The sequence below is a fragment of the Bradyrhizobium sp. genome (genome assembly GCF_030654605.1).
Classification (GTDB): Bacteria; Pseudomonadota; Alphaproteobacteria; order Rhizobiales; family Xanthobacteraceae; genus Bradyrhizobium.
In genome coordinates this window covers 1-54,869 of sequence record NZ_JAURXB010000026.1, presented here as the reverse complement: position 1 = coordinate 54,869, position 54,869 = coordinate 1, and the positions used below count along the sequence as shown (strand labels likewise).

At 62.6% G+C, this 54,869-nt stretch carries 56 protein-coding genes (1 of these 56 running past the window's edge); 25 read left to right on the top strand and 31 right to left on the bottom strand.

Going from position 1 to position 54,869, the window contains the following annotated elements; all coding sequences use genetic code 11:
- Together Q7U29_RS02680 and Q7U29_RS02670 are read right to left on the bottom strand one after the other, a co-directional pair.
- Positions 1-770: the 5' portion of a hypothetical protein gene (locus Q7U29_RS02680; protein ID WP_304738062.1), read on the bottom strand. 370 nt of this gene lie to the left of the window's left edge; 770 of the gene's 1,140 nt are visible here — the first part of the coding sequence; the start codon lies at positions 768-770; the stop codon falls past the left edge of the window.
- A gap of 1,446 nt (positions 771-2,216) precedes the next feature.
- Positions 2,217-3,149 (bottom strand): hypothetical protein, encoded by a 933-nt coding sequence (locus tag Q7U29_RS02670; protein ID WP_304738059.1) that lies wholly within the window; start codon positions 3,147-3,149, stop codon positions 2,217-2,219.
- A gap of 300 nt (positions 3,150-3,449) precedes the next feature.
- Here Q7U29_RS02670 and Q7U29_RS02665 point away from each other — a divergent pair, with 300 nt between their 5' ends.
- Positions 3,450-3,668: a hypothetical protein gene (locus Q7U29_RS02665; RefSeq protein WP_304738057.1), complete on the top strand. Its 219-nt coding sequence runs from the start codon at positions 3,450-3,452 to the stop codon at positions 3,666-3,668.
- 21 nt (positions 3,669-3,689) lie between these two features.
- Here Q7U29_RS02665 and Q7U29_RS02660 read toward each other — a convergent pair whose 3' ends face one another.
- Together Q7U29_RS02660 and Q7U29_RS02655 are read right to left on the bottom strand one after the other, a co-directional pair.
- Positions 3,690-6,458, bottom strand: coding sequence for an EAL domain-containing protein (locus Q7U29_RS02660; RefSeq protein WP_304738055.1), 2,769 nt, complete (start codon positions 6,456-6,458; stop codon positions 3,690-3,692).
- A 75-nt stretch (positions 6,459-6,533) separates the two neighbouring features.
- On the bottom strand, positions 6,534-7,778 hold the full coding sequence (locus tag Q7U29_RS02655; protein WP_304738054.1) for a FecR family protein: 1,245 nt from the start codon (positions 7,776-7,778) through the stop codon (positions 6,534-6,536).
- A 127-nt stretch (positions 7,779-7,905) separates the two neighbouring features.
- On the opposite strand from Q7U29_RS02655, the gene Q7U29_RS02650 reads away from it, so the two are divergent.
- The 4 genes from Q7U29_RS02650 (at position 7,906) to Q7U29_RS02635 (ending at position 11,637) form a co-directional block, all read left to right on the top strand.
- Positions 7,906-9,711, top strand: a complete 1,806-nt coding sequence (locus Q7U29_RS02650) for a ShlB/FhaC/HecB family hemolysin secretion/activation protein (protein WP_370691684.1) — start codon at positions 7,906-7,908, stop codon at positions 9,709-9,711.
- A 226-nt stretch (positions 9,712-9,937) separates the two neighbouring features.
- Entirely contained in the window at positions 9,938-10,123 is a 186-nt protein-coding gene (locus Q7U29_RS02645) for a hypothetical protein (protein ID WP_304738051.1), read from the top strand.
- Positions 10,124-10,341: 218 nt separating this feature from the next.
- Positions 10,342-10,665 (top strand): hypothetical protein, encoded by a 324-nt coding sequence (locus tag Q7U29_RS02640; RefSeq protein WP_304738049.1) that lies wholly within the window; start codon positions 10,342-10,344, stop codon positions 10,663-10,665.
- Positions 10,666-10,812: 147 nt separating this feature from the next.
- Positions 10,813-11,637, top strand: coding sequence for a 2-keto-4-pentenoate hydratase (locus tag Q7U29_RS02635; RefSeq protein WP_304738047.1), 825 nt, complete (start codon positions 10,813-10,815; stop codon positions 11,635-11,637).
- Between the two features lie 49 nt (positions 11,638-11,686).
- Here the strand turns inward: Q7U29_RS02635 and Q7U29_RS02630 are convergent, their stop codons facing one another.
- A complete protein-coding gene (locus tag Q7U29_RS02630) occupies positions 11,687-12,040 on the bottom strand; it encodes a phasin (protein ID WP_304738044.1) in 354 nt (117 codons plus the stop codon).
- A gap of 136 nt (positions 12,041-12,176) precedes the next feature.
- Between Q7U29_RS02630 and Q7U29_RS02625 the strand changes: the two genes are divergently transcribed.
- On the top strand, positions 12,177-12,392 hold the full coding sequence (locus Q7U29_RS02625) for a hypothetical protein (protein WP_304738042.1): 216 nt from the start codon (positions 12,177-12,179) through the stop codon (positions 12,390-12,392).
- A gap of 72 nt (positions 12,393-12,464) precedes the next feature.
- On the opposite strand, the gene Q7U29_RS02620 is transcribed toward Q7U29_RS02625, so the two are convergent.
- Both Q7U29_RS02620 and Q7U29_RS02615 read right to left on the bottom strand, forming a co-directional pair.
- Positions 12,465-12,659, bottom strand: coding sequence for a hypothetical protein (locus tag Q7U29_RS02620; protein ID WP_304738039.1), 195 nt, complete (start codon positions 12,657-12,659; stop codon positions 12,465-12,467).
- A gap of 174 nt (positions 12,660-12,833) precedes the next feature.
- Entirely contained in the window at positions 12,834-13,964 is a 1,131-nt protein-coding gene (locus Q7U29_RS02615) for an alpha-hydroxy acid oxidase (protein WP_304738036.1), read from the bottom strand.
- Between the two features lie 219 nt (positions 13,965-14,183).
- On the opposite strand from Q7U29_RS02615, the gene Q7U29_RS02610 reads away from it, so the two are divergent.
- Positions 14,184-14,399 carry a hypothetical protein gene (locus Q7U29_RS02610; protein WP_304738034.1) on the top strand — a complete coding sequence of 72 codons (216 nt, stop codon included), beginning with the start codon at positions 14,184-14,186 and terminating at the stop codon, positions 14,397-14,399.
- A 184-nt stretch (positions 14,400-14,583) separates the two neighbouring features.
- On the opposite strand, the gene Q7U29_RS02605 is transcribed toward Q7U29_RS02610, so the two are convergent.
- Both Q7U29_RS02605 and Q7U29_RS02600 read right to left on the bottom strand, forming a co-directional pair.
- A complete protein-coding gene (locus Q7U29_RS02605; protein ID WP_304738032.1) occupies positions 14,584-14,766 on the bottom strand; it encodes a hypothetical protein in 183 nt (60 codons plus the stop codon).
- Between the two features lie 14 nt (positions 14,767-14,780).
- The gene (locus tag Q7U29_RS02600) at positions 14,781-15,797 is read right to left on the bottom strand and encodes a GlxA family transcriptional regulator (RefSeq protein ID WP_304738029.1); all 1,017 of its coding nucleotides are present in this window, start codon (positions 15,795-15,797) and stop codon (positions 14,781-14,783) included.
- A gap of 63 nt (positions 15,798-15,860) precedes the next feature.
- Here Q7U29_RS02600 and Q7U29_RS02595 point away from each other — a divergent pair, with 63 nt between their 5' ends.
- The 4 genes from Q7U29_RS02595 (at position 15,861) to Q7U29_RS02580 (ending at position 18,963) form a co-directional block, all read left to right on the top strand.
- A complete protein-coding gene (locus Q7U29_RS02595; protein ID WP_304738026.1) occupies positions 15,861-16,574 on the top strand; it encodes a hypothetical protein in 714 nt (237 codons plus the stop codon).
- Entirely contained in the window at positions 16,574-17,866 is a 1,293-nt protein-coding gene (locus Q7U29_RS02590; protein WP_304738024.1) for an MFS transporter, read from the top strand. Before Q7U29_RS02595 ends, Q7U29_RS02590 begins: the two co-directional genes overlap by 1 nt.
- A 93-nt stretch (positions 17,867-17,959) precedes the next feature.
- Positions 17,960-18,646: a YqcI/YcgG family protein gene (locus Q7U29_RS02585; protein ID WP_304738023.1), complete on the top strand. Its 687-nt coding sequence runs from the start codon at positions 17,960-17,962 to the stop codon at positions 18,644-18,646.
- The gene (locus Q7U29_RS02580; protein WP_304738021.1) at positions 18,643-18,963 is read left to right on the top strand and encodes a cupin domain-containing protein; all 321 of its coding nucleotides are present in this window, start codon (positions 18,643-18,645) and stop codon (positions 18,961-18,963) included. Before Q7U29_RS02585 ends, Q7U29_RS02580 begins: the two co-directional genes overlap by 4 nt.
- 30 nt (positions 18,964-18,993) lie before the next feature.
- On the opposite strand, the gene Q7U29_RS02575 is transcribed toward Q7U29_RS02580, so the two are convergent.
- The 7 genes from Q7U29_RS02575 to Q7U29_RS02545 all read right to left on the bottom strand — a co-directional run bounded on the left by Q7U29_RS02575 (position 18,994) and on the right by Q7U29_RS02545 (position 25,169).
- Positions 18,994-19,179 carry a hypothetical protein gene (locus tag Q7U29_RS02575; protein WP_304738019.1) on the bottom strand — a complete coding sequence of 62 codons (186 nt, stop codon included), beginning with the start codon at positions 19,177-19,179 and terminating at the stop codon, positions 18,994-18,996.
- A 312-nt stretch (positions 19,180-19,491) separates the two neighbouring features.
- A complete protein-coding gene (locus Q7U29_RS02570) occupies positions 19,492-20,751 on the bottom strand; it encodes a CaiB/BaiF CoA-transferase family protein (protein ID WP_304738016.1) in 1,260 nt (419 codons plus the stop codon).
- A gap of 149 nt (positions 20,752-20,900) precedes the next feature.
- On the bottom strand, positions 20,901-22,220 hold the full coding sequence (locus tag Q7U29_RS02565; RefSeq protein WP_304738012.1) for a TRAP transporter large permease: 1,320 nt from the start codon (positions 22,218-22,220) through the stop codon (positions 20,901-20,903).
- Positions 22,217-22,732, bottom strand: coding sequence for a TRAP transporter small permease (locus tag Q7U29_RS02560; RefSeq protein ID WP_304738009.1), 516 nt, complete (start codon positions 22,730-22,732; stop codon positions 22,217-22,219). Before Q7U29_RS02560 ends, Q7U29_RS02565 begins: the two co-directional genes overlap by 4 nt.
- A gap of 78 nt (positions 22,733-22,810) precedes the next feature.
- On the bottom strand, positions 22,811-23,809 hold the full coding sequence (locus Q7U29_RS02555) for a TRAP transporter substrate-binding protein (protein ID WP_304738006.1): 999 nt from the start codon (positions 23,807-23,809) through the stop codon (positions 22,811-22,813).
- Positions 23,810-24,030: 221 nt separating this feature from the next.
- Entirely contained in the window at positions 24,031-24,582 is a 552-nt protein-coding gene (locus Q7U29_RS02550) for a hypothetical protein (RefSeq protein WP_304738004.1), read from the bottom strand.
- A 50-nt stretch (positions 24,583-24,632) separates the two neighbouring features.
- The gene (locus Q7U29_RS02545; RefSeq protein WP_304738002.1) at positions 24,633-25,169 is read right to left on the bottom strand and encodes a GcrA family cell cycle regulator; all 537 of its coding nucleotides are present in this window, start codon (positions 25,167-25,169) and stop codon (positions 24,633-24,635) included.
- Positions 25,170-25,354: 185 nt separating this feature from the next.
- Between Q7U29_RS02545 and Q7U29_RS02540 the strand changes: the two genes are divergently transcribed.
- The 3 genes from Q7U29_RS02540 (at position 25,355) to Q7U29_RS02530 (ending at position 26,821) form a co-directional block, all read left to right on the top strand.
- Positions 25,355-25,975, top strand: coding sequence for an XRE family transcriptional regulator (locus Q7U29_RS02540; protein ID WP_304738069.1), 621 nt, complete (start codon positions 25,355-25,357; stop codon positions 25,973-25,975).
- Between the two features lie 181 nt (positions 25,976-26,156).
- Positions 26,157-26,432 (top strand): hypothetical protein, encoded by a 276-nt coding sequence (locus tag Q7U29_RS02535; protein ID WP_304737999.1) that lies wholly within the window; start codon positions 26,157-26,159, stop codon positions 26,430-26,432.
- A 194-nt stretch (positions 26,433-26,626) separates the two neighbouring features.
- Positions 26,627-26,821 carry a hypothetical protein gene (locus Q7U29_RS02530; protein ID WP_304737996.1) on the top strand — a complete coding sequence of 65 codons (195 nt, stop codon included), beginning with the start codon at positions 26,627-26,629 and terminating at the stop codon, positions 26,819-26,821.
- 127 nt (positions 26,822-26,948) lie between these two features.
- Here the strand turns inward: Q7U29_RS02530 and Q7U29_RS02525 are convergent, their stop codons facing one another.
- Positions 26,949-27,125 (bottom strand): hypothetical protein, encoded by a 177-nt coding sequence (locus Q7U29_RS02525; RefSeq protein ID WP_304737994.1) that lies wholly within the window; start codon positions 27,123-27,125, stop codon positions 26,949-26,951.
- Positions 27,126-27,302: 177 nt separating this feature from the next.
- On the opposite strand from Q7U29_RS02525, the gene Q7U29_RS02520 reads away from it, so the two are divergent.
- Positions 27,303-28,457: a zinc-binding dehydrogenase gene (locus Q7U29_RS02520; protein ID WP_304737991.1), complete on the top strand. Its 1,155-nt coding sequence runs from the start codon at positions 27,303-27,305 to the stop codon at positions 28,455-28,457.
- Positions 28,454-28,837 (top strand): nuclear transport factor 2 family protein, encoded by a 384-nt coding sequence (locus Q7U29_RS02515; RefSeq protein ID WP_304737990.1) that lies wholly within the window; start codon positions 28,454-28,456, stop codon positions 28,835-28,837. Before Q7U29_RS02520 ends, Q7U29_RS02515 begins: the two co-directional genes overlap by 4 nt.
- 29 nt (positions 28,838-28,866) lie before the next feature.
- On the opposite strand, the gene Q7U29_RS02510 is transcribed toward Q7U29_RS02515, so the two are convergent.
- Genes Q7U29_RS02510 through Q7U29_RS02500 form a run of 3 tightly spaced genes read right to left on the bottom strand, consistent with a single transcriptional unit; the run spans position 28,867 to position 32,620 of the window.
- Positions 28,867-31,260, bottom strand: coding sequence for a xanthine dehydrogenase family protein molybdopterin-binding subunit (locus tag Q7U29_RS02510; protein WP_304737987.1), 2,394 nt, complete (start codon positions 31,258-31,260; stop codon positions 28,867-28,869).
- Positions 31,257-31,742: a (2Fe-2S)-binding protein gene (locus Q7U29_RS02505; protein WP_304737984.1), complete on the bottom strand. Its 486-nt coding sequence runs from the start codon at positions 31,740-31,742 to the stop codon at positions 31,257-31,259. Before Q7U29_RS02505 ends, Q7U29_RS02510 begins: the two co-directional genes overlap by 4 nt.
- A complete protein-coding gene (locus Q7U29_RS02500; RefSeq protein WP_304737982.1) occupies positions 31,739-32,620 on the bottom strand; it encodes a xanthine dehydrogenase family protein subunit M in 882 nt (293 codons plus the stop codon). The genes Q7U29_RS02505 and Q7U29_RS02500 overlap by 4 nt, the downstream gene beginning before the upstream one ends.
- Positions 32,621-32,797: 177 nt before the next feature.
- Between Q7U29_RS02500 and Q7U29_RS02495 the strand changes: the two genes are divergently transcribed.
- Complete coding sequence (locus Q7U29_RS02495) at positions 32,798-33,904, top strand: LLM class flavin-dependent oxidoreductase (RefSeq protein WP_370691683.1); 1,107 nt, start codon at positions 32,798-32,800, stop codon at positions 33,902-33,904.
- A gap of 27 nt (positions 33,905-33,931) precedes the next feature.
- On the top strand, positions 33,932-34,807 hold the full coding sequence (locus tag Q7U29_RS02490) for a polysaccharide deacetylase family protein (protein ID WP_304737977.1): 876 nt from the start codon (positions 33,932-33,934) through the stop codon (positions 34,805-34,807).
- 25 nt (positions 34,808-34,832) lie between these two features.
- Here the strand turns inward: Q7U29_RS02490 and Q7U29_RS02485 are convergent, their stop codons facing one another.
- From Q7U29_RS02485 to Q7U29_RS02475, 3 genes are read right to left on the bottom strand one after another with little or no spacing between them, the layout of a single operon-like run.
- Entirely contained in the window at positions 34,833-35,516 is a 684-nt protein-coding gene (locus Q7U29_RS02485) for a TetR/AcrR family transcriptional regulator (RefSeq protein WP_304737975.1), read from the bottom strand.
- Positions 35,513-36,067, bottom strand: a complete 555-nt coding sequence (locus tag Q7U29_RS02480; RefSeq protein WP_304737972.1) for a flavin reductase family protein — start codon at positions 36,065-36,067, stop codon at positions 35,513-35,515. The genes Q7U29_RS02485 and Q7U29_RS02480 overlap by 4 nt, the downstream gene beginning before the upstream one ends.
- Positions 36,068-36,077: 10 nt before the next feature.
- On the bottom strand, positions 36,078-37,280 hold the full coding sequence (locus tag Q7U29_RS02475) for an acyl-CoA dehydrogenase family protein (RefSeq protein WP_304737969.1): 1,203 nt from the start codon (positions 37,278-37,280) through the stop codon (positions 36,078-36,080).
- A 106-nt stretch (positions 37,281-37,386) separates the two neighbouring features.
- Here Q7U29_RS02475 and Q7U29_RS02470 point away from each other — a divergent pair, with 106 nt between their 5' ends.
- Positions 37,387-38,331 carry an NAD(P)-dependent oxidoreductase gene (locus Q7U29_RS02470; RefSeq protein WP_304737966.1) on the top strand — a complete coding sequence of 315 codons (945 nt, stop codon included), beginning with the start codon at positions 37,387-37,389 and terminating at the stop codon, positions 38,329-38,331.
- A gap of 369 nt (positions 38,332-38,700) precedes the next feature.
- Here the strand turns inward: Q7U29_RS02470 and Q7U29_RS02465 are convergent, their stop codons facing one another.
- The 4 genes from Q7U29_RS02465 to Q7U29_RS02450 form a co-directional block, all read right to left on the bottom strand.
- The gene (locus Q7U29_RS02465; protein ID WP_304737964.1) at positions 38,701-39,729 is read right to left on the bottom strand and encodes an IS110 family transposase; all 1,029 of its coding nucleotides are present in this window, start codon (positions 39,727-39,729) and stop codon (positions 38,701-38,703) included.
- 1,055 nt (positions 39,730-40,784) lie between these two features.
- A complete protein-coding gene (locus Q7U29_RS02460) occupies positions 40,785-41,558 on the bottom strand; it encodes an enoyl-CoA hydratase (RefSeq protein ID WP_304737961.1) in 774 nt (257 codons plus the stop codon).
- A 33-nt stretch (positions 41,559-41,591) separates the two neighbouring features.
- Positions 41,592-42,599 (bottom strand): nitronate monooxygenase family protein, encoded by a 1,008-nt coding sequence (locus Q7U29_RS02455; protein ID WP_304737959.1) that lies wholly within the window; start codon positions 42,597-42,599, stop codon positions 41,592-41,594.
- 192 nt (positions 42,600-42,791) lie between these two features.
- Entirely contained in the window at positions 42,792-43,529 is a 738-nt protein-coding gene (locus Q7U29_RS02450; RefSeq protein WP_304737956.1) for an SDR family oxidoreductase, read from the bottom strand.
- A 176-nt stretch (positions 43,530-43,705) separates the two neighbouring features.
- Here Q7U29_RS02450 and Q7U29_RS02445 point away from each other — a divergent pair, with 176 nt between their 5' ends.
- A complete protein-coding gene (locus Q7U29_RS02445; protein ID WP_304737953.1) occupies positions 43,706-44,206 on the top strand; it encodes a helix-turn-helix domain-containing protein in 501 nt (166 codons plus the stop codon).
- Positions 44,207-44,399: 193 nt separating this feature from the next.
- Here the strand turns inward: Q7U29_RS02445 and Q7U29_RS02440 are convergent, their stop codons facing one another.
- Positions 44,400-44,846, bottom strand: a complete 447-nt coding sequence (locus Q7U29_RS02440; protein ID WP_304737951.1) for a hypothetical protein — start codon at positions 44,844-44,846, stop codon at positions 44,400-44,402.
- Between the two features lie 10 nt (positions 44,847-44,856).
- Positions 44,857-46,455, bottom strand: a complete 1,599-nt coding sequence (locus Q7U29_RS02435; RefSeq protein WP_304737948.1) for a GMC family oxidoreductase — start codon at positions 46,453-46,455, stop codon at positions 44,857-44,859.
- 121 nt (positions 46,456-46,576) lie between these two features.
- On the opposite strand from Q7U29_RS02435, the gene Q7U29_RS02430 reads away from it, so the two are divergent.
- Both Q7U29_RS02430 and Q7U29_RS02425 read left to right on the top strand, forming a co-directional pair.
- Positions 46,577-48,301: an FAD-dependent oxidoreductase gene (locus Q7U29_RS02430; protein WP_304737945.1), complete on the top strand. Its 1,725-nt coding sequence runs from the start codon at positions 46,577-46,579 to the stop codon at positions 48,299-48,301.
- 130 nt (positions 48,302-48,431) lie between these two features.
- The gene (locus tag Q7U29_RS02425; RefSeq protein ID WP_304737942.1) at positions 48,432-48,854 is read left to right on the top strand and encodes a GFA family protein; all 423 of its coding nucleotides are present in this window, start codon (positions 48,432-48,434) and stop codon (positions 48,852-48,854) included.
- Positions 48,855-49,066: 212 nt separating this feature from the next.
- Here Q7U29_RS02425 and Q7U29_RS02420 read toward each other — a convergent pair whose 3' ends face one another.
- Both Q7U29_RS02420 and Q7U29_RS02415 read right to left on the bottom strand, forming a co-directional pair.
- Entirely contained in the window at positions 49,067-49,891 is an 825-nt protein-coding gene (locus Q7U29_RS02420) for an alpha/beta fold hydrolase (protein WP_304737939.1), read from the bottom strand.
- 106 nt (positions 49,892-49,997) lie between these two features.
- Entirely contained in the window at positions 49,998-50,840 is an 843-nt protein-coding gene (locus Q7U29_RS02415; RefSeq protein WP_304737936.1) for a class I SAM-dependent methyltransferase, read from the bottom strand.
- Between the two features lie 266 nt (positions 50,841-51,106).
- On the opposite strand from Q7U29_RS02415, the gene Q7U29_RS02410 reads away from it, so the two are divergent.
- The 3 genes from Q7U29_RS02410 (at position 51,107) to Q7U29_RS02400 (ending at position 54,687) form a co-directional block, all read left to right on the top strand.
- Positions 51,107-52,642: a helix-turn-helix domain-containing protein gene (locus Q7U29_RS02410; RefSeq protein ID WP_304737934.1), complete on the top strand. Its 1,536-nt coding sequence runs from the start codon at positions 51,107-51,109 to the stop codon at positions 52,640-52,642.
- Positions 52,643-52,910: 268 nt separating this feature from the next.
- A complete protein-coding gene (locus Q7U29_RS02405) occupies positions 52,911-54,068 on the top strand; it encodes a helix-turn-helix transcriptional regulator (RefSeq protein ID WP_304737930.1) in 1,158 nt (385 codons plus the stop codon).
- 352 nt (positions 54,069-54,420) lie between these two features.
- Positions 54,421-54,687 carry a DUF1127 domain-containing protein gene (locus tag Q7U29_RS02400; protein ID WP_304737928.1) on the top strand — a complete coding sequence of 89 codons (267 nt, stop codon included), beginning with the start codon at positions 54,421-54,423 and terminating at the stop codon, positions 54,685-54,687.
- The last annotated feature ends 182 nt before the right edge of the window (positions 54,688-54,869 follow it).

Genomic DNA, 54,869 nt, shown 5'->3' with positions numbered 1-54,869 from the left:
GGCTCCGGCAAAGATGGCGGCACCGTCGGCGCAGGTGGGCTCACGCCGTTCTCCACGAACTTGCCAAGCACGAAACCCGTGCTGACAATATCGGGCTGAAACGAGACTGCTGCTGGAAACGCTCCTTGTGCCGAAGCCATTACCAGGCCATCGGGAGTCTCCGATCGCCGGTATTTCGCCAGCGCGCGCAAAACCGGCGAGCGGGTATCGACCGAACCGGCTACAGGGACGGAACCCCAATTTCCAAAGCGTTCGTTGAACGAGTCTCGCGGATCGGCGACCGGGGCGGAGCCCCACCTTCCAAAGCGGTCGTCGAAGGAAGCCGGAGGATTCGCGATCGAGTCCCATTTTCTGAACCGGGTGTCGAAAGAATCTACAGGGCTGGGCATCTGAAGCTGGTAATGAAAATCCGGAAGCAGCGGAAAACCACGATACACGGGATCGCTGCTTGACGGAGCGTCTCGATAGCTGCCGCCCCTCGGGGGAGGCAACGCCTCTTGAGGAACGGGACGATTTGGCGAATTTAGTGGATCGTCACCGTACAGTTTCTTCCAGTAGGCGGGATCTGAATTGTAACGAAGCAACGCGTCTGCACGCTCAGGCAGCTGATATTCTTTTTTAATGCGATCGACGTATGCCTCTGGCTTACTTAGCTCGTCGTTAAAGAATTCATCGGCAATCCTGTCCGCTGCAAAATCCTCGGCAACCCTTCTTGCTGAGAATTTCTCGGCAACCTTTTTTGCTACTCGTTTGGCAATAGGACCCCACATCGGTGGCCTCGATTAAAACTGACAAAAAATTGATCTCAAGAGCGGGCTACGCCCGGCATAAAATATACTCGTTGACGAGCGCTCTGCGACGCTCGTCCTATGCGCTGCATATCCCTATGGGACGTCACGCGCGCAGGCGTTCCATGGCCAGTCGTTTTTTACACAGCAGGTTGAATCAACAGGAAAAACACAAAAAAAGCCGTCAAGAATAGGATAAATCCGATGAAGCCGGCGATCGCCGCCGATATCTCTATTCGCCCGCTGTCGTCGCACCTGTAGCCGAGCGCGTTAAATCTTTTTTGGGGAGTAGTTAGGGGCTCAACATATATCTTCCCAAAAGAAAGGAGCGGCAGAACAAGCCGCGCCAATGTGTACCCGACGAGATAGATCAAATGATTGAATATCCAAAACACGGCACGCTCCCTTGCTTACTCGAAGCTGCTTCAACGCCTGCCGATCGCCGCGCCCCAAGGAAACCATTTCTACTCCAAAGACGTCATACATCAAGCTGGGTAATTATTCCCTCGGCAGAGCCGGGGGCTTTAGGTTTGCCCCCCTGATCGCCAAAGCATCCAACGCCCCAATTCTTCACATTTCGCCCGGCGCATTTCGTGCACCTCAGCGCTGCCTATTGCGGATAAGCTCAGGATGTTTTGTGCAGAGGACTTGCTGCAAGGTCGGACGGCGGCCCGCTTGCGACGCTTCTGGCAGCGGCGCATGGGATGGTGTGGCGCCATGACGTGCGGCCGCCGTCCGATCCATGAAAAGCGGAATTGAAAACGCCCGCGGCCGGTTTCCCGGCGCGGGCTTTTGAATTCTTGCGATGATGAAGATATGCCGGTGATTTGCCCGACGTGTCAAATGTCTTGTCGCGATCCTCGCTTCACCCGCCGGTCCTCTATTCAAACCCCTGAACCGGTGGCGGCGCGGCTCTCTTGGCGGGAAGCGGCGAAGTCCTGACCGGTGGCGGCGCACTTGCCGATGCGGCGGCCTGTTGCTGCGGCGCACGACCGGATTGCGCTGTCTGCCTTGCGCGGAATCGCGACGAGGATCGCTGCATTCCCCACGAGCGCGCGATCGACGGTCCGGCGGTGTATCCGATGAACGCCCCTGCCACTGCGCCGACCGGTCCCAGCACGACGGCACCCGACACTGCGCCCAGCGCCGCACTTCCGGCCCGCTCTTGTGCCCTTGCCGCAAGCGGAAAAAATGAAGCTGCGACCAGTGCGCCCACAAGCCATTTTTTCATCGCGATATCCTTGAGCCCAGCAAGGACCACGGGACTGCGAAATTGCGGCGGCACAAGGGAGATCTGACGGCAATGACCGCCCGATTCAGAAATGCCCGCTGCCGGTTCTCCGGCGCGGGCTCAATTGTCGCGATGATGAAATTATCGCCGGTGGGTTGCCCGACGTGTCAAAACATTATTCCGACAGGCAAAACGTTCTAGTTCTTCACCAGATAAAGCGGCGTTCGCACCGTCAACTGGTAGGATGGCTTCGGCACCCATGAGATCATCGCCGTTATCCCGAACAGACGATTGTCGTCGTCATCCATCCGGTCGAGATCCAGCCTGACGATCGGCTGGGTGAAAGGCTCGAACGGCGTCCTGTTGAGAAGCTTAGCACCGCCAAAGGATTGAACCCCGAGACGGCCGGAGAACTTCCAGTTGTTGTCCCATTGATAATAGCCGCCGACATAGCCGACGGTATTGGGCTTGATCGTGACGAAACCGGAATCCACCGCAGCCGAAGTGTACTGCACGCCGGCCAGCAGCCCCCGCGTTTCGTCCGCGTTCAGGGCGTAGTCGAACTCGAGAATGGTATTGAGCGACGTTGTGGGCAGGGTCGCGTGGGGCACCGGAAGCGTCAGCGTCGACTGCAGTGTGATCGTCGGAATCGATCCGCCATTCTGCTGATGGATGTCGGCCTGGATTCCGACGTTCCAGCTGTAGATCGTGAACGCCGACCAGTCGGACAGATCGGTGCGGGACGCGCTGGCGCTGAAGCCGCCATACACCGAGACCTGGTCATTGAGATCGCTCGTGAGGGGAACGTCGAGCCCGACGCTCTGGCTGGACGGTGACGAGAAGGCCGGGGGCGCCGCGAGGTTCGAAAACCCCGAAAAGCCCGCGAGGGCCGACAGTGCCTGATGCCCGGCGAACCCAAAGCCACCAAACCCGATCGAGAGCGAGCCAGCGGGAAAGGTGCCGTAGTTCGTCCTCAAGTCCAGATAGAGATTGGGCGTCGAAGCGGCCTTTACCGCTTCATCGTCGCCGTCATCGGCGTCCTTGCCCAAAGCGAGGCCGGAAAAACAAACCAGCATCAACCCGGCGAACGCCACGCGACAGACCGGCCGGACGTGCGCGGCCCTCCCCATTCCAATGTCCTCCAACTGCTCCAAAACTATACTGCGGGGCGGTCCACGTTCAAGGACACAATCGCCCCAAACGCCTGTGTTCTCCGATTGAGAAAGCCCGCGGCCGGTTTCCCGGCGCGGGCTTTCAAATTCCTGCGAGGTGTCAAAATGCGCTTGATTTGCCCGACGCGTCAAGTTCGCCAGAGGCGCGGCGCTGGGGTGGCGGCACGAAGCCCCACGCCGGCAACCCCGTAGTTACCCGGATTGATCGGGGAACCGAAATATCGTCCCTCGGCCAAATTCTGGCGATGGAATTTTTTTGTGATTTATAGAGGCGTCCCATACAGCGTCGCGCCGACCGTCGAGCCGGACGTCTGGCAATGGCAATTCCAGATCGGCGACGACGTCAAGACCGGCAAGACCAGAACCAGGCTCGGCGCCATGGCGGCCCGCCGCGTTCAGTCGAAAATTGACGCCGCGCTCAAGCTGACCAGCACGGCGCCCGTCGGCCAGCACAACGACGGTGTTGATGCGCCGTAGCCCGCGCGAGGCGAGCCTTGCTTAAGCAGCCTCGCCTTCTTCAAGCACGAGCGCTGTGGGCCCGCACACCGTCAGAAACCGGTCCTCGAACGCCTGAGCCGGCATCGGCCGGCCGAAGAAATAGCCCTGCCCTTCCTGGCATCCCATGCTGACCAGCAGATCGACGGTAGCGCGGTTCTCGATACCTTCGGCGATTACCGACAGGCCGAGCTTCTTGCTGAGGCCGAGCGTCGAACCGACGATCGCCGCGTCGTCGGAATCGGCACACAGCTCAAGCACGAAGGAGCGGTCGATCTTGAGCCCATTGAGCGGGAATTTCTTGAGATAACTCAGGCTGGCATAGCCGGTGCCGAAATCGTCGAACACGACGCGCACCCCAAGCTTCTGGATTCTCAGGAAGGTGTCGAGCACCCGCTGCTCGTCCAGCAGCAGAATGTCCTCGGTCAGCTCCAGTTCAAGCAGCGAAGGCGTCAGGCCGGTGACATCGAGCATCTCGGCAACCGAGGCCGCGAGGTCACCCGACTGGAGTTGCGAAGGCGAAAGATTGATACTGACGCGGACGCCGTGGCCGGCCCGCTCCCAGATCCGCGCCTGCCGGCATGCGGTTTCCAGAACCCAACCCGCAATTCGCTCCGAAATGGAGGAGGTATTGATGACCGGCATGAATTCCGCCGGCGAGACCAGGCCACGAACGGGATGGCGCCAGCGAATAAGGGCCTCCGCACCGGTCAAGCCACCATCCGCGAGACGGACCTGCGGCTGATAGAACAGTTCGAATTCATTACGCTCGGCGGCACGCGCCAGTTCCGCCTCCAGCGTCAGGCGCGATTCAAGTTCGTGCCGGATGGCGCTTTCGAATACCACATGCCCGCCGCGCTTGGTCGCCTTCGCGCGGCAGAATGCGAGATGGCTGTTGCTCAGCAATTCCTCTGCCGTACAGCCATCGCCGGGATAAACGGCGGCTCCGATGCTGGCCTTGAGGCGGTGCAGCCGTGTTCCGACCAGGAGAGGCGTAGCAAATGTGAGTGCGATGCGTTCGGATAGCTGCGCTACCGTTTCGGTCATGGCGGCGCCGGGAACGGCGATGGCGAATTCGTCGCCGCTCAGACGCGCCACGATTCCGGCGCCCGCGCACTCGGCCTTCAGCCGTTCGGACACCGCACGCAGCACGCTGTCGCCGCAGGCGTGTCCGAGCATGTCGTTGATGTGCTGGAATCCGTCGAGGCCAACGACCAGCAGCGCCACTTGATCGGCCTGCTTTTCCGCGTTGAAAATCATCACCGACAGGCTATCGTGAAGCGTATCGCGGTTGGCGAGCCCGGTAAGAGAATCGTATTCCGCCAGATACCTGATGCGCTCGGCTTCGCGCTTCCGTACCGAGATATCGCGCAGGATCGCGCCATATTGAAAGCCGTCGGTACCCTGCCAGCCGGAGAAACAGGCCTCGACCGGAAACACTTCGCCATTGCTTCGCAATCCGTCGAACTCCATCACGACGCCGCCGGGTTGCTGTGATCGGGCGCGGGCGACTTCGAAGGTCGAAATCGAACCGGGTGCGCCCTTGACGGATGCTGCGCAGATCGAATCGAGCGGCCGTCCGATCATCTCGGCGGGCTGGTGGCCGAAGATCGCGACCGCCCCGGGGTTCCACACGGTGATCCGGTGGTTGGAATCGGTGCACACCAGGCCATCGCCGAGCGACATCGCGATGCGCTGAAAGCGGTTTTCGGCAATCCGGCCCAGCAGGTCCCGAAAGTCGATTTCGTCGAGTGCGATGGCCGCCATGTAGACGGCGATCGCCGTCAGAAGCAGCGAAGTATCGAAAACGAGGGGCAGCTTTGTATGCACCAGAATGGCGATGGCCTCAGTGGCAGCCGCCATTCCGACCAGAACGATCACCCGGACGCCAGCGGAAAGGCGACGCCACGAGAACATCATGATCAGCGCGATGATGCATACCCCCGCCAGCGCCATGACATCGGAGGTCCAGCGCAGCGTCCGGTTCTGCAGGATCGATTCGGCAGCGAGGGTTTGCAGGATGGGTCCGGAAACAACACCGCCGTTGGGGACGCTGAAACGATCGCCGAGCTCGAGCGCGGTGCCGCCGATGATGACCTTCTTGCCCTTCAGCCTGTTCAGAGCGGTTTCGTCCCCGCGCAGCACATCGACGTAGGACACAACTGGAATCGACGCGGTGCGGATACTGAAGTCGATCAGGAACGGAGGGTTCTTTGCAGCATACTGCCCCGCCAGTACGGCGCCCATCGAGGGATGAAATTCCCCGTCGAATGTATCGCCGAACGGGTAGCGACGAACTAGTCCGTCACGTTCGATCGCGACGTTCACGACGGCGGTCCACGAATGGTCGCCGAATTGATTGACCGGACGATTGATGTGCACGGCCGTTGCGTCGCCCGCGTCGGTAGCCGGTTGCTTGAAGGCTGGCAACACCACCGATCCGCCGGCCGCCTGAAGCGCCTCGACGAATGCCTGATCCGACGCAGCATCCGATGGCGTCGAGAAATCCACGTCGAATACCACGTCCTTTACGTCGGCGGTTTCCAGCCGCCGCAGCAGGTCGGCGTGAAGACGGCGTGGCCAGGGCCAGACTCCGATTTTCTCGATCGACGGAGCATCAATCGCGACAACGACGATGTCGCCACTGGCCTGGCGCGATTGCCAGGCAAACCGCAGATCGGTCAGGACGTTGCGAAGCGCGCCATGCCAGCCGGACGACAGCACGATCGCCAGCGCAATCACGACAAAGATATGCGGTCGATAGTGTTTCAAGTCATCCCCCTTGCGCACCTCCCACCAGGAAGCGCGCCCCCTTTTCAATCCACCCCTTCGGCCGGCCCCGACCGGTTAACGATGCCCGCGTCCATTGCCATTGCTGCCATTGCCGTTGCCGTTCGCGCCGTTCCCGTTTCCGTTGCCGTTTCCGTTTCCGTTGCCGTTGCCGTTGCCGTTTCCGTTTCCGTTTCCGTTGCCGTTTCCGTTGCCGTTTCCGTTGCCGTTGCCGTTGTTGCCGTTGTTGCCGTTTCCACCCACCGGTGTGGCCGCGGCGGCTATCGCGCTGGGTGCGCCCGCTGCTGCGGCCGCGCTCGAACCGGCCACGCCACCGGCGATGCCGTTGCTCGCGTCACTTGCATTGCTGGAGCCATTTGCCATCGCAGTTGTCGCAGAATTCCGCGGACCCCAAATGGTATCCCGGCTTGCAACGTTCCGCGTCGCGCCGTGCGCCTGTGCCGATCCGCGGGCGAGGCCGTTGGTAACCCGATGAATATTCAACCGGACCTCGCCGAGCGACGAGGAAATCCGGGTCGGAGAATGCCTCGCCGGAGTGCCAGCTGTATTGCGTTGCGTCTGAAGCGATGCGCTGCCGGATTTGACGCTGTTCGCGGTGTTACCTTGCCCGATCGCGCGGACCGCCGATCCGTTGGCGGCGTGGCGTGGCGCGGTGAGGCCCGACTTCGGAACCGGAACGCGGTCGATCGACGGTGCGCGCGGCTGGCCGCGTTCGATCGGACTGAAGGTGCCCGATCCACCCAGGGAGAGACCCGCATTACCTTGCGCGAAAGCCGTCGCATGCTGCCCTGGCAGCACTTGCGCGATCTGGCCGGACTTGAAGTCGGCGACCTGCACTTGTCCCTTGATGACGTCGACGCTGGTCGAGCCGGCGTTCACGGAGACGCGAAACTGCGTGCCTTTGACGACCGCGGCGAGGTACGGCGTCTCGACCTCGAAATGCTTGACGTTGCGCTTTTCCACTTCCAACAGAATCGAACCGGCCCGCTGCACGATCGTGGTCGAGAGCCCTTCCTTCTTTTCCGAGGGCAGGCCTATCACCGAATTCGGCGAGACCATGATGGTCTCCTCGCCGCGCACCAGCAGCACTCGCCCGTTGCGGCCGGTCCGGATGCTGTCGCCCGGATTCAACACCTCTTCCTTGCCAAGCGAAACCGGCTGGGCGCCAGTCGTGGTCATCCAGACTTCGCCTGATGACTTCCTGACCGACCAGGCCCCGTCGTCCGCGGCGAGCACATGGGACGTGGATCCTACGACGAGCGCCATCACCAGGATGCGCGAAAATCGGCCAGTCGCACTCATGAAAAATCTCCAGGGTCTGACGTACCCCTCAGACCTATCGGAAATGTTTCAACATTGAGTGAGCGTATACCCCCGGATCGAGCAGACCCGTTAACGGTTCATTGACCATAAAATTCTAAGAAAAATCATGCGTGTAGCGGCTCCACAAGGACACGATCGCCATTCTCCGTGGAACTACGGATACATGTTGGCGCCCCGACAGAACGGGCTCACTCGCGTCTGGTATGCTGCCACCATGCTGGTGCTGACTGTGATCGCCCCGGAGCCGGCACAGGCGCAGCACGCCAGCCAGCCCGGTTTCGATCCGCGGCAGACCGAAAAGCGCTTCGACGCGTTGCAATCAGAGCAGGCCGCGGCCGCCGCCCGATCCGGCGTGCAGGTCCCGCCTGTACCCCGCTCAGAGGCGCCCGCGGATTCAACCCCGCTGGTCGTTCTCCGTAAGGTTTCGTTAACCGGCGCCGGCGCGATCCCGCACGAAGACATCACAAGGATCTATCAACCCTACCTCGGAAAAAAGATCTCCCAAGCCGACCTCGCGGCGATCGCCTCGGCGGTCAGCGACCTCTATCGCGCGGCCGGCTTTCACCTGAGCCGCGCCATCGTGCCGCCCCAGGATATCGAGGGCGGTCATGTCCGTCTTCAGGTGATCGAAGGCGGCATCACGGAAATCGCATTCAAGGGCGACGGCGCCGAACAATTCGGCGTGCGCTCCCTGCTCGGCCCTGTGCTGGCCGAGCAGCCCTCGCGCCTGCCGACGCTGGAGCGGCAATTGTTGCTGATCAATGGCCGGCCGGGCGTGCGCGTCACCGATACCCAACTCGAAGAGATCGGCCTCGGCAGCGGGCGTTTCCGCCTCGTCGTTCACCTCAAAACCTGGCGCATCTTTACTTCATTAGGGATCGATAACCTGGGTTCATCATCGGTCGGTCCCTGGCAGACCTATGCGGCCGGCGCATTCAATTCCTACCTTGCGCCGGGCGACGTGCTCGCGGTCAATCTTTCGACCATCGCCAACGACCCGCGCCAGCTGGCGTTCGGTCGGCTGTCCTATGATGTACCGGTCGGCACCGACGGGGCGCAGTTTGGCGCGTCCGCGCTGTACAGCGAGGTGCGGCCCGGCGATTTCCGGCGCCTTTTCAACGACGTCACCACAACGGAGTCATTCGAAATCCGAGGCAGCATCGTTCCGCTGCAAACCCAGAAATCGACCCTGACTCTCACCGGAGCTTTGGCCTTCACCAACGTCACCGAGAAGGACATTTTCGGCGCGTTCTACATGGATCACATTCGCACCATTCGACTGACCGCAGACTACCGGCTGCAGGACAATTTCGGCGGCACGAATTATCTGACGGCGACATGGCGCCAGGGTCTCGACGTCTTCGGCGCCTCGCGCGGCGACGACCTCTTTGTGTCGCGCAACGGCGTATCCAGCACGTTCTCGGTGCTGAACCTCGGCTTCACGCGGTACCAGACGCTGTCCGACGCATGGTCGGTGAAGCTATCAGGCGCTGGTCAGCTCGCCTCCGGCCCCTTATTCACCTCGCAGCAGTTCTATCTGGGCGGCGCGGCCTTCGGGCGCGGTTACGGCAGCGCCGAGATTAGCGGCGACAACGCCATGGCCGGTTCGCTCGAACTGCGTTTCGATCAGAAGCTCACTTTCAAACATCTGACCGGCTATCAACTCTACGGCTTCGTCGATGCCGGGACAGCCTGGAATTACGGATACAAGTATACCGAGGGCCTTGCGCTCACCTCCGCCGGTCTCGGTGCGCGTTTCTTCCTGGGCGACGATCTGCGGGCCGACATCGCAGTGGCCGCGCCATTGAGTTATCGCGCCCCCGACAACACGACCCGCAGTGCACGCGTTCTGTTTTCGCTGTCGAACTCCTTCAAGCTCTGTCCGGAACGAGCGCAGGCGCGCTGCCTGTAAGCCGACCGGACGACCGGCGCGTCCGCTCCGACCCCAACCATCGTGCGAGACGGCCTTGGCCGGAACCACCTGTTCCGGACAATTTGCCGCTCTGTTGAAGCAATATTGCACGAAAATTCCGCACGTCGGTGTCAGGGCTATTTAAGTCTTGGACCACAGGATATGCGGGCTGTTGCCTGGAACGATTCCGCAGACGCGGCCAGAAAAAATAGCTCCGAGGAATCCCATGTACTTTGTCGCTGCCGCACTGGCGATCTTGTCCGCTCTGTTCTATGCCGCCGGCAATCAGGAAATTGGCACGCTCGGCATGGAAATGTGTCGATACGGAAGCACGTTCTGTCGCAGTCCAACTTACGTATTGGCGGGCGCCATTCTCGCCGCCCTGTGGGGCGCTTTTGTCAGCGTCCGTTGATTGGCTTGCCTACAGCAAGCCGGTACCCGGGTGTAACGCAGCACGGGTGAAGAACAAGATTCGAAAGTTACCGCCTTTTCTGCTCAGCGCGGCGGTGGCCCGACGGCGTGAACGCCAATCGTTCCCCCGCGCAGGCCTCATAGGCAAAAAACCGGCTTGATTCATCGGCCGCTTTTTGCTGAGATTGATGCCGGGTGAGGTGCGTAATGAAGTGGGTAATGGAGCGCGATCTTTTAATCGCGCAAACAATGGCATTTGTGCAGTCCGTCACCGGGAAGAAGCCGGAGGCCGATACGCAGGTTGCGCCCCCCTCTTCTCCCGTGATCGAATTTGAACAATTCGAATCGCCGGTTGAAGTCGCGGCGACACCGCGGAAGCCACCCGTTGCCCGGAGCGCCATTCGCGAAGAGATTGAAGGCAGGGTGGCCGCTTTTCGCGCCCATCAGCAACGCTTCGATCGGGAGCGCGACAAGCATTTCAATTCCGTATTGACGGGAATTCGCGCTGCGATTACGGACCCGTCCAGGGCGTCAACGCGGTAGGCTCGTCCCGTCTCGGCGCGCTTGGCAGGTGAAGCACAAGGCACAACCGGAGCAAGGTCATGTCGAGGGGGCGATCCCGCCACCGATGATCTCGCACATGTCCGAGATCGTACCAGCGCGGTCTCTCAGAAGAACGAGCTATCCCAAATGGATCAGGACGAAAACGCCCAGGCTCGAAAAGCCATCGCGGCCGATGCCTTCGCCGCGCTGGTCGGCACCTGGCAGATCCCACCCTTCTCCTCGAGGCCCGGTGGCCTGAGCGTCGATGACGCCTACCGCGTGACACCGCGGGTTCGGCAACTATGCGAGGCTGGCGGCGCCAAGGCGATAGGGCGCAAAATCGGCTTCACCAATCGCACGATCTGGCCGGAATACGGGGTCTATGCCCCGATCTGGGGCTATGTGTTCGACCGCAGCCTGCACGATCTCGCCGCACTCGATACGCTGCCGCTGGCTTCATTTTCCGAACCACGCATCGAGCCCGAAATCGTGTTCGGCCTTTCGGCAGCGCCCTCCGCACTGATGGACGAGACGGCTTTGTCGTCGTGTATCGAATGGATCGCACTCGGCTTCGAGATCGTGCAGTCGATCTTTCCGGGCTGGAGGTTCTCCGCGGCTGATACGATTGCCGCCAACGGGTTGCACGGCGCGCTCCTGATCGGGCCGCGCCATCCGTTTGTGCCGCGCGCAGCGGAATGGCAGCGCACACTGCCCGCATTCCAGATCGAGCTGAATTGCAACGGCCGTTTGATCGACCGGGGTCATGCCGAAAACGTGCTGGGCGGCCCGCTTTCTGCGCTGCGCCACCTTGTAGGACTGCTGGCGAGCGACGCGCTCAACCCGCCGCTCGCTGCCGGCGAGATCATCAGCACCGGCACGCTGACCAGAGCCATGCCGGTTGCCGCCGGCGAGGTGTGGAGCGCGGCGCCAACCGGAATTGCGCTTGATGAAATCCGCGTTCGGCTTGGCTGAGCGCATCAGGCCAGGATTGGCCGGCGATGAGACCGCGCGGAAATTGCGGTCAGAACTTGCCTTTCGACGCATCCTTGGCAGCCGACATCACGCCACCGGTGATCTGTCTCATATGCTCGCCGGCATTGGTGAACTGGCTCCTCAGGAACTCGGATTGAATTCGCATCGCCTCCTGGAGATCGGTCGCATGAACCAGCTTTCGCGCATGATCGAACGCTGCCTTCATGTTCTGTTCAGTGAACGATAGGGCCTGCCTGGACATCTCCGTTCCCGGACTCGGAACGGACGTCATGGACTTACCCGCGGCATCGAAAAACATTCCGAAGGCCTTTTCCGCCTGGTCGATGGTCTTTTCGGCCAGCTCGCGCAATTCGGCCGGGACTTCCAATTTCGGTTCAATCATTCCGCCACCCTCCGGTTTGGACCGACAATTACCACATTTCCGCAGCGGCGTCTTTGCAGAGTTTGCCCCGACCGGGGTCAACATCGTCAGCGGTTTGCCGGACTAGCTCGTCTTCTGCGGGACCGATCGACGGGCCATGCATTTCCACATCAGAATGAAAAGACCTCTTGCAGATTTTGATCTCGAAAAGGCCATTGGCCTTCGCTGGACCCTTCGCGACATCCTTGGAAGCCGGCTCCAGCTGACGCCAGTGAGGGACGACGATCTGCGAATGCTGATCGAGCTGGGCTTCGTCGAGATGAAGGATGACGCTCCCGTCGTGACCGAGGCGGGGCTGGCGGCACTGGAGTGAGCCGAACGATTGGGCCTGAGTGCGCCCCGCAAGATAAAGCAATGGAGCCCGCATTGCCCGGGATTTGGAACCTTATTGGCGGACCGAATCTGTCTGACTGACTTGCTGCACACGCTCCTTGTCCCGCGGCTGCTCCTGTCCCCGCTCGTCGCGAACGATACCTTGATCATTTGCGCCGGCCGGTGGCAGTTCCGGCTTTGGCATACCTTTCTGGCCATGCTTGCCGCCTTGATCCTGCGCACCTTCCATATCAGTTTCCTTGGGCATAGCGATCACACCTTTTGCGCGAGAAGCATTTCAAGCCGGTCAACGCGATTTGTTGCCGCCGAGTTCCATCAATGACGCGCGAAGAAAACCTGCCCGGCGACGATCGCGTCAGGCAGGTTTGGTTTCGAGATCACTATCCGATAGCGCCGCTGCCCGCGAGAACTGCTCTCGCCGTCAATAACGGTAAGGCTCGATATCCAGCAGCGGGAACGCGCTGAACACGTGGGGCAGATTGGTCGGCGTCGCCGGGTGCAGATAGGATTTGTCGAGTTCGGCGAAACTCGTCACGCCAAGCAGTCCGAGGCACCGCATCACCTCGTCCTCGAGCAGTTCCAGCATGCGCACGACTCCGGCCTCGCCAGCAGCCGCAAGTGCCCAGCACTGCAGACGGCCGATGCCGACGAGATCGGCGCCCATCGCGATCGCCTTGACGATGTCGGTGCCGCGACAGAACGAACCGTCAACCATGATTTTTGCCCGGCCGCCCACCGCAGCGACGATCTCGGGCAGTACCTGCATGGCACCGCGACCGTGGTCGAGCTGGCGCCCGCCGTGGTTCGACACATAGATCCATTCGACCCCGTGATCGATCGCGATGGCCGCGTCTTCCGCAGTCGCGATCCCCTTGATCACCAGCGGGATCTTGAATTTGTCCTTGATCAGCTTCACGGTGCGCCATTCCAGTCCCTTCTGGAAGTCGCCTCCGGTGGCGCGAACCCGGCTGGCACGGACGTAGCGCTTGGCGATATCGCGTTCGCGCCGGCTGTAATGCGCGGTATCGACGGTGAGGCAGAACGCCGTATACCCGCCCGCGATCGCGCGGCCGACACAATCCTCGACGAAAGCGTCGTCGCCGCGAACGTAGAGCTGGAACATGCGCAGGGCGTCCGGCGCGGCTTCGGCGACGTCCTCGAGGCCCGGTTCTGACACCGAGCTCAACATATGCGCGGCGCCGAATGTACCGGCCCCACGCGCCACGGCCGCGCCGGCGCCGGGATCGAAGATCTCGAGCGCGCCAACCGGTGCCAGCACGACCGGCAGTCGCAACCTGCGGCCAAACAGTTCGACGGAGGCGTCGACCCTGGTGACATTGCGCAGCACGCGCGGGCGAAATGCGATCTCGTCGAGCGCCATGCGGTTGCGGCGCATGGTGGTCTCGGTCTCGGCGGCCCCGACAATATAATCCCAGGCGTTCTGATTGAGATTCGCCCGCGCCCTGCGGATGAACTCGTGAAGGTTCTGGTACTCTTCGCCGCTCGCGCCGAGTTCGGCGGCCACCTGCTGGATGGGCGTCCCGTCATTCATGGTGTTTCGCTCCCCTTTTTGGGGACAATAGCCGCTGCGGACCGACTGGGAAAGCTGCCTGCCCGCGCGTTCTAAGCCCGAACGCGAGTCCTGCCCCTCGACTCATAAAGCAGCCCGCGTCGGATAAGGACACATAAAGGTGAGATGTGACGCCATTCACATGGCTGCCTTGCGGTCCGCGCCAATCAGGCGGCACGGCTTTTTGGGGTGGAGAACCGAATGGAGGTTTCCCATGAAGCGCCTGATGATTTCTGCGATCGCGGCGATCGCATGCTGGGAGCCGCAACCGGCATGCTGCGATCGCACCCGCCCTCAGCCGCGCGTCCTGCCGGCACGCAGTCGTTGCAGGAATTGTACTCGACAACCGACGTCAACAAGCTTCCGATTGAAGAGATCGACGATCAGTCGCTGGTCTATTCGAAGACGAGACGATAGGCCGGCTCGTCAACGGCTGGCGATTTGCACCGCTGCGGAGTGGAAAATTCCTGCTCCGGAGACCTGCGATGCGATCAGGAATGCGGCCATGACGGCCGGCACGCTAATGAACCTCAAAAATTGATCCACGGAAAGCATCGTTGTTGTCCCCCCAGACAGAAAAAGCCGGCTTCAACCGCCGGCTTCAATTCGCACCCTGCATCGCCTGTTCGCCGATCAAAACCTGATCCGTGTAGGCTGCCCCGGAGATCGTGAGCAGCGCTAGAATCGAAATGACGGCCAATGTTTTCATGGCGACACCGTCGTTTTGGATTGTGGCGAAAAATGTCAGAGCTTGGCGTATTTTCGGGACGAACCGGGAAAACATCGTGGCGTCCGCGGCTAACCCGAAAATCGACTTCGGTATTCCGAAGGCGATATGCCGAGGTGGCGAATGAACGCCCGCCGCATCCGTTCGTCATCGCCGAAGCCTGCCCGCCGGGCCACATCGACCACGCCGCGAATTTCGCTGCTTTCCAGCAGCAGCCGCGCGGTCTCCACGCGCAACGCTTCGACCCCGCTTGCCGGCGTCATTCCGGTGCGGCTGGTATAGGCACGCGCGAAGGTTCGCGGGCTCATGCCGGCTTTTCCGGCGAGGGTTTCGACCTTGAGATCGCCGGCGATATTTTCGATGATCCAGGCGTGCAGCGCGCTGAAACGCCCTTCGACGTCAGAAGCCTGCGCCGCCAGCACGGTTGAGAACTGGCTCTGGCCGCCGGGGCGCTTGAGAAACACCACCAGCCTGCGCGCGATGTCGAGCGCGGTAGTATGGCCGAAATCCTCCTCGATCATGGCGAGCGCCAGGTCGATGCCGGCGCTGACCCCGGCCGAGGTCCAGACCCGCCCGTCCTTGACGAAGATCGCATTCGGCTCGACGCTGATTTTGGGAAACCCGTCCGCCAGTCTTGGACAATAGCGCCAATGCGTCGCGGCCCGCTTGCCGTCCAGCGCGCCGGTCCAGGCCAGCGCAAATGCTCCGAGACAGACGGACGCCACGCGCCGGGCCCTGGGCAGCACCTCCGAAATCCATTCTATCATGACGGCGTCCTGCCGCAGCGCCCAGATCCCCGGACCGCCCGGGATCACCAGGGTATCGACCTGGTTCGGCCGAATGCTGGAAATCGGGGCGGTATCGATCATCATCCCGACGTCGGTCGGCACCAAGCCCCCGGAGGCGGAGAGGTAGGACAGCGAATAGCCCGCGCCGGGCAGCTCGATCGCCTGCAATTCCGCGAAAACCTGCGCCGGGCCTGAAATATCGAGGAGGGTCACGCCGGGAAACGCGACGATCGCCACGCGCCTTGCCGCGGATTTTTCGCGCGGCTCCGGCCGCCGGGGTTTGGCAGATTTCGAGGGCATATTGTCCTTTAAGCCATTCGGGGCTCGCCTGTATAGCTCGCCAGGATAGCTGGGGTGTCGGACATGTCGCGAGAGCTGCGCCGCCAATACGGAACCATCAAATCGCCCTGGCCCGATTACGCGGTCTACAGTTTCCCGGATGCGACGCGGGTCAGCCCCGCCGAACAGCGGCCATTGATGGATGCGATGAACAACATCATCGCCGTCAACTGGCAGGCGACGGAGCCACATTGGACGCCGGCCTCCTCCCCGTTCGACAGGAAATTCAGCCTCATCCTGGTCTACGACGCCTCTGGACTGGTGGCATTCTCGGTCTACCGCAAGCTGTTGATCGCAGGCCGGCCGGCGATCTACCGCAGCGGCACCGAAGTGCTTCCTGCCCATCAGGGCCGCGGCCTCTACGGGTTTTTCACCACGGAGATCCTGAGATCATTGGGTGTCGCCGACAGCGGCGATGGCGGCATCCTTTATGGGTGGCGCACCCGCAATCCCATCGTGTGGGCGGCAAACGCCAGGATCTGCGAGCAAGTTACGCCCTCGCTGCTCGGCACCGCCCAGGACCCTGGGCTGCAGGCCGCCTGCGTCGAGATGTGCACCTTGCTCTATCCCGGCAAGAGCCTCGAAATACCCGGCATGATCATGCGCGGCGCTTACGGCCACATCAAGCATCACCGTCAGGCCTATCACGGCGCAGCGTCGCTGGCTGACGAAGCGATGCAGCGCGTCATCCCGGACCCCGCGGACGCCCTGTTCTCGGTCGGCCTTGTGAGAGTGTGATGGCGTTGACGGAACAACACACCGTGCTCGCTCCCGCCATCCGCCCGACGGATCGCGCCTATCTGGCCTGGGCGGCGGTGGCCACCGCCTACGCGATCGCGTTCCTGCAGCGGGTATCGCCGCAATCGGTCAGCCTGGATTTCATGGCCGATTTATCTACCGACGCCGCCGGTGTCTCGATGCTCGCCTCAAGCTACTTCTGGGGCTACACCCTGATGCAGATTCCGGCGGGAGTTCTGGTCGACCGCTTCGGCGTCAAGCGCGTCGTGCTGTTCAGCATGGCCGCGTCGTCGCTCGGAAGTGCGGCGTTCGCACTGGCGCCGAACCTGCTCGACGTTTTTGCCGCGAGACTGATCATTGCCTGCGGCGATGCGCTGGTTTTCACTGCGCTCTTGAAGCTTGTCGCACTCAGTTTCAGGGACGAACGGTTCGGCATGATGTCGGGCATCTCGCAGGTCTCGGGCTATGTCGGCGGCGTGCTGGCAACGACTCCGCTGGCCGCGGCGGTGACGGGCTTCGGCTGGCGCGCCTGCTTTGTCTTCATCGCCTGCGTCGGCGTCGCCAACCTCGCTTTCGCCTCCATCGTGCTCAAACCGGATCCGGTGTCGGATAGCAGCAAGACCTTGAAGAGCGTGCTCGCCGCCAGCCGCCAATCGCTGGCGCGATTGGCGAACTGGGGATGCGCCATGACCTTTGCGTCCCATTTTGCCGTGGTGACGACGCTGTCGGGCGTATGGGGCATTCCGATGGTGGCGCATTTCTTCAACATCTCCCCGTCGGCCGCCAGCGCCCCCCTGCTCGCCTTCATGGTCGGCAACGCAATCGGTTCGATCTTCCTCGGCCATATGGCGGACCGGGCATCCGCGGCGCTCGATACCGCGCTGATCCGCATCTGCCTGCTGCGGATGCTCCTGATCGCGATGCTGCTGCCTCCGATCGCTCATGCGCTGGGCCTTCTCTATGTCACCGTCGTGTTTTCGGTACTCGGACTGGTCGCCGGCGGAACCGTACCGCTGGTGCTGAAATGCACCAAGAAGCTCTACACCGCCGACCTGATCGGCGTCGGCGCATCGGTCAACACGACGGCTGCGGGCATTTTCGCTGGCGCTTCACAGCCCGTCATTGGGTTCGCCATGGTTGGCGTTAGCCAGCTTGCAGGGACCGGGCTCGAGCCCGGGGCCGGCTCGGTCGGCGATGCCGGCTACAGCGCGCTGATTGGAATTCTGCTGCTCATGTCGCTGCCGGGCATTGCCGGCCCGCTGCTGATGAGGAGCCAATTGATAGTTCGCTAGCCGCATTAACGGGAGAGGGACAGGATGTCGCGATTGTATTTGAGGAGGGGCGAAGTCGCATCGAGCCACGCGGTGAGTACGTGGCAAAGTGTGATGTTTTCCGAATTCGAGGCGCAAATGAGCAGCGAAGCGCGACCCTTTCCCTGCGTGTTCGGCGTCGCCGGCTACCGGCAGGACCAGTTGCGCTATCTGTTTCTCGACCCCTTTGACATTGAAGTTCTCGGCGCACAGCTCGCGCTGTTCGTGGCCGAATCCCGCTCGCACGGACCAAACACATCGTTGATCGTATTCACCCGGCCGCGGCCGGTGCAGACGCTGGACGCCTATCACCGGAAAATGTGGCATACACTCGACCAGCTGGCGCAACTGGACAAGAGTCCGTGGCCGGACACTATCCCCGAACAGATCGACCATCCGATGTGGGAGTTCTCGTTCGCGGGTGAACCGATCTTCGTGGTGTGCAGCACGCCGGCGCATGTGATGCGACAAAGTCGCCGCTGCAGCACCTTCACGCTGACGTTTCAGCCGCGCTGGGTGTTTGAAAAGATCCTCGGGACGGAAAAGGCCGCAACGGCCGCGTTCGCCCAAGTACGTGAGCGGCTCATCCCCTACGACAGCACCAGCCCCTCGCCGCTGCTTGGACGCTACGGTGCCGCCGATGGACGCGAATACCAGCAATACTTTTTGACGGACGACAACCATACCGAGACGGGATGTCCATTTGCCAAGCTCGCGCACAACGAGACCTCTCCAGCCAAAGACAGGGAGCAAGCGGCATGACCCGGATCATCGCTGGCACGAAAACGGAATTCACCATCGACCCCGACATCCTGGCGTTGCTCCCGGCGCAGGGCAGCGTCGAGTTACAGCGCGATGCCGCCGGCAAAGTGCATCATTTCCATACCCACCCGGTGGATGAGATCCTGGTGATCATCAAGGGCGCGCTGAAATTCGAGTGGGATGGCGGCGAGCACATTTGCCGGCCCGGCGACACCATCCTGCTGCCCGCCGGCACACTGCACCAATCCGAGGCGCTGGATGAAGCGATCTATGCCATCGCGACGCTTCCACCCGCCGCCAATCCGGCCAGCAATTAACGCGACGGGTGTGCGGGAAAGCGAGGATCTTCAGGACAATGAGGGATCGCTGCCGGCAGGCTCGGCGGCCAGGCGTTCGACCAGCTCGATGATTTCAAAGCGCTGGCCGGGTGCAAGTCTGAGAAAGGCCTTCAACAGCCGCAGGCTTTCGACAGTTTCGCTCGATGGAGCTCCGAGCCTCTTCTGCAGCTCTGCAACAAATGTGGGATCTTTCATCTCGCACCTTCGATGAGGAACAGGAATGACATATCCAGGCAAACGTGAAGGCTTGGCCCGAAAGGTCGACACGGCAGCACAAGAGGCAGAGCGTCTCGGCTTGACTACGGCTACATTGATTCTTCGGATGGCTCGGCTGGAAATTGACCGGGCCGAACCCGACGAAGTTGAAAGTATGCCAAGGAACAACCCGCGCGGCAAGCCAAACTGAGGGCCGAAAAACGCCCTCAACAGCCAAACCATGCCAGATCGGGTTCCGGCCTGGCGCTCCCCGCTTCTGGCGAACGGCACTTGCCCGTCGGTGGTCCCTGCTCAGCCAACATTTCGCATCGCTCCAAAAGCCCCCTTCTCCGCGAGCGCGGCGATGCGGGCGTCGTCATAGCCGAGCGTGTTGCGCAGGACTTCCCTGGTGTGCTCGCCCAGCATCGGTGCCGCAACGGGATCGGCGACCGGCGTCAGGCCGAGGCTGATCGGCTGCTCGATATGAGGCACGGTGCCCGCAGCCCGGTGCGGGATCTGGCTGACGCGATGGCGCTGGCGTACTTCCGGCGAATTAAAGGCTTCCTCGACGGTACGAAGGTAGCCGACCGGAATATTGGCCGACTTCATCTTCGTCACCCAGCTTTCGCGGCTGTCGCCGGCAAAAATCTCGTTGAGTATCGCGCGCAACTTGTCCTTGTTGGCCGTCCGCGAACGCCGGTCGGCGAATTCACCGCTGGCGAGATCGGGCCGGCCGAGCACGTCGACGACGAGGCGGCAATACAGCCGGTCATTGGCGCAGGCGATATAAAACGGCGCGTCGGCGGCATCGTAGAGCCCGACCGAGGGAGATCCGTTCGGCGAATTGCCCTGACGGCTGAAATTCTCGCCGGTCATCAAATGGGCCATGCCGTAAAATCCTGTCATCCCCAAGGCCACGTCGAACAACGCCACCTCGACCTGCTGGCCGCGGCCGAGCCGGTCGCGGGCCAACAGTGCCAGCAGGATGGCATTGCAGGCCGACATGCCCGTCACCATGTCGATCGCGGGCGGCCCGGTTCGCACCGGCGGCCCGTCCGGAAAGCCGTTCAGCGACATGAACCCGCTCTCGGCCTGCGTGATCGGATCAAAGCCGGGACGGGATGCAAACGGTCCCTGGCGGCCATAGGCCGAGATCGAGCAATAGACCAGCCGGGGATTGGCCGGTGCCACCGACGCATAGTCGAGGCCATACTTCTTCATCACGCTGGCGGAGAAATTCTCCACTACCACGTCGGCCCGTGCGATCAATTCGCGCGCGACCACGCACGCCGCCGCGTTGGTGAAATCGAGAACGATGCCGCGCTTGTTGCGATTCAAGCTGATAAAGGCGGCGCTTTCCCCGGCGAGATCGGCGTGTTCATAGCTTCGCGTATCGTCGCCGCCATCCGGATTCTCGATCTTGATGACCTCGGCGCCGAAATCGGCCAGCGTCTGCGTGCAGGCCGGTCCTGCGACGACACGGGTGAAATCGATCACCAGCAGCCCGTCAAGTGCGGTCGGCACGTCCTTCGCGCGCGGCGTGCGATCCGGTAATTGCGGTCTGGCGGTCATACGTTCTGTCCTGGATGATTTCGACGGGCCGCCGATTGATAGCCCGGACGCTCATGGATGCGCAATCAACCCCGGCGCATGGATGCCCCGCTTCCGGCCATCGGCCGCCCCTTCCTGATTCGCATGAGCCTGACCAGCCGGATCCGCTGCTATTTAAGCATATCAGGCACGATCAGCCGCGGCAGGAACAGCGATACGTCCGGCCAGATGATCAGCGCCGCCAGCACCAGCAGCATCGGTATCAGCATGATCACCGTGTCCTTGAGCGCATAGCGCAGCCGCACGCCCGCGATCGAGCACGCGATCAGGAGACACAAGCCATACGGCGGCGTCACCAGTCCGAACGCCAGCGAAACGATCGAGATGATCGCGAATTGCACCGGATGCAGGTCGACAGACCTCGCCAATGGCTCCAGCACAGTGCCGACGATCACGATCGCCGGAATGGCATCGAGAAAGCAGCCCACGACCAGAAAACAGAAGGAGATGAAGAAACCCGCCGCGATCGGACCCATTCCCCAGGTAGAGACATTCTCCAGCAGCGCCTGCGGAATCTTGTAGTAGGCCAGCAACCAGCCGAACGCGCTCGCAGTCCCGATGCAGAACAGCGCGACGCCTGCGAGCCGTCCGGTGTCGAGAAAGGCCTTGTACAGCTCCTTGGCTCCGGTTTCCCGGTAAAAGAAGGTCGACAGCGCCATGGAATACAGCACCGCGACGCAGGCGGACTCGGTCGCGGTGAACCAGCCGAGCAGGATGCCGCCGACGATGATGAACGGCGTCACCAGCGCCGGAATCGAGCGCCAGACCGAGTACCACATCTCTATCCAGGTGGATTTCGGATAGGTCGGATAGCCACGACGCACCGCATAAATATGCACGGTCGCCACCTGCGCGCCTGCGATCAGCAATCCCGGGATGATGCCGGCCAGATACATCGCGGCGATCGATGTAGAGATCAGCCCGCCCCATACGATCATCAGGATCGATGGCGGGATGATAACCGCAAGCACGGCCGACACCGCGGTAATGGCGATCGAGAACGAGAGGTCGTAACCCTCCTTGGTCTGGGCATCGATGAAGATCTTCGACTGGCTCGCCGCATCGGCGGTCGAGGAACCGGAGATGCCGGCGAAGAACACCGACAACACGACATTGATCTGCGCCAGCGATCCCGGCCAATGCCCGACCATGGCGCGCGAAAGCGCCACCAGCCGGTCGGTGATGCCGCCGATGCTCATCAGGTTTGCCGTCAAGAGGAAGAACGGCACCGACAGCAGGATGAAGGAGTTGTAGGCATTGAAGGTCTCCTGCGCGAGCATCATCATTGACAGCCGCGGCTCGATCAGCAGGATCGGCAGGCATGCGAGCCCGAGCGCGAACGCGACCGGCACGCGGATGACGAGCAGCGCCACGAAGGTGCCGAACAGAACCATTGCGGCCTGCCCGGCGGAAAGGACACTGCCGCTCATCGTTCTGCCCCGAACAGGATCCGTGCTTCATCGACGATCTGTTCGCCCGCGAACGCGATCCAGGTGAAACCCGCTACCGGCCATGCGACGTGAATCAGCCAGAGCGGCAGGTCGGCCAGCTCCGAGGTTCGATTCCAGGCAAACCGCGTGAACTCGATGCCCGCCCACACGAACACCAGCGCCAGCGCCAGGATGCCGAGCCGCGACAGGATCCGTACCGCGGCTTCGGACCGCCGCGACAAATCGGGCCATACATCGACTTCGAAATGCTGCGCTTCCCTGACGCCGACCATCGCCCCGATCATGATGGTCCATACGAACAGAAACCGCGCCATCTCCTCGGTCCAGATGTAGGACGGAATGAAAGGGGTGTAGCGCGAGATGATTTGCAGCGTGACGGGAATGATCAGGATGCCGACGCAGGCTCCCAGCAGGATTTCCAGCAATTTGGCATAGCCGGCCGTCACGCGTCGCCACAACGACGGCTGGGATGGCATCGGTATTTCGGTCATTGGCCCCCGCGCAAATACAGTCATCAAGCGGGGCAAGCCGCGAGGCTTGCCCCGAATTCTCGTTCAACGATTTCTGGTTCAGGCGGCGTTGATCTTTTCAAAGATGGCTTCGGCACCGATCTCCTTGGCGTAGGTGGCCATCACGGGATCGGTAAGCTTCTTCATCGCGTCACGCTCCTCGAACGGAACCCGCTTGAGCTTGCCGGCCTTTTCCAGGGCATCGAGCTTGATGACTTCCTCGCTCGACTCGAGTTGCCGGCCGAAATCGCCGGCCTCCTTGCCCGCCTTCATGATCGCGTCCTGCAAGTCCTTGGGCAGAGTCTTGAGCGTCTTGACCGAGAAGCAGATCGGGCGGATCGACACCGCATGCTGGGTCAGATTGAGATGCGGCGCAACTTCGTAGAACTTCATCGCTTCGACCCCCGCCGCCTCGTTTTCTCCGGCCGAAATCACGCCGTTCTGAATGGCGTTGTAGACCTCATTATAGGCAATGACCGTCGGAGACATGCCGGCGGCCGCGAACGTCTTCGACCAGATCGGCGCGCCCTGCACGCGTACCTTGAGGCCCTTGATATCGGCCAGGTTCTTGAGCGGCTTGTTGGCGAAGATATTGCGAATGCCGCCGCCGGCATAGCCGATCAGGACTACCTCGGCCTTCCCGGCGACTTCGTCGGCGATCGGCGCCAGGATGCTCGCTGCAACGACCTTGTTCATGTGCTCGATGCCCTTGAAGACGAACGGAGCATCGATAAACGGAGCCGCCTTGGCGAAGGTCGACATATGGGCGGGAGAGACGATGCCGTAATCGACCGCCTTGCCCTGCGACATGTACTCGAAATACTGTTTCTCAAGACCAAGCGATGAGTTCTTGTGCAGCGTGAAATTGACCGGCTTGCCGTAATATTTCTTCACCAGCTCTTCAAACCTGACCAGAGCCTTGGTGAAGGCATGATCATCGTTGAACTGCACCGCGCCGTTCAGCGTGACGGGCGCCTGCGCCTTCAGGATCGATGGCATGCCGAGCACGCCAGCGGCGGCCGTTGCACCGAGCCCGGCGAGTACTGTTCTGCGCTTCATAGGCTTCCCTCCCGTAATACCCATCCCTTTGTCGGGATTTTGGGCGTTCGCGACTAGCGAAAGTCGCTCTGCAGCATGCCTGCAAACGGCTAGCGTATGCAAGAGAGTGCCGCGATGGAAGCCAATATTGACTCGCGCCTCCCGGAAGGAAATTAGAGCGGGCCGGAAGGAGCGTTATTGCCGACTATCCGAGCGGGAGGTTTGCGAAGTTGCGGTGCACACTATCGCTTCTCCGTCGCGAACCCGTAAATCAGAGCGAGCCGGTCGAGACATTCCCGAAACCTTCGTACGAAATAGTCCTTCCAGCGCTGGGCGCGCAATCCACGTCGTCCCCCGACCTGCTCCATCGTCATGCCCTGGATCAGAACATCGTGCACCAGCGCCGCGCCGTCCGCGCCGAGTTCCAGCTCGACGCGGTTCAGCCGCAGCACTGCCTTGCGCTGGCCCTCGGTAATCGGCTCCCGCACCTGACCGCCATCGACAAAGTCCCTGGTCGGATCGACCGCCTGTGGCCCGCGCTCGGCCTTTTCCCAATCGGCCTGAAAGGCCCGCCCGCCGCGATATTGCGCTTCGTCGACATGGCGATGCGAGTGCATGCGGCCCAGCGGATCGTTGCGGATCGAGCGCAGGGTGACAATCTTGTCGCCCGGTTCCAGACCGAGGGGATCGTCCACTTCAACCGCGGCGACTTCCGCGTTGCGCGGCAGATCGCGGGATCGCCGGTCATGTATCTTTGCCGGATCATGCGGCCTTCTGCGTTTGGCCCGTGCCATGCTTCATTTCTCCATTCGTAAGATCGGATTTGCCGGCCAGGCGATCATGGTCATGCCGCCGCCACCAGCCGCAGCGCCACCGGGATGGCCCCCCGTTCCGAAGCCGTGCCGGGACCACGGGTCAGGTGAAAATGCCCGAGGCAGTAGCTCGAGCCTTCGCGCTGCGGATGACCGCAGAAGGTGATGGGCTCGTCCTCGGCGTCGCCGCCATAGGGATACCGGCAATCGCCGGTTTCCAGGTCGATCACCGACAGATGTCGCGGCATGATCTGGACGCAGCGGAGTTTTACGCGCTCTGGCCGTTCGGAAATCGGCGGCTCCGGCTCCGGCTCCGGCTTCGCTTCGACCGCGCGCTCGGCGTTTTTGCGAAGCTGCGTTGCATGGAGCTGTCGCGGCACCCTCGACAGCCGCTTTGGCCGGTCCAGGGCCGCGAGTCCCATCCGCTTTGCCCGGCCGATGGCGGCATTGCGGGAATAGGCGGTAGCGTACTTGGCGTTGATCGCATCGGCAGCTTCGGCAAAGGACATGCCCTTGGCGAGGTATTCCCGCAGCGCATCGCAATGCTCGGGAGGCCAGTTGATCTGCATTGTCTTGATTCTCCCCAAATGCTGGCGGCCGCAAATATGGAGCGCCGCTCGGACGAACCGTCTCGGCGCCCGCGAAGCATCAATTTCCGATAATCGGAAATAAAAGTCAAGCCTTGATTCTGATAATCGTAATTGCTATATTTCCGAATATCGGAAAGAATAGGGCAATTCGGAAGGGAAGCACCATGCTGGATATTGGGTTGATTGAGCGGGCACTGGAAAAGCCGGGTAAGACCAAGGGGGGCCTGGCGGCCGCGATGGGCGTTCGTCCGGGGGCCGTCTCGGAAATCCTGTCGGGGATACGCCTGATCAAGGCGTCTGAGATCCCTCTAATCACCGAATATCTGGATCTGAACACGGTGCCGATCATGGGCCGGGTCGGCGCCGGCGCCGTGATCGAGCCGGAACACGAACAGGTGCCGCCGGAAGGCCTCGGCGAGGTCGAACTACCCTTCCCCATTTCGGAGGAAACCATCGCCTTCGAGGTATCAGGCGATTCCATGCTGCCGAAATACGAGAACGGCGACATTATCGTGGTTTTCAAGGAGCAGCGGCATCCCGTCTCGAGCTTTTACGGCGAAGAGGCCGCAGTGCGGCTGAAGACCGGCGAGCGCTACCTGAAAACCATCGAACGCGGCAAATCTCCCGCTCAGGTCAATCTCACCAGTTTCAACGCTAAGGCGATCAACGGGGTGAAGCTGGAATGGATCGGCGAGATCTATCTTACCCTGCCAAAGGGCCAGATCGAGCGCCTGCGGGCCAAGGCCGCCGCCCGGGCGCGCAAGGCGGCCAAAGCCCAGAAGTAAGGCCCCCGAATCGGCGAAGCCGTAGCTGGCGATTCGCGCCGGCACAGGGCCAAACTACGTCGACCACCGCCATGTTTCTTATTTTCCGAATTTTTAACTTGACCTATTTCTGATTTTCGGAAACAATATAACCTCGTTCGCCATGGCCCCTTGCCGTGGCCGGCGCGAGGCGTGAGGGTCCATGCAATATTTCGTCGTGATGATCGACTATGGGCGGCGCGGACGGGAGGCGATTGTCGATCCTGAAATCACGCGACGCGAAGTCATCTCGCGGGTGGCGTCGGGCGAATACAACAACATCAGTTTCATCCACGAGGTCGCCGACACCTCGGTTGACGATATCACGGCGGAAATCCTCGCCGAGGCAGCCGTTCCCGAGATCCGGACGTCTGACGCCGATCCGCAGGCCAGCCGTTTCGATCACGCCCGCGACCTCAGGAAGCACGAGCTTGTTTGATCGAAGCGAAGGCCGCGCCGGACCGAAGCGAGAAATTTGCCGGTCGATTTTCGATGTTACTACAAAGCCACATGCGCCAGGATTGTGCGACCGTTCTTTGTCCGTTCGCAAGAGTTGATGAGGAGCATCCGGCCAACGCGGTAAGTTACCTTGGGGTTGAATCTACCGTGCTTCCGCTGCGAAGGAGAGCCGACATGCCAGCCTACATCCAGCATCACGTAGCTGAGACCGCGCCGATCATCTGCCCCGGCTGTATGGGACTACTCCCGATGTTCGTGAGGGAGGTCGAGCCGCATTGGAGCATGGCGAAGATCGACTTCATCTACGAGTGCTCCGATTGCGGCGCCGAAGTCAGGCAGACCATTACCAAACCGGAACGGCGGCATTAACGCGTTCTCGCCGCAGGCTGTTCGAGGACGAAAAGCGCGCTCCAGGCGCGACCTATACAACTGATGACGCGCTCCCTCGGGCGCTGCAATCAACGCTTCCGCCGCTACAATGCTTCGGGCGCTCGCATTAGCGGGCAGCGGCCATATCGAGGTTGCATTCCCTGAAGTGGAACGCAATTTCATCGAGCGCGCATTGCTCCCACTCTGCCGCCTTCGCCAGCCAGAAACTCTTGCGCTCGGAATCCCGCAAAGCACGCTCTCGGCAAAGAAATTCCTGGTTGCGAATCTCAACGAGCCTCTTCATGAACTCCACTCCCCAAGTGTGAAGCCAATCTGCCCTGCGACGATAGCAGAGTCGGCATCGGCAGTCTTTCGGCTTCCCGGCAAAAAGAGACAGGCTTGCTGTCTAATCTTTGCCCGCCCCCTTTCCAGTATTATGTTGGCCCAGTAACGTCCGAGGTCACAGATGGGGAGCGCGCCAATGTACGACCCTGCCGGCGTTACGAGATCGCCCGAATTTTTCATCCCCGCGCGGATGAAAGCCTGGGTTCTGGGAAACCCGGATGAACTCCTTCTACGCGACAAGCCCACCCCGGTACCGGGGCGCGCGGAGGTGCTGGTCCGTATCGACGCCGTTGCGATCTGTGCCACCGACCTTGAGATCATCCACGGCGGGTCGCCTGCAAGCATCCAGGGTGGCCTGCCCTTCAACAGGAACTTTACGCCGGGTCATGAATACATGGGCACGGTCGCTGCCCTCGGGCCCGCCGTCGACGAGTTTGCCATCGGCGAACGCGTCAGCGTGGAAATCCATGCCGGCTGCGGCCAGTGCAAGCGCTGCCGCCAGGGCATGTACACCTCGTGCCTCAACTACGGAAAGCCCGACAAGGGTCACCGCGCCAACGGTTTTACCACCGACGGCGGGTTCGCCGAATACGCGGTCAATCATATCAACACGCTGGCGCGGGTTCCCGACACCATGGGCGATGCGGAAGCCACGCTTGTCGTCACGGCCGGAACGTCGATGTACGGCCTCACCGAGCTTGGCGGACTGGTGGCCGGTGAAAGCGTCGTGGTCATCGGCCCTGGTCCGATCGGGCTGCTCGCGGTGGCCGTTGCCAAGGCGCTTGGCGCGAGCCCCGTGATCCTGACGGGAACACGCAACAAGCGCCTTGCGATCGGCAGCGAGTTGGGCGCGGACCGCGTTATCAATATCGCCGAGGACAACGCCGTCGATGTCGTCAGAGAACTCACCGGCGGGATCGGCGCGGATTATGTGATCGAGTGCGCCGGCACCGAGGCCACGGTCAATCAAGCCATCCACATGGCGAATCGCGGCGGAAAGATCTGCCTGGCGGCCTTTCCGCACGATCCTGTCACGACCGACCTGGCGCATCTGGTGAAGAACAACATTTACGTCTACGGCATCAGGGGAGAGGGCCGCAGCGCCACGCGGCGCGCGATGGCGCTGATGGCGGAAAAGCGGTTCGACGCGACGAAAATCCATACCCATACGTTTGCGCTGGACGACCTGCCGACCGCCCTTCGGTACGCACGCGATCGGGTCGAGGACGCCATCAAGGTGGTGGTGACCGCGCGTCAGGCTGCAATGCTCAAAGGCGTGGCAGCGGAATGATCCCGTCACCTGCAGAACGATACGAACTGCTCAAGGGCTTCGCGCGCGCCCTGTTCCAGAACGACATGGACGCGCTCTACAAGATCGTCACATCGGACTTTCTCTGGAGCTTCCATGACGGCCTCGCCACCAGCAAGGCCCTCGCCGGCCCCGCGGCGATTCGCGAGCATCTGGCCGGGCAGAAGGCACTTTTCTCGGCGCAACGTTTCCACGAGATAGCCTACCATCATGCCGGCGAGGTGACCTTCATGACCTTTCGCGTCAGCGAAACCTTGAGAGTCAGCGGCGAACAGCGAGAACAGCGCGGCATCGAACGTTATACCTTCAGGGACGGCATGCTCGCGGCCAAGGACGTCTATCGCAAGCCGGTCACGCCCTGACCGTATGAGGCTTTCCCGCCTCGCCCTGTTCAAATTCGTCCCAACGCCTTCAGGATAATCTGCGGCGTCAGCGGAATCTCGGTGATCACGGCACCGAACGGCCCGAGCGCGTCGTTCGCCGCGTTGGCCACCGCTGCGGCGGCCCCGGCCGTACCGGCCTCGCCCGCGCCCTTTGCACCCAGCTCCGTTTCCGAGGTCGGCGACACCACATGACCGACGTCAATGTCAGGCATTTCGCCGGACATCGGCACCAGATAGTCGGCCATATTGGCGTTGGTCAGCTGCCCGCGCTCGTCGTAGACGCACTTCTCGAACAGCGCCGCCCCGAGGCCCTGCACCACGCCGCCCCGGATCTGCTCGTCGACCAGTTGCGGATTGATGAGGGTGCCGCAGTCTTCGACGACCCAATGCCGGAGCAGCTTGACGAAGCCGGTGTCAGTGTCGACCTCCAGCCATGAGGCCTGGACGCCATTGGTGAAGGCGAACGGATACTCCCGCGGCACGAAGTGGCGCGTCGCCATCAGCTCGGGCTGAATGCCCGGCGGCAAGGTGTCGGGACGGAAGTACACGATCCGCGCGAGCTCACGCAACTCCATCCGCAACACACCATCGCCGGCATTCACGATCGCATTGCCTGATATGTCGAGTTCGTTCGGCGAGGACTGCAGGATGGCGGCCGCGACATCCAGGATATTCTTGCGCAGAATCTTAGCCGCCTGCAGTGCAGCCTCGCCGCCGATGCCGGCGCCGCGCGAGGCCCAGGTGCCGCCGCCATAGGGCGTGTTGTCGGTATCGCCCAGGATGACGCGGACGCGCTCCATCGACACGCCGAGCACGCTGCCGACGATCTGCGCGGTAAGCGATTCCGAGCCCTGCCCCTGTTCGGTGATGCTGGTCTGGCAGATCACCGAACCCTGGGCGTCCAGCCGAATCGCAACGCCGTCCTGCGAGGATATTTTGGCGCCGCCAACGCCATAGAACGCCGCGCTGGGATTGGTGACTTCGATGAAGCTCGCAATGCCGATGCCACGGTAAATGCCCTTGTTTCGCAACGTCGCCTGTTCGGCGCGCAGCGCGTCGTAATCCATCATCGCCATGAGCTTGTTCATCGCTGCGTGATGCGACAGCAATTCGAACCGCAAGCCGGACGGCGACGCGCAAGGGTAGGCGTCATCCGCAATCAGGTTGCGACGGCGGATTTCCACCGGATCCATCCCGATTTTGGCTGCCGCCAGATCGACCAGGCCTTCCGTCACGGAGCACGCGATCGGGTGGCCGACTGCGCGGTACTGGCACATGACATTCTTGTTCTGGAACACGACGCGGGCCCGCGCGCGATAATTCCTCGTCACATAGGGGCCACCGACGAGGTTGACGACCTGGTTGGCTTCGATGGCGCTGGTGCGCGGATACATCGAATAGGGTCCGATGCCGGTGAGATCGTCGATCTCGAACGCCGTGATGATCCCGTCGCGCTTGACGCCGATCCGCCCCCGGCAGCGATGGTCGCGAGCATGGATATCGGTATTGAAGCTCTCGACCCGGTCGGCGACGAACTTGATCGGCCGGCGCAACAATTTGGACAGCGCATAGGTGGCCATTTCGTCGGCGTAGATGTGGACCTTGATGCCGAAGGAGCCGCCGACATCCTTGCAGACCACACGGACCTGCGATTCCTCGAGCCCGAGATGGAGTGCTGCGATGTTCTGCACCATGTGCGGCGCCTGCGTGCCCTGGTAGATCGTCAGCCTCGCCTCGGCGGCGTTCCAGTCGGCGACAACCGAGCGCGGCTCTAGCGTCACGCCGGTGTGCCGTCCGAAGATGAAGTCGGCTTCCACCACCGCATCGGAGCTGGCGAACGCCGCATCGACCTCGCCGGCGTCGAGGTTGCGCTCGAAAGCCAGGTTGTCGCCGAGCGCGGGATGAATCACAGGGGTTGCCGGATCGAGCGCGGTGCGCATGTCCGTCACGGCTTCCAGTTCCTCGTAGTCAACCCTGACGATTTCCGCGGCGTCCTCCGCCACGGCGCGGCTGGTCGCCACGATGGCGGCGACGGCTTCGCCCTGCCAGCAGACGCGGTCGATGGCGATGGCGTGCTGGGGGGCGGATTTGAGGCCCTTCAAATGCGAGAGCACGCCGACCCACGGCGTGATGACGGCGGCAAGCTCCTTGCCGGTCACGACCGCGATGACACCTGGTACGCCCTTCGTCGCGGCGACATCGATGCCGGCGATCCTCGCATGCGCATGGGGTGAACGCAGGAACACCACATGCCCCATGCGCGGCAGCTCCATATCACTGACATAGAGCCCGCGTCCCTGCATCAACCGCTCGAGATTCGGCCGCGGCACCGACTTGCCGATATAGGAGTTCGGCCGATCGAGCTCCGAGAGGATTTCGGGATTCGATGACGTGATGGTCATGCCGTGCCTCTGCCACGCACCCGTGCCGTGGTCTCGATCGCGTCGATGATGGCCTGGTAGCCGGTGCAGCGGCAGTAGTTGCCGGAAAGGTGCTCGCGTATTTGCTCGCGGTCGGGCGCAGCCTGCTGCTTCAGCAGATCCTGCGCCGCCATCAGCATGCCGGGCGTGCAGAACCCGCACTGCAAGGCGTTGCGTTCGCGAAAGGCCGCCTGCAGATCGGCGACCTCGCCGCTATCAGACAACCCCTCGATGGTTTGAACGAAAGCGCCGTGCGTCTGCACGGCCAGCATCAGGCAGGAACGGACGATCTCCCCGTTCACCCGCACCGTGCAGGCACCGCAGACCCCATGCTCGCAGCCGACATGAGTCCCGGTCAGCTGCAGCTGTTCCCGCAAAAAATCCGCCAGATTGAGGCGCGGCAGAACCTGCGCATCGACGCGCTCGCCGTTCACCTCGAGCGAGATTGGCATGGGAGCCGTCATGCACGCCCCCCGGCATTGAGATCAGGTTGGTTCAGTAGCGCGGACGCGCCCCGCGCCAGCAGCACCTTCGCAAGGTGCCGGCGCATGGCGGCAGACGCCTGCTGGTCATCGTGCGGGTCCAGCTCTTCGCTTAAGGCGCTGGAAGCTGCAGCCAGCACCGGGGGCGTGATGGTAATGTTGACCAGTCTTGTTGCGGCTCTGGCCAACACCGGCCGATCGCCGACGGCAAAGAAGACGAGTCGCAGATCGGTGAAGACATCCTTTTCCACGGTCGCCTGCGCCGCCAGACCGGCAATGGCGTAGTCGCCATGCCGCCGAGCGAATTCGTGGAAGTAATGTACGGAATTCTTGCCCGCCACCGGCAGTTCAACCGATATCAGCAATTCCTCCGCCGACAGGTCTGTCTCATAGATCCCCTTGAAGAAGTCCACGGCCGCAACCCGCCTCTCGCCAGCCTGACCGCGCACGATGATGGTCGCATTCAGCGCGACCATGCAGGCCGGCAGCTCAGAGGCCGGATCGGCATGGGCGAGGCTGCCGCCGAGCGTACCGCGGTTGCGGATCGCAGGATGCGCGACATGGGCAATCGCCTCGGTCAACAGCGGCGCGTGCGCGGCAATATCAGGTGATGTCAGGAGATCCACATGACGGGTCAGCGCGCCTATCCTGACGACACCGTCGGTCACCATAATGCCGCGCAGCTCGGCGAGTTCGCCGATGTCGACGATGAATTCGGGTGAGATCAGGCGCAGATTCATCGCGGGCATCAGGCTCTGGCCGCCCGACAGCACCTTCGCCCTGTCGCCATACGCCTTGAGCAATTCCAAAGCATTGCCAACGCTGGTCGCGCGTGCGTAAGCGAAAGCCGCGGCTTTCATTCGACGTGGCCTCCCCGGATCCTCTTGGCGTATTTTCTTTGGATTAGACGGCGACGCCTCCGAAAGGTCAAGTTTGTTTATCGAGCGATTATTTCTGGTGACTGGCCTTCCGGACTTGTCATAATGGTATCGGCAACGGACGATGCTGTCCTGACGCGGCCCCAGAAAGGAGCGGCAATGAATCTGGGATTCTTCACGATGCCGATTCATCCTCTCGGGAAGGACTGGCGTCAGTCCCTGCAGGAGGACCGCGAAGCTTTCCTGCTCGCCGACGAGTTGGGATTTACCGAGGCCTATGTCGGCGAACATGTCACCGATCAAGCCGAGAACATCACCTCCTGCATCGCGTTTATCGCGTGGATCGCGGCCGCCACCAGGAAGATCAGGCTCGGCACCGGTACGATCAACATGCCGAACACCCACCCCGCCGCCGTCGCCGCCTCCCTCGCCATGCTCGATCACATGCTCGATGGCCGTCTGATCTTTGGAATAAGCCCCGGCGGCCTGCTGTCGGACGCGGAATTGTTCGGCAATCTCGACGCCGATCGCAACGCCATGTTTCTGGAGTCGATCAACCAGGTGCTGGAGATCTGGTCCGGCGAGGCGCCGTACAATCTCGCGGGAAAATACTGGAACGTCTCGACGCAGAAGACCCTGATCAGGGATATCGGCCAGGGCATCATTGCGCGGCCGTTGCAACGGCCGCATCCGCCCATCGTCGTCACCGCGGTGGCGCCGTTCTCGAAGGGCGTTACCGAGGCTGCCGCGCGCGGCTGGGATCCGATCTCGGCCAATTTCCTGATGCCGGCCTGGGTGAAAAGCCACTGGCCGAAATACGTCGAAGGCTGCGAACGCGGCGGCCGTCCGGCCGATCCTGCCAACTGGCGCGTCGCAAAAAGCGTATTCGTCGCCAGGGACGCGGCGACCGCCAAGGCCTATGCCACCGATCCCGACGGACCCTACGTCTCCTATTATCGTTCGCTGTTCACCAAGCTGAAGATGAACGGCCGCATCGAGCTGTTCAAGACCCGCCGCGACCAGCGCGACGATGAAGTGACGCTGGAAATGATCTGCGACAGACTGATCATTCATGGGACGCCTGGAAGCGTCGCGGATCAACTGCTGGCTTTCCAGGACGAAGTTGGCCCATTCGGCACGCTGCTCTATGCAGGCAAGGACTGGAAGGACCGCGAGCTCGGACGCCAGTCCATGATTTTGATGGCCGAGCAGGTAATGCCGCTCGTCGATGCCGGTAGCACCGCCTGCTCCAGCGCGGCGGAATGATCCGATAAATCCACTTTGGAGGGCGCCGTGGCTCTGACCGATCGCATTCCATATCAGGCGCAGGTCGACCGGCCAAAACTCCGGCTGCCCGGCGGCAAGAAGCTCGCGGTATGGGTCATCCTCAATGTCGAGGAATGGCGGATCGAGAACGCGATGCCGCGAACCGTGCTGAGCCCGCCGATGGGACAACCGCTGCTGCCGGACGTACCGAACTGGTCGTGGCACGAATACGGCATGCGCGCCGGCTTCTGGCGGCAGTTCAAGGCGCTGACCGACCGCAACATGCCGGTGACCCTGGCGCTGAACGCCAACGTCTGCCACTCCTACCCCCGCGTCGCATCGGCCGCGCTCGAAGCCGGCTTCGAATTCATGGGCCACGGTTTCGTTCAGGGGCCGATGCACAAACTTGACAACCAGGCCGATGCGATCAGGCGGTCGGTCGAGACCATCGCCAAATTCACCGGCAAGCCGCCGCGATCGTGGGAAAGTCCGGGGCTGACGGAAACCGACGACACCCTCGATCTGCTGCGCCTCAACGGCATCGAATATGTCGCGGACTGGGTGATCGACGATCTTCCGCAGGACATCGCGACGCCGCACGGCACCATCACGACCATTCCCTACTCGGTGGAGACCAACGACATCGTCATCCACGCGCTGCAGCACCTGACATCCGAGCAATTCCTGCAGCGCTGCACCGACCAGTTCGACCAGCTCTACCTCGAAGGCGCCGACAATGCGCGGGTGATGGCGATCTCGATTCACCCCTACATCACCGGTGTCCCGCATCGCATCAAATATCTGGAAGCGTTGCTCGACTATGTCATCGGCCATGACGGCGTCGCCCTGATGACCGCCAGCGAGATCGGCGACTGGTACCGGGCGGAAATGTCGAAATCATAGTCCGGGCCGCATATCCCAACTTCACTCATCCAACCGCCTTTGCCGGGGCGCGCCGCGGGCCTGTGGCGGTTGCGAAGACCCGTGCGAACCCGGTCAGGAAGACATCCAGGGCGTCGCCGATCACCTGGCGCTTGTCTTCAAGGACCGGGGACTCGAAGATGTATTTGCGAACGCCGTAATAGAAGATTCCGCTTTGCAGCACCCACGCCATCTCGATTTCAGCCGCGGTCGGCTCGCCTTGCTCCGGCAGCCCCGCTTCATGCCTGCATTCCCTCACGACGCGTGACAGAATCTTGTCCTCCACCACGCCGATGTACCAGCGGTTGATGTCGAGCCCCTTCAGGCCCGCATAGAAATAGATCCGCAGCCATTTGCGGGTGAAGATCACATCGGTGTAGGCCTGATAGAATTCCTGCAGCCGCTCGCGAAGCGGTTGCGAGCGGTCGGTCAGCAGCTTCTCCCAGCCGGCATCGAACGGCTCGAGATAGACGGTGCGATAGACTTCCTTGATCAGATCGTCCTTGCTCGGAAAGTAGCGATACAGCAGCGGCTGCGTGACGCCGAGCCGCCGCGCCAGATCGCGGGTGCCGCCGTCAAATCCTTCTTCCGAGAAAAATTCGGTGGCCTTGGCCACGAACTCCCGGCGGCGGTCTTCGGGAGAAAGCCGCTTCTGCTTGGCGCGGGCGCGCCTGGGCAGGACCTTCTTCATGACGCGCCGTCCGGCTTGAGAAACCGGCCGTAACTGCCGCGCGCAAACAACAGTGGCTCCTGCCCGTTGTAGGCATAGGCCTCGACCGCGCCCAGGAATATTACGTGATCGCCGCCATAATATCGATTGGCCGCGCGGCACTGGAAATTCGCCACGCTGTCCGCGAGCACCGGCGCATTGCCGAGGCCAGGCGTCCACTCGACGCCTGCGAATTTATCCTCCGAGGATTTCGCGAATTTGTTGGCGAGCGCCTGCTGCGATGCGCCCAGCACGTTGACGGTGAAATGGCTGGCGTTCTGGAACGTGCTGAGCCCCTGCGAAAACATGCCGAGACTCCACAGCACCAGCGGCGGATTCAGCGATACCGAGGCGAACGAATTGCAGGTCAGCCCATAGGGCCTGCCGTCGGCCGCAACCGCGGTAATGATGGTGACGCCGGTGGCGTAGGTGCCCAGCGCGTTGCGAAAGTCCCTGGGATTGATCGCCGAGTTGTCACTGGCCAACTCGTTGGCCGGATCTGGATCAATCGGATGCTTGGGCGCGTCGGTCATCCCCCGGGCCTCAGAGCGTCAGGTTTTCGGAGGGCAGGCCGAGCGCCACCCGGCCGTAATTGGTGCCGGCCGCATCGAAATTGAACGCGAGGTGCGAATTAATGGCGTGGGCATCGCGAAACTGCCGCTGTAACGCGCCTGTGGTGAACAGGCCGCGCGCGCCGCTGGCGGACGACAACAGCGATACCGCCTCGGTACATAGATTGACGGAATAAGCACCGTCCCGCCGCAACCTGGTCTTGGCGGCAATGTCGGGGATACGGCCGGAGCGCGCATCGGCCATCGCCTCGATACATCGCGAGCGCATGATCAGTCGGGCGGCATCGATCTTGGCGGAGGCCTCGGCAATCTTGATCTGCGTGCTCTGGAAATCGCCGAGCTTGGCGCGGTTATAGGTCGACGCCCGATGGCGCGTGATGTCGATGTAGTCGTCCAGGCAGGCCTGCGCGTTACCCAGCGCCGCGCCTGACAGCACATAGGGAAACAGCGAGAATACCGGCAGCGCATAGAGCGCATTGGGATTGTCGGGGCTTCCAGGGGTCGGACCGCCGGCAAGCTCCCCCACGGCAACCGTCATCGGCTCGGCAACGAAAGTGTCGGCGACCTCTACATCGTTCGATCCCGTCCCCCGCAACCCGCTCGCATTCCAGGTGTCCTTGACCACGTAGTCGTTCTTGTGGAGCAGAAAGATCCTGTATTCGATGCCATCGGCTTCATCTTCGGACGAGACGACCGCGCCAAGCATGTTCCATTCGCTCGAACTCACGCCCGAAGAAAACGGCCAGTGGCCGCGCAGCCTGTATCCGCCATCGACCTTGCTGGCACGGCCGCTGGGAAAAATGAACGAGGACGCAATCAGCGCGTCAACATCCTTGTTCCAGACCAGATCCTGAGCGCGCCGGTCGAACATGCCGAGCATCCAGTGATGGCTGGCGAGATTGGCGAAATTCCAGGCCACTGACGCATCGCCTCGCGCCAGCACATCGGCGCAATCGACCAGCGCGACGTAATCGAGTTCGGCGCCGCCGACCCGCTTCGGCTGCACGATCCGGAACAGACCGGCATCATGCAGGTCGCGTTCAGTCTCCGGCGGCAGACGCCGCAACTCCTCGGTTTTGGGCGCGCGGTCGCGCAAGCGCGGAACCAGCGCCTTCGCACGGTCGATCATGGCGGCATAGATGCTGATATCTCCGGGCGGACTTGCCTTTGGCATTTCGCCAACACCTCCCATTTCAGCCTTCCCGCAATCTCGCCGCTCGGCGCGGTCTCGAGATGCGGCCGATCGGTGCGAAACCTGCTTGACCGGTCGAAGCTATCCGATGATTGTTTATCGCCTGATCATCAACTATTCAAGGCGCGGCCGGTACTGGGAGCGAACGCGGATGGACAAGACCGTTGGAATCGTCGGGCTTGGCATCATGGGAAGCGCGATCGCCCGCAATCTCGTCGAGCGCGGGTGGCGCGTCATCGGCTTTGACCTCGATGGCGCACGATGCGCCGAGCTTGCGCAGGCCGGTGTCACGATCGCCGATGATGCCGCCGGGGTCGCGGGCAGCGCGCCCATCATCCTGACCAGCCTGCCGAGTCCCGCAGCCGTTGAGGATGTCGCGCAGCGTATCGCCGGTTCTGTCGCGCCGCCGCGGATTGTGATCGAACTCTCCACCCTCACCATCGCCGACAAGCTTCGCTTCGAAAGCATCCTGGCGCAGGCTGGCCATATAGCGCTGGATTGTCCGCTGAGTGGAACCGGCGCGCAGGCCAAAAATCGCGATCTCGTGGTCTACGCCAGTGGCGACAGTGCCGCCATTGCCCGATGCGCCGATCTGTTTGCCGATTTCGCCAGGCAAAGCGCCGATCTCGGCGCCTACGGCAATGGCAGCCGAATGAAATTCATCGCCAACCACCTGGTCGCCATCCACAACGTCGCCACCGCCGAGGCGATGCTGCTGGCGCAATGCGCCGGGCTCGATCCGAACATGGTGGTCGATATGGTTGGTCCCGGCGCCGGCGGCTCCCGGATGTTCCAGATGCGCGCGCCGATGATGGCGGAAGGTGTTTACGAGCCCGCGACCATGAAGGTGTCGATGTGGCAAAAGGACATGGCCATCATCGCCGCGTTCGCCGCCGAGGTCGGCTGCGCCACCCCGCTGTTTACGCTGACGCAGCCGGTCTACGCGCAGGCGATGGCGATGGGGCTGGGTGAGCAGGATACGGCCTCGGTGTTCGAGGTGTTGAAGCAGACCATCGTCACCGAACCGCGTTGACGTAGCCCGGATGGAGCCGGCGGGTTGGCGCGTCAGCGCCGAGCCGATGGCGCAATCCGGGAATCGCTGCGACGGCGGCCCCGGATTTCGCAAGCGCTCCATCCGGGCTTCTGTAACGGGCCTCTATAAGTCAATCCCTATTTGCGTTATCCACTCGCCGGGGACATGCTTCTGTACGGGATCGGCGCAAGGCCGTCGCCTGATGGGGTTCATGAGGATAGGCCGGCCAATCTACGGAAGCGTGATCACATCTTTCGATGTGTCGACATCCCGGATGACGGCCTGACCTGATCCATCGTCCCGGCGAAGGGACTTCGCTTCGGGAAGGCTGGTGTCGTGACCCGCCCGAAAACCTGGCTCTTCTCCCTGCTAGGCTGCTGACGCAGCGGGGTTGAATGGCGTTCCGTTGGCGAGCATCCGGTGCAGGATTACAGCGAGCTTGCGCGCTAGCGCGACCTTCGCCTTGCTCATGCCGGCTCGCTTGGCGATCCGCATCGCCCAGCTCTTGAGCTGTGAGCAGCCCTTGAGCGGCTTGGTCAGCATGACGTGGGCGGCCTGGTAAAGCGCCTCGCGCACGGCGGCGTCGCCGATCTTGCTGATCCGTCCCGAGTAGTCAGTCTCGCCGGATTGATACTTCTTCGGTGTCAGTCCGAAATGCGGACCCGCATCTTTGGACGATTTGAACCGCGCCGGATCGTCGATCGCTGAAGCGTAGGTGAGCGCCACGATCGGGCCCACCGCCGGCGTCGAGGTCAACAGCCTGGCTTTTGCATTCGAACGCACCATCGCGCGCACCCGCTTCTCAAACGCATTAAACTCCTTCAGCAGAACGGCTCGCACCGAGAGCAGCGCCTCGCCGACCGCCTCCAGGCTTGGATGGCCCTGCACCAGTTCCCGGATGCGACCGGCAAAGCTTTTATCAGTCGTCTTGCCGACCTTCAGCCCAAAGCCGCGCAGGATCCCGCGCAGGCTGTTCTCGACATCCTGACACTTGGTCTGAACCAGCTTGCGTGCTGTCAGCACCGCCCGAACTTCCTGCGCATCCATCGACTTGCAATGCACCGGCCGGAACCAACCCAACCGCATCAGTTGCGCAATGCCGCGGGCATCGTTGCGGTCCGACTTCACCGGCATCGCTTCGAACGCCTTGCGCACATGCCGCGTCTCCAGAAGCTCAACCGCCAGCCCCGCTTCCCGTATCGCCGCATAAAGCCACTGCGACAACGGCCCCGCTTCCAGCCCGACCCGGCTCAGTCCGTAGTCCAGCGACTTGAGCCAGCTGATCAACGCAGCCGGATCGCTGGCCACCTTGGCCTCCCTAAAAATTTTGCCGGTCCCATCCACAACGCATACGCTCGAGTATTCCAATGAAACGTCGATTCCCGCATAATACTCCATGGTCGTCTCTCCTCGATGCTTGGAGCGAGGTCCATCCCTCGACTCCGCCACACCATCATGTGAGGGACGACCGCCCACCCTCCAAGCCAGCCGCGCGACGCGCGCTATCAAACAGCGCCGTAGCTAGCGCGGCTGGCTTGGAGGGTGGACCGGGGCCCGTTACCCCATCTACGGGGCTACGGTTTCCGCGATGCTCTCTCAGCGTCGTCCCTGCGAACGCAGGGACCCATAACCACCGGCGCCAGCCTGGCGAAGAACGCGTCATCCGTTCTCGCTTGAACGAGAGCGCAACGCGGTATGGGTCCCTGCGTTCGCAGGGACGACGAGATGTGAATTGCCAATTCGAAGTTCCAACAACAAACACACTTTCGCGTTCTCGCGGCGCTATTCGCCCGAGCTTTGCCATTAACGTCCGCCCTCTCCAGTCAGAGGGCGCAGGGAAAGCCGGATGCGCGCTGCACCCGCGGTCTCGCGTGCAATGGAAGTGGTAGAAAACGCACACGAGCATACAGGTCCAGCGGAGGCAATCCGACTTTCCCTGCGCGGCAGTTTACGGCTTATACGTGGTCTCCTCGGCGAGCTATGCACTTTGCCACCGTCGCCCGCGCTGCCTTAAGCTGCGAACTTGACACCAGCCTGAGGGTGTCGGAACCCCACGACTTCGCCGTCCGCTTCAGATGCCCTCGTCAGGAGCGCCATCCGCGTCCACCGCTTCCCCGCCCCGCGCCGGTACGTTGCGCAACGCCCCCCTGAGTGGGACGGGATGGCCAATCATATAGCCTGGTTTTCATTTCCGAAAAACAGAAATATTTTTTCGCGAGGGGCTTGACACTACTTCTGTTAAACCGAAGTGATTTGCCCGACGGGCTAATTTGTCGCAGGTGATCTTCCCCTCTCCCCTTGTGGGAGAGGGTGGATCGAATGCGGGATTAGCGCATTCGAGACGGGTGAGGGGTTTGGCTCAACAAATGGTTTGCCCGCGGATAGGACCCCTCATCCGGCGCTTCGCGCCACCTTCTCCCACAAGGGGAGAAGGAAGAAGACACCCGACGCAACTACCCCGCAGCGCTCGAAAAATTCGGCGGACGGCGCTCGGCGAATGCCGTGAATGCCTCGCGGGCCTCCGCGGTCTGCAGCCGCTCCTTGAAGATCGCGCTCTCGCGATCGATCCGTGCGGCAATCGCTTCGAAATCGCGCATCAGCGCCTTGGTGTGGCTGAGCGCGCCGGCCGGACGCCTGGTCAGTGTTTCCGCCGCCGCGCGCGCCCGGCTGCGCAGCTCGGTTGCGGGCACCACCGCGTTGGCCAGGCCACAGGCCAGCGCCGACGCCGCGTCGAGCGGTTCGCCGAGCGCGAACATGGCGTAGGCGCGGACGTGGCCGATCCGCGCCGGCAACAGCCAGCTCGATGCCGCCTCGGGCACCAGAGCGAGATTGACGAACGGCGTGATCAGCCGCGCCGTTTCGGCCAGGAAGACCAGATCGCAATGCAGCAGCATGGTGGTGCCGACACCGACGGCGTTGCCCTGCACGGCCGCGATCAGCGGCTTGGTCGCCTTTCCGAGGTTCTTGATGAAGCGACCCGCCTGGTTTTCGCCCTGGTCCTTGCCGATGGCCTGGGCGGCGAAATCCGAGAGATCGTTGCCCGCCGTAAAGCTGTCGCCATCGCCCTGGAATACGACGACCCGAATCGCCGGGTCCTTTTCCGCGCGCTCCAGCCCGTCCGACAGGGCGCTGTACATGGCGCTGCTCAGCGCGTTCTTCTTGTCCGGCCGGGCCAGCGTCAGCGTCATGATTCCGGCCGCGACTTCGGTTTTCACATAGTCTGTCATTCAGGAATTCCTTTGGGGAGAACGCGTTTCACTTCAGGCGACTTTCGCCGGCTGCGCCTGACCGGTGCCGTCGAGAAAACCGACCAGCCGGTCACGGATGATGCGCTCGGCATCCGCCATGATGCGGTCGATCAATTCCTTCACCGTCGGCACGTCGTTGATCAGGCCGGCCACCATGCCGCAGCTCCAGGCTCCCGCATCCATATCACCGTCGATCATGACCTTGGGATAGGCGCCGGCGACCTGGTCGTGGATATCGGCGATCTTCAGGCTGGCACCTTTCTCGCGCTCGATTTCCAAAAGCCGGTCGACGGCCTTGTTCTTCAGTACCCGCTCGGTGTTCCGGAGCGCGCGCATGACAAGGCGGGTGTCGAGCTCGGACGCCGCTACCAGCGCTTTCTTGACGTTGTCGTGCACCGGCGCCTCCTTGGTCGCGATGAAGCGCGTTCCCATGTTGATGCCGGCCGCGCCCATCGCCAGCGCAGCCACCAGGCTGCGCGCGTCGGCCATGCCGCCCGACGCCACGAAGGGGATCTTCAATTCCTCGGCGGCGCGCGGCAGCAGGATCATGTTCGGCATGTCGTCTTCGCCGGGATGCCCGCCACATTCGAAGCCGTCGACGCTGACCGCGTCGCAGCCGATCGCCTCGGCCTTCAGCGAGTGACGGACCGAGGTGCATTTGTGGATGACCTTGATGCCCGCGGCCTTGAGCGCCGGCATGTATTGCTCCGGGCTGCGGCCCGCGGTCTCGACGATCTTGATACCGCCTTCCCGGATGGCGGCGATATATTCCGGATAGGGCGGCGCGGTGAAGGCCGGCAGGAAGGTCAGGTTGACGCCGAACGGCTTGTCCGTCATGTCGTGACAGCGCGCGATTTCCTTCGCCAGTAATTCCGGTGTCCGCTGCGTCAGGCCGGTGATGATGCCGAGGCCGCCGGCGTTGGACACCGCCGACGCGAGCTCCGCGAAACCGACATAATGCATGCCGCCCTGAATGATGGGATGCGCGATGCCGAACATTTCAGTGATGGCTGTTTTCACGAATTCCTCCGGTTCTGATGGGGACGAGGTCCTGGCAAGCCTATATCATTGTCCCAAGGCCGCGAAGGCAACATAGGCCATTGGCAAAGCTCGTCATGCCCGGGCTTGACCCGGGCATCCACGTCTTAGCCTCGCCTTAGCAAAGGAAGACGTGGATGGCCGGGTCAAGCCCGGCCATGACGAACGCTGGGTTTACCACTTTTCGCCGAAGGGACGGATTTCAAGTTCGAACGTCCAGGCGCTGCGCGGCTGTTGATACAGCAGCCAGTAGGATTCCGCGACCGACGACGGCGGCATCAGGAGATCGGGGTTGTCGAGTGCGCCCGGTCCCAACGCCTCGATCCGCCGCTGGCGCACCCATTCGGTGTCGACGCCGGAATCGATGATCAGGTGACCGACGTGGATGTTCTTCGGACCAAGTTCGCGCGCCATGGCTTGCGCCACGGCGCGCAGGCCGAACTTGGCGCTGGCGAACGCGGCATAACCCGACCCGCCGCGCAGGCTGGCGGTCGCACCGGTGAAGAAGATGTTGCCCTTGCCTCTCGGCAGCATCAGGCGGGCGGCCTCCCGGCCGGCAAGAAAGCCGGAATAGCAGGCCATTTCCCAGACCTTGCGGAACACCCGTTCGGTGGTCTCCAGAATCGGGAAGTTGACGTTGGCGCCGACGTTGAAGATGCAGACCTCGAGCGGCGCGTGCTTGTCGGCATCGCCAAGGAAGGAAATGATTTCCTCTTCCTTGCGCGCATCGAGCGATCGGGCGTGAATTTCGCCGCCGGCCGCCTCGATCTCCTTGACCAGCGGGTCGAGCTTGGCGCCGTTGCGGCGTCCGGCGAACACCGTGAATCCCTCGGAAGCAAACTTTTTGGCGATCTCGCTGCCGATGAAGTCACCGGCGCCGATCACGGCCACCGTCGCGTTTCTCTTCTGCAAGGCTGTTCTCCCGGTCGGATGCGGACACGGCACCTGCAATGTTAAAGTTCTATAATTGAACTGTCAATAAAGCAGTGATATGCTCTTCTTTTGTAGGGACAAAATTCTACGTATCGCTCCAATAGTTCTGATTTGGAATGTAATGCCGATCTCGATGGGGCCAACCGGAGCGCACGATGAAGTGGGACGAACTCGAAGAGGAGCCATGTTCGCTGGCCCGCACCGTCGCGGTGATCGGCGACCGCTGGAGCCTCCTGATCCTGCGCGAGTGCTTTCTGCGAACCCGGCGGTTCGAGGGCTTTCAGTCGGCGCTGGGGATTACCCGGCATCTGCTCGCGGAGCGGCTGAAGAAACTGGTTCGCCTCGGCGTGCTCAGGCGGATTCCGTACCAGGAGTCGCCGAAGCGGCATGAATACATCCTGACCCAGAAGGGCCTCGATCTCTACCCGATCATCCTGTCGATCGTGCATTGGGGCGATACCCACATGGTCGACGAACGCGGCAGGCCCCTGCTCCATGAGCACAAGGGCTGCGGCAAGATATTCGATCCGGTGCTGGTCTGTTCGGAATGCGGCGAACCGGTCACCGCCAGGGGCGTCCATGTGCATCCCGGACCGGGCAAGCGGGTGGCGGTGGCGGAGATGCCGAAGACGAAGGCGCGCAGCCGCGCGGTCTGAACTTCTTCTCCCCTCCCCCCGCGAGCGAAGCGAGCGGTGGGGTCCGAGGCGAGCGAAGCTCGCTCTCGAGGTCGGGGGTGGGGGGTCTATCAGCGCGAACAACTGATAGCGAATTTGCGGAAGCACCCCCCACCCCCGACCCATCCCCGCCACGCGCAAGGGCGCGTGGAGGGAGGGGGGTGAAGGAGCGCCGCTAATCTACCGTCCGATACATCGGCGGCCGGGCGCGGACCGGATCGAGCAGCGACCAGTCGCCCTGCTCCACCACATGCCCCCTCGGAAAAGGCGCGCGAGCCTCCTGGCCGAGCGATCGCATCACCCGGTCGTCGCGGTAGTAGCAAAGCAGCACCACGCGGACCAATGCCGCCAGCGGCGCACCGCCGACCTCGCGAAACGCCTTTGTGGCATCGGCGCGGTGATCCGGTTCCAGATCGGCGAAGGCAGCCCCCCCGATCGCGGCCAGATGCGACAGGGCGCGACGGATGTCATCGCGGTCGCGCTCCAGGTTACGAAGGATGTCGTCGAATATCTTGTCGTCATCGGCGCCGGGCACATCATAGACCGCGCTGGCGGGAATGATCATGCCGGCCAGCGCGCGGAAGTCGCGGACCTGGTCGGCGGAGAGATCCTGGTTCTGCATGAAATCGCCCTCAGTCGAACAAATTGGCAAGACGCTGCTTGATGCTGTCGGCGATATAGAGCGCCAGCGCCTGGATGGTCGAGGTCGGGTTGACGCCGCCTGAGGTCACCCAGATGCTGCCATCGACGATGAACAGGTTCTTCACGTCGTGGCAGCGGCCCCATTCGTTCACCACCGAACGTTCCGGGTCGGTGCCCATGCGCGCGGTGCCGAGCAAATGCCAGCCGCCGTTCAGGATCGGGCTCTCGACGGCGATATTGCTGGCGCCGGCGGCGGCCAGCACCTCCTTCGCGCGCGCGATGCCATGGTCCATCATCTTCAGGCTGTTGGCGCTGATGGTATAGTCGAGTTTTGGCGCCGGGATGCCGCTGGAATCCTTCAGGTCCGGATCGAGCGTGACGCGGTTGTGCTCCTCGGGCAGATCCTCGCAGATCGCCGAAAGCGAGATGCGATGGTTCAGCAGTTTGCGATAGACCGAATGATGGTCATCACCCCAGGGCAGCCGCCCGGCATTGGAACTGATGATCGCTTCCATGATGGCGCCGACGCCGCGGCCGAACTGGAAAGTATAGCCGCGCACGAAATCGCGCTTCCGGTCGGTCTCGTAGAATTCCTGGCTCCACAGACACAGCGGCGGGCCGTGATTGCCGTCGAGCGGTTCGTCGACATAGCCGTAGGTCTGGGCATAAGGGTGAAACATCAGGTTCTTGCCGACCAGCCCCGAGGAATTGGCGATACCGTTGGGGAATTTCGCCGAGACCGAGTTCAGCATCAGGCGCGGCGTGCCGACACCGTTGCAGGCGAGGATGACGACTTCGGCGGGCTGAAACTGCTCCTTGCCCTCGGCGTCGTAATAGATCACGCCGGAAGCCATGCCTGATGCGTCGACCGTGACCTCGCGAACCCGGCACATGGTGCGAAGCTCGACGCCGGCGCGGATCGCATGCGGCCAATAGGTGATGTCGGTAGAGGCCTTGGCGCCCTGCGCGCAGCCGGGCGTGCAGTGGCCGAGGTTGATGCAGCGCGCCCGCCCCTCATAGTCCGACGTCGCGATCGTCGAGTCAGACGGCCACCAGTGCCAGCCCAACTGGTTCATCGCCTTGCCGAACCGCGCGCCGGATTTGCCGAGCGGCAATGGCGGCATCGGCGGCTGATGCGGCGGATAGGCCGGATCACCCGCGAGACCCGAGACACCCATCATGCGGTCGTTCTCGGCGAAGTACGGCTCCAGCGTGGCGTAGTCGACCGGCCAGTCGTCGGCGACGCCGTCGAGCGTGCGCACCTTGAAGTCCGAGGGATGCATGCGCGGAAAATGCGCCGTGTACATGATGGTGCTGCCGCCGACGCCGTTGAAATTCACCACCTTGATCGGCGAATTGGCGTCGTTGATCGGATAATCGGTGGGCCGCGCCCGGCGGTTGGGATTGATGGCGAAATCGCTGAACAGCCGCGCTTCCCAGTCCCTGCCGTTGCTGGGATAATCCGTCGGCTTCACCCAGTCGCCCTGCTCGAGGCAGACGATCCGCATCCTGGTATCGGCCAGACTCCAGGCCACCGCGGCGCCCGATGCCCCGGAACCGACGATCAGGACATCGACTTTATCAAGCATCGATTTTTCCTCCCCAGCGCATCCATTGATAGCCAGTTCGTTCCCTTCTGTCAGCATGCGCGACAGCATGGGTGATGCTATTGTAGGTTCGGACAGAAGCATAAAGAACCGGGAGGGTCGAGTGACTGACGGCGTGCGCACTGGCGCAGACACATCTTACGAATGCGACGTGCTCGTGGTCGGCTCCGGCTGCGCCGGCATGTCCGCCGCCGTCACAGCCGGTCATCGCGGCCTCAATGTCCTCATTGTCGAAAAGGAGCCACGCTTCGGCGGCACCACGGCGCGTTCCGGCGGATGGCTCTGGATTCCCGGCACGTCGCTGGCGCGGGCCTGGGGGATCCACGAGAGCCCGGACCTGGCGCGAACCTATCTGCGGCATGAAGCCGGCAACAGTTTCGACGCGGCGCGGGTCGATGCCTTCCTGACCGCAGGACCAGAGGCCGTCGACTTCTTCACCTCGAAAACGGCGCTGCGCTTCGACATGCCGCTGGTGTTTCCCGACTATCACGCGGAAGCGCCCGGCGGAACGCAGGGCGGCCGTTCGATGGTGACGCGGCCGTTCGACGGCCGCGAACTCGGGGGGCATGTCAAAACACTCGGCGCGCCGCTGCCGGAATTGACCGTGTTCGGCATGATGCTGGGGTCTGGCAAGGAAATCATCCATTTCATGCGCGTGACCAAGTCGCTGGCCTCGGCGATCTTTGTCGCCAAGCGGCTGTCCCGCCATCTGATGGACGTGATGCGTTACGGGCGCGGCATGACACTGACAAATGGCAACGCGCTGGCCGGACGGCTGGCGAAATCCGCCTTCGACCTCAACATACCCTTGTGGCTGTCGTCCCCGGTCCGCGAGCTGATCGTCGAGGACGGCGCGGTGCGCGGCGCCATCGTCGAACGCGAGGGGCGCCTGATTCGGGTCCACGCCAGACGCGGTGTGGTGCTGGCCTGCGGCGGCTTTCCGCATGACGTCATGAGGCGCAAGGCGATGTTTCCGCATGCGCCTGACGGCACGCAGCATTATTCACCGGGTCCTGCCGGCAACACCGGCGACGGCCTGCGCCTGGCTGAAGCGGTCGGCGGGCGTGTCGAGGACACGCTTCCGAATGCCGCGGCATGGGTGCCGGTATCGGTCACCACGCGCAAGGATGGCAGCAGCGGCGTGATGCCGCATTTCATCGATCGCGCCAAGCCCGGCGTGATTGCCGTGATGCGCGACGGCGCGCGCTTCGCCAACGAGGGCAATTCCTATCACGACTTCGTCCAGGCAATGATGAAGGCCGCCAGGCCGGGCGAAGAGATCGCCGCCTTCCTGATCTGCGATCACGAGACCCTGCGCAAATACGGCCTGGGCTGCGTGCCGCCGTTTCCGATGCCGATCGGCCGTCACGTCAAGACCGGCTACCTGATGCGCGGCGCGACGCTCGCGGAACTCGCCGCGCAGGCCGGCATCGATGCGCGCGGGCTGGAAGCGACGATCGCACAATTCAATGCGTCGGCGGCGACCGGACAGGATACCGCCTTCGGCAAGGGATCGCGCGCCTATAATCGCTTTCAGGGCGACGCGCTGCATGGACCGAACCCCTGCATCGGCCCGGTCGAACAAGGGCCGTTCTACGCGATCAAAATGGTGATCGGCGATCTCGGTACCTATGCCGGGATCAAGACCGACGCCAATGCTCGCGCGCTCGACGCCGACGGCCACCCGATCGACGGGCTCTATGCCGCCGGCAACGACATGGCGAGCATCATGGGCGGCAACTATCCCGGCGCCGGCATCACGCTCGGGCCCGCACTGACCTTCGGCTACATCGCAGGCCGCCATATCGCTGATACATCGCAGCCGTGAAATTCACGACGAGGGACACCTCGTCATCCGATCGACCGACGCGACGCGGCAACTCGCCTGCTAACGCTTGAAATGGCAGTCCCCGGCGCGCGCCGGCGGACCCGTATCAATCGGACTCGAAAGGAAGAACATGGCTCATATCGGAAGCTGCTTCTGCGGCACGGTCAGACTGGAAGTCAGCGGTGAGCCGGAGGGGATGGGCTATTGCCACTGCCGTTCCTGCCAGTCGTGGTCGGGCGGCCCCGTCAACGCGTTCAGCCTGTGGAAGCCGGCAGCGGTGCGAATTACCGCGGGCGAGGAGCATGTCGCGACCTTCCAGAAGACCCCGCTCAGCCAACGGCAATATTGCGCGAAGTGCGGCGGTCACCTGATGACCAACCATCCGACATTCGGCCTCGTCGACGTGTTCGCCGCGACCATCCCCACCCTCGCCTTCGTTCCCGGCGTTCACGTCAACTATGCCGAGACGGTGCTGCCGATGCGGGACGGCCTGCCGAAGCTGAAGGATTTTCCCAAGGAGCTCGGCGGTTCGGGCGAAGCCATCGTGGAATAGCCGCTCGCTCTTCAGCTTGACGTTTGTTGTGTTTCAGCAAACTTTGGCCTCATCCTGAGGAGCCGCGCGCGCTTCGCGCGGCGTCTCGAAGGATGGCAACAAGCACAGTGCCAGATGGTTCGAGACGCACGCGCGCAGCGCAAGCGCGCTGCCCTCGTGCTCCTCACCATGAGGGAATGGGATGTGCCGCCCGAGCAACGATGGAGTCTGTTTCAGATCGCCGCCTCCGCCCTGTCCTCCACGCTCGCGACGTGTTGCGCGATCATGCCGGCCACGTCGGCGGCATGGGTCGCAATCATGAAGTGCGACGCGCCGGCGATCTGCGCGACCTTGGCGTTCGGCATGAACTGGCCAAGCAGTTGGTTCGCGCGCTTCGCGGCCGGATGGCTGGCCTCACCCCACAACACCAGCGTCGGAATTCTGATCGTCGCGAGCAACCCGGGCGTCAGATCGAACCCATAGGCGCTGGCCCAGTCCAGCAGGTTGGCCGGCGTGGTTTGCGATGCGTAATCGCGGACGCGCTGCGGCCAACCGGCGAAAGTGCCTGCGCCGCCATAGAAATCGATCATCTGTTCGATCGCCGCGTTGTCGCCGGCTTGATAGGCCCTGGAATAGGCGTCCGACATCGTCCGGAACGCCAGGTAGTGCCGGTACTCGCCCATGTGCCGCAGGATCTCCGGCGCGGGCGCTTCGGCGACGGTCAAGCTCAGCAACGGCACGCGCCCGCGCAGCGCTACCGCGACGGCTGACAGACCGCCAAAGGAATGGCCGACCAGATGCACCGGGCAGCCCGCGCGCCGTATCACCGCTTCAAGCGCTTCGGCCTCGTGAGCCATATCGGCATCGGCAACGCTGCGGCGCTCCTGCGTGCCGCCATATCCGAGCAGGCTCGTGGTGACGACGCGAAAACTGTTCTTCCACCGCGCCATCACCGGCCGCCATGCAGCGCCGGTGCTGCATGACCCCGGCACCAGCACGACCGTCGGGCCGGCTCCGGCTTCGTCGTAATCGATGCATCCGCCGATGTCTTCGATCATGGTTTTGAGGACTCCTTCAAGCCACTTCAATTCAGGCAAGACTCGGCGCACGGCCGCCGGACCAATGATCAATCGGTGCGGCGGCCGTCAGCAGCGAACGAACCGATCAGCGTCTGGTGATGACGATTTCGAGGTATTCGCTGGGAACGATCACGGTGCCGTCTTCGGCGCGGTTCATCCGCCCGATCAGCGCCAGCAGGTCGTCTCTCAAACCCTGCTGGTTGGCGGCATCGAGCGCGGCGAAGGCCTTGAGCATCGGACCATAATAGGTCCTGAAAATCTCCACGAAGTGCTCCGGCGACCGGTAACGGAACATGAAATTCCGCGGCACCGCATTGATCGCCCGCGCCGAAGGCCCGAACATCTCCGTGATGCGTGCCCGGGTCCCCCACAATGCGGGCGACCTCGCGCCTGATGGCGGCGGCAGGTATTTTCCGAGCGTCTTGAACAGTTGCCCGATGAAACCATCCGGCGTCCAGTTGGCGAGGCCGATCTTGCCTCCGCTCCGGCATACCCTGAGCATCTCCGCCGCGGCCTTTTCCTGGTCCGGCGTGAACATGACGCCGAAGGTCGAGACCACCGCGTCGAAACTGGCGTCGGCAAAGGGCAGCGCCTCGGCGTCCGCCTCCCTGAACTCGATCGACAAACCGTCGGCCGCGGCGCGCAGCCGCCCGCGCTCGAGCAGAGCAGGTACATAGTCGGTGGATACGACGTCGCACCAGCGGCGGGCCGCGGCGAGCGTGGCATTGCCGTTGCCGGCGGCGACATCGAGCACCTTCTGTCCGGCGTGGATATCGAGAGCTTCGCACAGATCCTCGCCGACGATCTGAAGCGTGGTGCCGACCACGGCATAGTCGCCGGAAGACCATGCGCCTTGCTGGCGTGTCTTGAGGGCTCCGAGATCGATCGGGGCGGGCGGGGCGTTCTGAACGGCGGTGGATAGAGTCATAATCATTCTCCGTTTCAATTTTCTGGTGATGTTGATGCTACCGGTGTCGTCTGGCTTGCCGGTACCGGTGCGTTGTCGTGGTCATTTGCTCAGCGGATTGCGGCCATGCCTGTCATTAAAATTGCTCCTGATCTGAACCTAATCCCCGCTCAAAGGACGTAACTGAGAGGGCGGCTGTCCTCTATCCAGTTAGCGACAGGGCTATCCCGATCATGAAATTTTTCACCGAACCTGGTGTTCATCATCACATCGCTGGAGATTCCTTCATGAATGCACGTCCCAACGGAGATTCGAGCACGGCTTTGCTGCCGCGCGGCGTCCGCCGCGCGCTCGATGCGATGCGCACGAATGTCGGGCGTGACTGGAGCGTGATGGAACTCGCCGAGGCCGCGGGCCTGTCCAGCCGCACGCTGCAGCGCCAATTCCGGGAATTCGTCGGCAAGGCACCCCGCGCAGCGCTGCGTGATATCCGGTTCGAGGCCGCGCGCCGCGAACTGCTGCAGGGCATTCCCGACGCCAAGGTGATGGATGTCGCCCAGCGCTGCGGGTTCCCGCATTGCGGACGGTTTTCCGTCGAGTATCGCCGCCGTTTTGGCGAAACCCCGTCGCAGACCGCGAAGCGGCAGGCCGTCTTCGCCGATGCGCTGAGGTCGATGCCGTCGTTTACCATCCCCAGCCGCGATCGGCCCACCGTCGCGCTGCGCCCGATCGAAGCCGGCCCCGAACACCGCGACATCGCGCACAGCATTGCCGATGAGCTTTCGATCGCCCTGACGCGGGCCGGCGCCGCCGTTGTCCGGCAACCCGGCGCGGCACGCTACCACTTGATCGGCGCCATCAGCGGATCGGACCGGCAAACGCGCCTGACGTTCCGGCTGATCGATGCCGAAACCGGCCGTCATCTGACGGCATACCGTTCCGATGGTGCCCTTGGTCACGACGCGTCTCTCGACGAGCATCTCGCCACCAGGATCATCGCGGCGATGCAGCCATGCCTGCGCCTCGCGGAAATCGATCGCGCCGGCCGCAAGCCGCCGACCGATCTGAGCCCGCACGATATGGCCCTGCGGGCCATGCCCTGGGTGCTTTCGCTCAATGCCGAAGGCAATGCCCACGCGCTGGACCTTCTGGAACGCGCGATGGAGCGTGATCCGGGCAACGCACTGGCGACCGCGCTTGCGGCGTGGGCCTATAGCCAGCGCCTGGTCTATCATTTCACCGCAACACCGAACGAGGACCGCGCCAGAAGCGCCGAATTGGCGCGAAAGGCGCAAACCCTGGGCGGCGACGCCACCGTGCTCGCCGTTCTCGGCAACGCCTTCACCTTCCTGCACGACCTCGAAGCAGCGGAACTGATGATCCGCAAGGCGCTTTCGATCGACGGCGGCTCGGCCTGGGCATGGAGCCGGAGCGGATGGCTCGACGTCTACAACAACGACGCGGATTCGGGCATCGAGCGGCTCAAGATCGCGCTCGACCTCGCGCCGAACGACAGCCTCGCGTTCAACAGCATGGTCGGCATCGGTTGCGCGCATTTTGAATCGGGCCGCTATACCGAAGCCGCCCATTGGCAGCAGCGCGCGCTGGCCGAGCATCCGTCGGCGACCTGGATCCACCGCACCATGTGCCCCGCTTATGTGCTGGTGGGAGCCGAGTCCGAGGCCCGCCGCAGCGTCACGGCGCTGCGGGAGCACTATCCGGACCTGACGGTCTCGGAAGTGCAGAACGGCCTGCCGCCGCTGCCGCAATCCTATTGCGACCGGGTAGTCGATGCGCTGCACAGCGTGGGTTTGCCGCTCTAGTCATGAATCGTATTGCGGCCCATCGACGTGACGCCTGCGACGGGCTTCTTACCTGGACCGCAGCGTCCTCCAATCAGAGGAGGCCGTATCGCAGTTTTGGTTAATCCATCCGATAACCAACATGTGAAATCGCAGGCAGCGCCCGGCTAGCCGTTTCGCGCCACGCAATGATGCGGTCGGTTTGCGCTGCCACGGAATTGCCGCTGAATCGTAATGTCTCGACAGTGGGATATTTTCGTTTCACGTCATTTTACCGGGACTGATAATAATGGATGATAGAGAACAGCTTTCAGCGTTAATCGGCGATATTTACGACGCCGTGTTCGATCCCGACCATCGAACCGACGTTCTCGACAGGATTGCGGACTTTGCCGGCGGCGATTCGGGCGGCCTGCTTTCGAAGCATGCCTTGGGCAGTTCCTTAGGCAGCTCCTTGGAAACCGCCGAACACCTGTATTGCTACATTGGAAACGACTCTGAGGGCCTGCGGGCCTATTCGGAGAGCTATCCGAAACTCGATTCCACGGCGGACCCACTGTCGGTCGGAGTCGAGCAGATCGTGAGCACCACCGATCTCGTGCCCTACGAGGAATTTCGCCGCGGCCGCTTCTATCGGGAATGGGCCCGGCCGCATGGGTGGATCGACATCGCCAGCGCGGTGGTCGAAAAGTCGGCGACCAGCTGTACGTTTATCAGTGTCGCGCGACGCGAGGCCAGCGGCCTGGTCGACGCCGACATGCGCCGCCGCATGGCGCTGATCATACCCCACGTCCGTCGCGCAATTCTGATCGGCAGGACCATCCATCACAAGGAAGCCGAGGCAACCTGCCTGACGGACATTCTCGACGGGCTGAGCGCCGGCATGATCCTCGTCGACGCCGGCGGCCGCATCGTCCACGCCAACGCGGCCGGCAGCACCATACTCGCCGCCGCCGACTTTCTCCGCAGGACGCCCTGCGGACGGCTGGTTGCCGGTGAGGCGCCCGTCAACGCAGCCTTGCGCGAGATCCTGCTCGGCGCCGGCGGCGGCGACGCGGCGCTTGGCGTCAAGGGCATCGCCCTGCCGCTGACCGCCCGCAGTGGCGAACGCTACGTCGCTCACGTGTTGCCGCTGACCTCGGGCGCACGCCGAAAGACCGGGCTTGCCTACGACGCGGTAGCCGCCTTGTTCGTGCGCAAGGCGGCGCTCGAGGCTTTCTCGCCTTCCGGAGTCATTGGCCAGATGTACAATCTGACGCCGACCGAACTGCGCGTGCTGCTCGCCATCGTCGACGTCGGCGGCGTTCCCGAGGTGGCAGCGTCGCTCGGCGTCGCGGCCACCACCATCAAGACCCATCTCAGCCGCCTGTTTGAAAAGACCGGCGTCGGTCGTCAAGCCGACCTGGTCAAGCTGGTCGCCGGATTCGCCACACCGCTGGCGAGCTGACACAGCCTGGTTCGGTGAGCGCGGGGACGCGGGCAGCCGGCATGCGGCTCGCGCAATCGTGAATCAAAATATTGTAATCGGATTTCGTCCGAATGGAGGATGACGATGAGCGCGTCGAGACCTATCTGTGGCTGCTCCATTCCAAAGGAAACGAGTCGTGTTGAAGCGAATATTCTTGATTGGTGCCATCGTCGGCATCGCCGTGGCACACGGGGTCGTGTTGTACAAAATTGATACCGGAGTCCGTACGGCTGAAACGAAGCAGGAGATCGCTTCAGGAACCCGCAGGGCGGCCTATTGGTAAAGCGGCAGACGGCCAGACGCCGAATTGGAATATTTCCAGGAAATTGTGATGACTGCGATTCGCACAAACATCCAACCGTCATCGACGGACACAGAGATATTGCCGGGAGGATTGGCAAGCCTTGTGAACCGCCTGGTCAACCGCTGGGTTGCGGGTATCATCGCCCGTTGCGAGCGCGAAGCAGCGGGTGCCGCGCTGCGCCAGCTCGACGACCGGGGGCTGAAAGACATCGGCATCCACCGGCATCAGCTTGGCGATGCCTTTTCCGAAATCGCCAGCGAACGGATGCGGCTGCAGCGGCGCGGACGTTGCTAGCCTACCGGCTAATTTGGCCCAGTCGCCCTTCTTCTCCCCTCCCCCCGCGAACGCGGCGGGGAGGGGTCGGGGGTGGGGGGTCTATCGGCGAGTAACATTGCCCGCGCGTGTGGCGCGCTAACCCCCGCCCCCGGCCCCTCCCCGCCACGCGCACGGGAGCGTGGAGGGAGGGGTGCGAAAAG

Excerpts from the sequence above, each read along its gene's own strand:
- Q7U29_RS02630 (WP_304738044.1), bottom strand. The coding sequence starts at position 12,040 with ATGATTGAACCGAAATTGGAAGTCCCGGCCGAATTGCGCGAGCTGGCC.
- Q7U29_RS02445 (WP_304737953.1), top strand. The coding sequence starts at position 43,706 with ATGAAGTGGGACGAACTCGAAGAGGAGCCATGTTCGCTGGCCCGCACC.
- Q7U29_RS02415 (WP_304737936.1), bottom strand. The coding sequence starts at position 50,840 with ATGACTCTATCCACCGCCGTTCAGAACGCCCCGCCCGCCCCGATCGAT.
- Q7U29_RS02485 (WP_304737975.1), bottom strand. The coding sequence starts at position 35,516 with ATGAAGAAGGTCCTGCCCAGGCGCGCCCGCGCCAAGCAGAAGCGGCTT.
- Q7U29_RS02535 (WP_304737999.1), top strand. The coding sequence starts at position 26,157 with ATGCAATATTTCGTCGTGATGATCGACTATGGGCGGCGCGGACGGGAG.
- Q7U29_RS02610 (WP_304738034.1), top strand. The coding sequence starts at position 14,184 with ATGGAGGTTTCCCATGAAGCGCCTGATGATTTCTGCGATCGCGGCGAT.
- Q7U29_RS02595 (WP_304738026.1), top strand. The coding sequence starts at position 15,861 with ATGTCGCGAGAGCTGCGCCGCCAATACGGAACCATCAAATCGCCCTGG.
- Q7U29_RS02510 (WP_304737987.1), bottom strand. The coding sequence starts at position 31,260 with ATGACCATCACGTCATCGAATCCCGAAATCCTCTCGGAGCTCGATCGG.
- Q7U29_RS02460 (WP_304737961.1), bottom strand. The coding sequence starts at position 41,558 with ATGACAGACTATGTGAAAACCGAAGTCGCGGCCGGAATCATGACGCTG.
- Q7U29_RS02670 (WP_304738059.1), bottom strand. The coding sequence starts at position 3,149 with ATGGGGAGGGCCGCGCACGTCCGGCCGGTCTGTCGCGTGGCGTTCGCC.
- Q7U29_RS02585 (WP_304738023.1), top strand. The coding sequence starts at position 17,960 with ATGTTTTCCGAATTCGAGGCGCAAATGAGCAGCGAAGCGCGACCCTTT.
- Q7U29_RS02505 (WP_304737984.1), bottom strand. The coding sequence starts at position 31,742 with ATGACGGCTCCCATGCCAATCTCGCTCGAGGTGAACGGCGAGCGCGTC.
- Q7U29_RS02475 (WP_304737969.1), bottom strand. The coding sequence starts at position 37,280 with ATGCCAAAGGCAAGTCCGCCCGGAGATATCAGCATCTATGCCGCCATG.
- Q7U29_RS02400 (WP_304737928.1), top strand. The coding sequence starts at position 54,421 with ATGACTGCGATTCGCACAAACATCCAACCGTCATCGACGGACACAGAG.
- Q7U29_RS02600 (WP_304738029.1), bottom strand. The coding sequence starts at position 15,797 with ATGCCCTCGAAATCTGCCAAACCCCGGCGGCCGGAGCCGCGCGAAAAA.
- Q7U29_RS02575 (WP_304738019.1), bottom strand. The coding sequence starts at position 19,179 with ATGAAAGATCCCACATTTGTTGCAGAGCTGCAGAAGAGGCTCGGAGCT.
- Q7U29_RS02515 (WP_304737990.1), top strand. The coding sequence starts at position 28,454 with ATGATCCCGTCACCTGCAGAACGATACGAACTGCTCAAGGGCTTCGCG.
- Q7U29_RS02650 (WP_370691684.1), top strand. The coding sequence starts at position 7,906 with ATGCGTGTAGCGGCTCCACAAGGACACGATCGCCATTCTCCGTGGAAC.
- Q7U29_RS02560 (WP_304738009.1), bottom strand. The coding sequence starts at position 22,732 with ATGACCGAAATACCGATGCCATCCCAGCCGTCGTTGTGGCGACGCGTG.
- Q7U29_RS02620 (WP_304738039.1), bottom strand. The coding sequence starts at position 12,659 with ATGCCCAAGGAAACTGATATGGAAGGTGCGCAGGATCAAGGCGGCAAG.
- Q7U29_RS02565 (WP_304738012.1), bottom strand. The coding sequence starts at position 22,220 with ATGAGCGGCAGTGTCCTTTCCGCCGGGCAGGCCGCAATGGTTCTGTTC.
- Q7U29_RS02420 (WP_304737939.1), bottom strand. The coding sequence starts at position 49,891 with ATGATCGAAGACATCGGCGGATGCATCGATTACGACGAAGCCGGAGCC.
- Q7U29_RS02555 (WP_304738006.1), bottom strand. The coding sequence starts at position 23,809 with ATGAAGCGCAGAACAGTACTCGCCGGGCTCGGTGCAACGGCCGCCGCT.
- Q7U29_RS02550 (WP_304738004.1), bottom strand. The coding sequence starts at position 24,582 with ATGGCACGGGCCAAACGCAGAAGGCCGCATGATCCGGCAAAGATACAT.
- Q7U29_RS02495 (WP_370691683.1), top strand. The coding sequence starts at position 32,798 with ATGAATCTGGGATTCTTCACGATGCCGATTCATCCTCTCGGGAAGGAC.
- Q7U29_RS02470 (WP_304737966.1), top strand. The coding sequence starts at position 37,387 with ATGATTGTTTATCGCCTGATCATCAACTATTCAAGGCGCGGCCGGTAC.
- Q7U29_RS02520 (WP_304737991.1), top strand. The coding sequence starts at position 27,303 with ATGTACGACCCTGCCGGCGTTACGAGATCGCCCGAATTTTTCATCCCC.
- Q7U29_RS02405 (WP_304737930.1), top strand. The coding sequence starts at position 52,911 with ATGGATGATAGAGAACAGCTTTCAGCGTTAATCGGCGATATTTACGAC.
- Q7U29_RS02530 (WP_304737996.1), top strand. The coding sequence starts at position 26,627 with ATGCCAGCCTACATCCAGCATCACGTAGCTGAGACCGCGCCGATCATC.
- Q7U29_RS02645 (WP_304738051.1), top strand. The coding sequence starts at position 9,938 with ATGTACTTTGTCGCTGCCGCACTGGCGATCTTGTCCGCTCTGTTCTAT.
- Q7U29_RS02570 (WP_304738016.1), bottom strand. The coding sequence starts at position 20,751 with ATGACCGCCAGACCGCAATTACCGGATCGCACGCCGCGCGCGAAGGAC.
- Q7U29_RS02465 (WP_304737964.1), bottom strand. The coding sequence starts at position 39,729 with ATGGAGTATTATGCGGGAATCGACGTTTCATTGGAATACTCGAGCGTA.
- Q7U29_RS02640 (WP_304738049.1), top strand. The coding sequence starts at position 10,342 with ATGGAGCGCGATCTTTTAATCGCGCAAACAATGGCATTTGTGCAGTCC.
- Q7U29_RS02625 (WP_304738042.1), top strand. The coding sequence starts at position 12,177 with ATGCATTTCCACATCAGAATGAAAAGACCTCTTGCAGATTTTGATCTC.
- Q7U29_RS02525 (WP_304737994.1), bottom strand. The coding sequence starts at position 27,125 with ATGAAGAGGCTCGTTGAGATTCGCAACCAGGAATTTCTTTGCCGAGAG.
- Q7U29_RS02545 (WP_304738002.1), bottom strand. The coding sequence starts at position 25,169 with ATGCAGATCAACTGGCCTCCCGAGCATTGCGATGCGCTGCGGGAATAC.
- Q7U29_RS02655 (WP_304738054.1), bottom strand. The coding sequence starts at position 7,778 with ATGAGTGCGACTGGCCGATTTTCGCGCATCCTGGTGATGGCGCTCGTC.
- Q7U29_RS02615 (WP_304738036.1), bottom strand. The coding sequence starts at position 13,964 with ATGAATGACGGGACGCCCATCCAGCAGGTGGCCGCCGAACTCGGCGCG.
- Q7U29_RS02540 (WP_304738069.1), top strand. The coding sequence starts at position 25,355 with ATGCTGGATATTGGGTTGATTGAGCGGGCACTGGAAAAGCCGGGTAAG.
- Q7U29_RS02500 (WP_304737982.1), bottom strand. The coding sequence starts at position 32,620 with ATGAAAGCCGCGGCTTTCGCTTACGCACGCGCGACCAGCGTTGGCAAT.
- Q7U29_RS02410 (WP_304737934.1), top strand. The coding sequence starts at position 51,107 with ATGAATGCACGTCCCAACGGAGATTCGAGCACGGCTTTGCTGCCGCGC.
- Q7U29_RS02605 (WP_304738032.1), bottom strand. The coding sequence starts at position 14,766 with ATGTTTTCCCGGTTCGTCCCGAAAATACGCCAAGCTCTGACATTTTTC.
- Q7U29_RS02435 (WP_304737948.1), bottom strand. The coding sequence starts at position 46,455 with ATGCTTGATAAAGTCGATGTCCTGATCGTCGGTTCCGGGGCATCGGGC.
- Q7U29_RS02635 (WP_304738047.1), top strand. The coding sequence starts at position 10,813 with ATGGATCAGGACGAAAACGCCCAGGCTCGAAAAGCCATCGCGGCCGAT.
- Q7U29_RS02440 (WP_304737951.1), bottom strand. The coding sequence starts at position 44,846 with ATGCAGAACCAGGATCTCTCCGCCGACCAGGTCCGCGACTTCCGCGCG.
- Q7U29_RS02590 (WP_304738024.1), top strand. The coding sequence starts at position 16,574 with ATGGCGTTGACGGAACAACACACCGTGCTCGCTCCCGCCATCCGCCCG.
- Q7U29_RS02480 (WP_304737972.1), bottom strand. The coding sequence starts at position 36,067 with ATGACCGACGCGCCCAAGCATCCGATTGATCCAGATCCGGCCAACGAG.
- Q7U29_RS02580 (WP_304738021.1), top strand. The coding sequence starts at position 18,643 with ATGACCCGGATCATCGCTGGCACGAAAACGGAATTCACCATCGACCCC.
- Q7U29_RS02425 (WP_304737942.1), top strand. The coding sequence starts at position 48,432 with ATGGCTCATATCGGAAGCTGCTTCTGCGGCACGGTCAGACTGGAAGTC.